At 63.2% G+C, this 57,671-nt stretch carries 45 protein-coding genes and 1 pseudogene (2 of these 46 only partly in view); 27 read left to right on the top strand and 19 right to left on the bottom strand.

The genetic code is table 11. The features are described 5' to 3' along the window. The 4 genes from FJ930_RS10825 to ugpC form a co-directional block, all read left to right on the top strand. A protein-coding gene (locus tag FJ930_RS10825) for a sugar ABC transporter substrate-binding protein (RefSeq protein ID WP_141837472.1) crosses the window boundary here: on the top strand, positions 1-1,042 show its 3' portion. It extends 236 nt beyond the left edge of the window; only the last 1,042 of its 1,278 coding nucleotides appear in the window; the start codon falls outside the window, past its left edge; its stop codon occupies positions 1,040-1,042. Between the two features lie 179 nt (positions 1,043-1,221). Then, entirely contained in the window at positions 1,222-2,145 is a 924-nt protein-coding gene (locus FJ930_RS10820; protein WP_141837470.1) for a sugar ABC transporter permease, read from the top strand. Further along, a complete protein-coding gene (locus tag FJ930_RS10815) occupies positions 2,145-2,993 on the top strand; it encodes a carbohydrate ABC transporter permease (protein WP_141837468.1) in 849 nt (282 codons plus the stop codon). The genes FJ930_RS10820 and FJ930_RS10815 overlap by 1 nt, the downstream gene beginning before the upstream one ends. A gap of 4 nt (positions 2,994-2,997) precedes the next feature. Then, a complete protein-coding gene (gene ugpC, locus FJ930_RS10810; RefSeq protein WP_141837466.1) occupies positions 2,998-4,065 on the top strand; it encodes a sn-glycerol-3-phosphate ABC transporter ATP-binding protein UgpC in 1,068 nt (355 codons plus the stop codon). A gap of 72 nt (positions 4,066-4,137) precedes the next feature. On the opposite strand, the gene rpmG is transcribed toward ugpC, so the two are convergent. The 8 genes from rpmG to FJ930_RS10770 form a co-directional block, all read right to left on the bottom strand. Beyond that, entirely contained in the window at positions 4,138-4,305 is a 168-nt protein-coding gene (gene rpmG / locus FJ930_RS10805) for a 50S ribosomal protein L33 (RefSeq protein ID WP_006201775.1), read from the bottom strand. 154 nt (positions 4,306-4,459) lie between these two features. Next, positions 4,460-4,918, bottom strand: coding sequence for a hypothetical protein (locus tag FJ930_RS10800; RefSeq protein WP_141837464.1), 459 nt, complete (start codon positions 4,916-4,918; stop codon positions 4,460-4,462). Positions 4,919-5,033: 115 nt separating this feature from the next. After that, complete coding sequence (locus FJ930_RS10795) at positions 5,034-6,212, bottom strand: MFS transporter (RefSeq protein ID WP_140741247.1); 1,179 nt, start codon at positions 6,210-6,212, stop codon at positions 5,034-5,036. 22 nt (positions 6,213-6,234) lie between these two features. Then, on the bottom strand, positions 6,235-6,975 hold the full coding sequence (locus FJ930_RS10790; RefSeq protein WP_141837463.1) for an NUDIX domain-containing protein: 741 nt from the start codon (positions 6,973-6,975) through the stop codon (positions 6,235-6,237). 73 nt (positions 6,976-7,048) lie between these two features. Next, complete coding sequence (locus tag FJ930_RS10785) at positions 7,049-7,483, bottom strand: DUF983 domain-containing protein (protein WP_181763349.1); 435 nt, start codon at positions 7,481-7,483, stop codon at positions 7,049-7,051. Next, positions 7,483-9,789 carry a ribonuclease R gene (rnr, locus tag FJ930_RS10780; protein WP_140741252.1) on the bottom strand — a complete coding sequence of 769 codons (2,307 nt, stop codon included), beginning with the start codon at positions 9,787-9,789 and terminating at the stop codon, positions 7,483-7,485. The genes FJ930_RS10785 and rnr overlap by 1 nt, the downstream gene beginning before the upstream one ends. 6 nt (positions 9,790-9,795) lie before the next feature. Next, positions 9,796-12,420, bottom strand: a complete 2,625-nt coding sequence (gene topA, locus FJ930_RS10775) for a type I DNA topoisomerase (RefSeq protein ID WP_140741254.1) — start codon at positions 12,418-12,420, stop codon at positions 9,796-9,798. 365 nt (positions 12,421-12,785) lie between these two features. Further along, a complete protein-coding gene (locus FJ930_RS10770; protein WP_141837459.1) occupies positions 12,786-13,163 on the bottom strand; it encodes a hypothetical protein in 378 nt (125 codons plus the stop codon). A 190-nt stretch (positions 13,164-13,353) separates the two neighbouring features. On the opposite strand from FJ930_RS10770, the gene FJ930_RS10765 reads away from it, so the two are divergent. Beyond that, complete coding sequence (locus FJ930_RS10765) at positions 13,354-14,100, top strand: cytochrome c biogenesis CcdA family protein (RefSeq protein ID WP_141837457.1); 747 nt, start codon at positions 13,354-13,356, stop codon at positions 14,098-14,100. 131 nt (positions 14,101-14,231) lie between these two features. Then, complete coding sequence (gene glmU, locus FJ930_RS10760) at positions 14,232-15,599, top strand: bifunctional UDP-N-acetylglucosamine diphosphorylase/glucosamine-1-phosphate N-acetyltransferase GlmU (RefSeq protein ID WP_140741258.1); 1,368 nt, start codon at positions 14,232-14,234, stop codon at positions 15,597-15,599. Between the two features lie 9 nt (positions 15,600-15,608). Here glmU and FJ930_RS10755 read toward each other — a convergent pair whose 3' ends face one another. Continuing rightward, positions 15,609-16,004, bottom strand: a complete 396-nt coding sequence (locus FJ930_RS10755; protein WP_140741302.1) for an MAPEG family protein — start codon at positions 16,002-16,004, stop codon at positions 15,609-15,611. A gap of 255 nt (positions 16,005-16,259) precedes the next feature. Here FJ930_RS10755 and glmS point away from each other — a divergent pair, with 255 nt between their 5' ends. Both glmS and FJ930_RS10740 read left to right on the top strand, forming a co-directional pair. After that, positions 16,260-18,083 carry a glutamine--fructose-6-phosphate transaminase (isomerizing) gene (gene glmS / locus FJ930_RS10750; RefSeq protein ID WP_141837454.1) on the top strand — a complete coding sequence of 608 codons (1,824 nt, stop codon included), beginning with the start codon at positions 16,260-16,262 and terminating at the stop codon, positions 18,081-18,083. Between the two features lie 252 nt (positions 18,084-18,335). Beyond that, positions 18,336-19,088 carry a DUF502 domain-containing protein gene (locus FJ930_RS10740; RefSeq protein WP_141837452.1) on the top strand — a complete coding sequence of 251 codons (753 nt, stop codon included), beginning with the start codon at positions 18,336-18,338 and terminating at the stop codon, positions 19,086-19,088. Here FJ930_RS10740 and recG read toward each other — a convergent pair. Continuing rightward, positions 19,040-21,148 (bottom strand): ATP-dependent DNA helicase RecG, encoded by a 2,109-nt coding sequence (gene recG / locus FJ930_RS10735; RefSeq protein WP_141837450.1) that lies wholly within the window; start codon positions 21,146-21,148, stop codon positions 19,040-19,042. The two genes, FJ930_RS10740 and recG, sit on opposite strands and share 49 nt — an antisense overlap. A 92-nt stretch (positions 21,149-21,240) precedes the next feature. On the opposite strand from recG, the gene FJ930_RS10730 reads away from it, so the two are divergent. The 3 genes from FJ930_RS10730 (at position 21,241) to FJ930_RS10720 (ending at position 26,682) form a co-directional block, all read left to right on the top strand. Next, the gene (locus FJ930_RS10730; RefSeq protein WP_141837448.1) at positions 21,241-21,528 is read left to right on the top strand and encodes a succinate dehydrogenase assembly factor 2; all 288 of its coding nucleotides are present in this window, start codon (positions 21,241-21,243) and stop codon (positions 21,526-21,528) included. 71 nt (positions 21,529-21,599) lie between these two features. Beyond that, the gene (gene mfd, locus FJ930_RS10725) at positions 21,600-25,097 is read left to right on the top strand and encodes a transcription-repair coupling factor (protein WP_141837446.1); all 3,498 of its coding nucleotides are present in this window, start codon (positions 21,600-21,602) and stop codon (positions 25,095-25,097) included. A gap of 211 nt (positions 25,098-25,308) precedes the next feature. Then, complete coding sequence (locus tag FJ930_RS10720; protein ID WP_141837444.1) at positions 25,309-26,682, top strand: 3-deoxy-7-phosphoheptulonate synthase class II; 1,374 nt, start codon at positions 25,309-25,311, stop codon at positions 26,680-26,682. A 115-nt stretch (positions 26,683-26,797) separates the two neighbouring features. On the opposite strand, the gene FJ930_RS10715 is transcribed toward FJ930_RS10720, so the two are convergent. Then, entirely contained in the window at positions 26,798-27,868 is a 1,071-nt protein-coding gene (locus FJ930_RS10715; protein ID WP_141837442.1) for a diguanylate cyclase, read from the bottom strand. Positions 27,869-28,300: 432 nt separating this feature from the next. Here FJ930_RS10715 and FJ930_RS10710 point away from each other — a divergent pair, with 432 nt between their 5' ends. From FJ930_RS10710 to FJ930_RS10700, 3 genes are all read left to right on the top strand, one after another. Continuing rightward, entirely contained in the window at positions 28,301-28,717 is a 417-nt protein-coding gene (locus FJ930_RS10710; RefSeq protein WP_141837440.1) for a GFA family protein, read from the top strand. A 77-nt stretch (positions 28,718-28,794) separates the two neighbouring features. Continuing rightward, positions 28,795-29,154: a diacylglycerol kinase gene (locus FJ930_RS10705; RefSeq protein WP_140693033.1), complete on the top strand. Its 360-nt coding sequence runs from the start codon at positions 28,795-28,797 to the stop codon at positions 29,152-29,154. 129 nt (positions 29,155-29,283) lie between these two features. Beyond that, complete coding sequence (locus FJ930_RS10700) at positions 29,284-29,871, top strand: hemerythrin domain-containing protein (protein ID WP_141837437.1); 588 nt, start codon at positions 29,284-29,286, stop codon at positions 29,869-29,871. An 8-nt stretch (positions 29,872-29,879) separates the two neighbouring features. Here the strand turns inward: FJ930_RS10700 and FJ930_RS10695 are convergent, their stop codons facing one another. Together FJ930_RS10695 and FJ930_RS10690 are read right to left on the bottom strand one after the other, a co-directional pair. Beyond that, positions 29,880-30,467 carry a DedA family protein gene (locus tag FJ930_RS10695; protein ID WP_140739926.1) on the bottom strand — a complete coding sequence of 196 codons (588 nt, stop codon included), beginning with the start codon at positions 30,465-30,467 and terminating at the stop codon, positions 29,880-29,882. Beyond that, a complete protein-coding gene (locus tag FJ930_RS10690) occupies positions 30,464-31,024 on the bottom strand; it encodes a DUF1003 domain-containing protein (protein WP_141837435.1) in 561 nt (186 codons plus the stop codon). Before FJ930_RS10690 ends, FJ930_RS10695 begins: the two co-directional genes overlap by 4 nt. An 88-nt stretch (positions 31,025-31,112) precedes the next feature. Here FJ930_RS10690 and FJ930_RS10685 point away from each other — a divergent pair, with 88 nt between their 5' ends. The 5 genes from FJ930_RS10685 (at position 31,113) to gltX (ending at position 37,760) form a co-directional block, all read left to right on the top strand. After that, complete coding sequence (locus tag FJ930_RS10685) at positions 31,113-31,829, top strand: DNA-3-methyladenine glycosylase I (protein WP_141837433.1); 717 nt, start codon at positions 31,113-31,115, stop codon at positions 31,827-31,829. 124 nt (positions 31,830-31,953) lie between these two features. Beyond that, positions 31,954-33,630: an NAD+ synthase gene (locus FJ930_RS10680; protein ID WP_141837431.1), complete on the top strand. Its 1,677-nt coding sequence runs from the start codon at positions 31,954-31,956 to the stop codon at positions 33,628-33,630. 47 nt (positions 33,631-33,677) lie between these two features. Next, the gene (locus FJ930_RS10675) at positions 33,678-34,091 is read left to right on the top strand and encodes a GNAT family N-acetyltransferase (protein ID WP_141837429.1); all 414 of its coding nucleotides are present in this window, start codon (positions 33,678-33,680) and stop codon (positions 34,089-34,091) included. Between the two features lie 365 nt (positions 34,092-34,456). After that, a complete protein-coding gene (locus FJ930_RS10670) occupies positions 34,457-36,262 on the top strand; it encodes an ABC transporter ATP-binding protein (RefSeq protein WP_140739911.1) in 1,806 nt (601 codons plus the stop codon). A gap of 124 nt (positions 36,263-36,386) precedes the next feature. Continuing rightward, positions 36,387-37,760: a glutamate--tRNA ligase gene (gene gltX / locus FJ930_RS10665; RefSeq protein WP_141837427.1), complete on the top strand. Its 1,374-nt coding sequence runs from the start codon at positions 36,387-36,389 to the stop codon at positions 37,758-37,760. On the opposite strand, the gene FJ930_RS10660 is transcribed toward gltX, so the two are convergent. The 3 genes from FJ930_RS10660 to FJ930_RS10650 all read right to left on the bottom strand — a co-directional run bounded on the left by FJ930_RS10660 (position 37,678) and on the right by FJ930_RS10650 (position 42,233). Beyond that, a complete protein-coding gene (locus FJ930_RS10660; RefSeq protein ID WP_141837425.1) occupies positions 37,678-38,880 on the bottom strand; it encodes a DUF2865 domain-containing protein in 1,203 nt (400 codons plus the stop codon). The two genes, gltX and FJ930_RS10660, sit on opposite strands and share 83 nt — an antisense overlap. A gap of 72 nt (positions 38,881-38,952) precedes the next feature. Beyond that, positions 38,953-41,277 carry an NADP-dependent malic enzyme gene (locus FJ930_RS10655; protein WP_141837423.1) on the bottom strand — a complete coding sequence of 775 codons (2,325 nt, stop codon included), beginning with the start codon at positions 41,275-41,277 and terminating at the stop codon, positions 38,953-38,955. Positions 41,278-41,453: 176 nt separating this feature from the next. Further along, a complete protein-coding gene (locus tag FJ930_RS10650; RefSeq protein WP_141837421.1) occupies positions 41,454-42,233 on the bottom strand; it encodes an SDR family oxidoreductase in 780 nt (259 codons plus the stop codon). A 119-nt stretch (positions 42,234-42,352) separates the two neighbouring features. Here FJ930_RS10650 and FJ930_RS10645 point away from each other — a divergent pair, with 119 nt between their 5' ends. Both FJ930_RS10645 and FJ930_RS10640 read left to right on the top strand, forming a co-directional pair. After that, the gene (locus FJ930_RS10645; RefSeq protein WP_141837419.1) at positions 42,353-43,168 is read left to right on the top strand and encodes a UDP-2,3-diacylglucosamine diphosphatase; all 816 of its coding nucleotides are present in this window, start codon (positions 42,353-42,355) and stop codon (positions 43,166-43,168) included. Positions 43,169-43,295: 127 nt separating this feature from the next. Beyond that, positions 43,296-44,510 (top strand): MFS transporter, encoded by a 1,215-nt coding sequence (locus FJ930_RS10640; RefSeq protein ID WP_141837417.1) that lies wholly within the window; start codon positions 43,296-43,298, stop codon positions 44,508-44,510. Here FJ930_RS10640 and dgcA read toward each other — a convergent pair. Further along, a complete protein-coding gene (gene dgcA / locus FJ930_RS10635; RefSeq protein WP_141837415.1) occupies positions 44,481-45,464 on the bottom strand; it encodes an N-acetyl-D-Glu racemase DgcA in 984 nt (327 codons plus the stop codon). The two genes, FJ930_RS10640 and dgcA, sit on opposite strands and share 30 nt — an antisense overlap. Positions 45,465-45,541: 77 nt before the next feature. On the opposite strand from dgcA, the gene FJ930_RS10630 reads away from it, so the two are divergent. The 4 genes from FJ930_RS10630 to FJ930_RS10615 all read left to right on the top strand — a co-directional run bounded on the left by FJ930_RS10630 (position 45,542) and on the right by FJ930_RS10615 (position 49,613). Beyond that, complete coding sequence (locus FJ930_RS10630; RefSeq protein WP_141837413.1) at positions 45,542-46,729, top strand: ABC transporter permease; 1,188 nt, start codon at positions 45,542-45,544, stop codon at positions 46,727-46,729. A gap of 1 nt (position 46,730) precedes the next feature. Then, positions 46,731-47,540, top strand: a complete 810-nt coding sequence (locus FJ930_RS10625) for an ABC transporter ATP-binding protein (protein ID WP_141837409.1) — start codon at positions 46,731-46,733, stop codon at positions 47,538-47,540. Positions 47,541-47,554: 14 nt separating this feature from the next. Continuing rightward, a complete protein-coding gene (locus FJ930_RS10620) occupies positions 47,555-48,928 on the top strand; it encodes an MlaD family protein (RefSeq protein WP_141837408.1) in 1,374 nt (457 codons plus the stop codon). Between the two features lie 88 nt (positions 48,929-49,016). Next, positions 49,017-49,613: an ABC-type transport auxiliary lipoprotein family protein gene (locus FJ930_RS10615; protein ID WP_140739887.1), complete on the top strand. Its 597-nt coding sequence runs from the start codon at positions 49,017-49,019 to the stop codon at positions 49,611-49,613. 30 nt (positions 49,614-49,643) lie between these two features. Here the strand turns inward: FJ930_RS10615 and FJ930_RS30390 are convergent. Further along, positions 49,644-49,808, bottom strand: a pseudogene (locus FJ930_RS30390) (exonuclease); the annotation flags it as partial. Positions 49,809-49,915: 107 nt separating this feature from the next. Further along, on the bottom strand, positions 49,916-56,620 hold the full coding sequence (locus FJ930_RS10605; protein WP_141837406.1) for a kinesin: 6,705 nt from the start codon (positions 56,618-56,620) through the stop codon (positions 49,916-49,918). A 273-nt stretch (positions 56,621-56,893) separates the two neighbouring features. On the opposite strand from FJ930_RS10605, the gene FJ930_RS10600 reads away from it, so the two are divergent. Together FJ930_RS10600 and FJ930_RS10595 are read left to right on the top strand one after the other, a co-directional pair. Beyond that, positions 56,894-57,262: an Hpt domain-containing protein gene (locus FJ930_RS10600; protein ID WP_140739885.1), complete on the top strand. Its 369-nt coding sequence runs from the start codon at positions 56,894-56,896 to the stop codon at positions 57,260-57,262. Between the two features lie 99 nt (positions 57,263-57,361). Next, positions 57,362-57,671: the 5' portion of a 2Fe-2S iron-sulfur cluster-binding protein gene (locus FJ930_RS10595; protein WP_010909663.1), read on the top strand. 11 nt of this gene lie beyond the right edge of the window; 310 of the gene's 321 nt are visible here — the first part of the coding sequence; its start codon is at positions 57,362-57,364; the stop codon falls past the right edge of the window.

Below are 57,671 nucleotides of genomic sequence, written 5' to 3'. Positions count from 1 at the left end.
CGACACGCCCGACGTGGTCGAGATGCCGGAGCGCTGGATGGGCCTTTATGCCAACAATGCCCAGCTCGAGGATCTCGGGCCCTATATGGCCAAATGGGCTGATGCCAAGACGCTCGGCGAGCGCGCCAAGCAGTTCGGCTCGACGGTCAACAACACCCAGTTCATGATCCCTTACGGCTATTATGTGAACGCGCTGTTCTGGAACAAGAAGCTGTTCAAGCAAGCCGGCCTCGACGGCCCCCCGGCCACGCTCGATGAGTTCGTCGCCGACTCCAAGAAGATCTCCGCCATCCCAGGCAAATATGGCTACTGCCTGCGCGGCGGCCCCGGTGCCTTCAACGGCATGCACATGTTCATGAACATTGCGGCCGGGAAGGGCGGCTATTTCAACGACGACGGCACCTCGACCATCAACGAGGAGGGGTCGGTCAAGGGCCTGCAAATGCTGGCCGACATGTACAAGCAGGGTCTGGCGCCAAAGGATTCGGTAAGCTGGGGTTTCAACGAAACCGTCACCGGCTTCTATTCCGGCACCTGCGCCATGCTCAACCAGGATCCGGACGCGCTGCTCGGCATCGCCGACAAGATGAGCGCCGACGACTTCGCCGTGGCGCCGCTGCCGGTCGGACCAAGCGGCAAATCCTATCCGACGCTCGGCTACGCCGGTTGGGCGATGTTCGCCAACTCGCAGCACAAGGACGACGCCTGGAAGCTGATGGCGACGCTGCTTTCGCCGAAAGACAATCTGGAATGGGCCAAGGAAGTCGGTGTCATCCCGATCCACAACGGCGCCGACCAGGACGCGCATTTCAAGACCGAGCAGTTCAAGGGCTGGTTCACGGAACTGAGCGACAGCTCCAAATATGAAATGGTGACGCCGCCGACGCATCTGGAAAACCTCGGCAATTTCGTCGACCAGGTGGCGATCAAGAACTTCCAGGAAGTCTTGCTTGGCCAGAAGACGGCCAAGGAAGTCGCCGACCAGTGGGCAGCGTTCCTGACCAAGGAACAGCAGGATTGGATGGCTAAGAACAAGAAGTGACGTCCTTCTTCCTTCTCCCCATTTCACGGGGAGAAGGTGTCACAAGGTGACGGATGAGGGGCGGCGCCATCCTCTCGTAGGTTCGCGCAGCCCCTCATCTGCCTGCCGGCATCTTCTCCCCGTCAACGGGGAGAAGGAAGCTGTTGCCATGTCGCACCAATCTTCCACTGCGAGCGCCAATGACCTATGCCGTCTCCGAAATACGATCCGCCGGCCGGCCGCGAAAGAAGCGGCTTTCCTATGCGGCGTTCGAGCCCTGGCTCTATCTCAGCCCGGCGATCATCCTGCTGGTCGTGGTGCTGCTCGTGCCGCTGGTCATCGGCATCAGCTATTCCTTCCGCAAATTCTCGGCCTTCAAGTCGGAATATGTCGGGCTCGGGCAGTATCAGGCGATGCTGTCGGACCAGGTACTTGGACAGGCGCTGGTCAACACGCTGTGGTGGACGGTCGCAAGCCTGTTCTTCCAGTTCTTCCTCGGCCTTGGCCTGGCGCTGCTGCTCGACAAGCCGTTCTTGGGCCGCAAGATCGTGCAGGCTCTGGTGTTCCTGCCCTGGGCGGTGCCGTCCTTCCTGTCGGGCCTGACCTGGGCCTGGTTGTTCAACCCGATCATCGGTCCGTTGCCGCACTGGCTGTTTGCATTGGGGCTGAAGGCCGAGCCGACCAACGTACTCTCCGATCCGGCCACAGCGATGTGGGGGCCGATCGTCGCCAATATCTGGTTCGGCATTCCGTTCTTTGCCATCACGCTTCTGGCGGCGCTGAAGTCGATTCCTTCGGAACTGCATGAGGCGGCGGCGATCGACGGCGCTTCGCCATGGCAACGCTTCACCAAGGTGACGCTGCCATTTCTGGCGCCGACCATCGCCATTACGGTGATGCTGCGCACCATCTGGATCGCCACCTTCGCCGACCTGATCTTCGTCATGACCGAGGGCGGGCCGGCCGGCTCGACCAACACGGTGCCGGTCTACATCTATGTCAGTGCGTTCAAGTCGCTGGACAAGGGCTATGCCTCGGCGGTGGCCGTTCTGCTGCTCGTCCTGCTCATCGCCTATGCGATTGCGCTGATCGCCATCCGCCGCTCGCTGGTGAGGCACGTCTGATGATCGCAGGGCGCTCAACCTCGCAACGCTTCTTCGGCGGCATCGGCCTTTATGCGGCCATCGCTGCTTATGTGATCTTCGCCTTGTTTCCGATCTACTGGACGCTGAAGATCTCGGTCACCCCGGAGCGGCTGCTCTATTCCGAAGGCGTCACGTTCTGGCCGTCTCACGTGACGTTACAGAACTTCGTCACCGTGCTCGAGGCGACCGATTTTCCACGCTATTTCCTCAACAGCGTCATCGTCTCGGTGTCGACGGCGGCATTGGTGACGGTCATAGCCACGCTCGCCGGCTACGCCTTGTCGCGTTTCACCTTTCGCGGCAAGGCGGCATTAGCTCTCTTGTTGCTGCTGACCCAGACCTTTCCGCTGGTGATGGTCATTCCGCCGATCTACCGCGTGATGGGTCAGATCGGCCTGATCAACAGCCTGACCGGGCTGATCATCATCTACACCGCCTTCAACACCGCCTTCGCCACCTTCCTCATGCAGTCCTTCTTCGACGGCATCCCGAAGGATCTGGAAGAGGCGGCGATGATCGACGGCTGCACGCGGGCTCAAGCCATGCGCCGCGTGATCGTGCCGCTGACGCTGCCCGGCATGGGCGCCACGCTGGGCTTTGTCTTCACTGCCGCCTGGAGCGAACTTCTGTTCGCGCTGATGCTGATTTCCAGCGACGACCAGAAAACCTTCGCCGTCGGCCTGCTCACCTTCATCGGCAAGTTCGCCGTCGACTGGGGGCAGATGATGGCGGCATCCATCCTGGCGCTGATCCCGGTCTGCATCTTCTTCGCTTTCCTGCAACGCTATCTCGTCACCGGCCTGACCGCCGGCGCCGTCAAAGGATAGATCGATGGCTTCTGTTACGCTTGAAAAGGTCCGCAAGGACTATGGTGCCGTTCGTGTCCTGCACGCCGTCGATCTTGAAATCGCCGATGGCGAATTCGTGGTGCTGGTCGGCCCGTCCGGTTGCGGCAAGTCCACGCTTTTGCGCATGATCGCCGGGCTTGAGGAAGCCTCCGGCGGAGAGATCCGCATCGGCGAGCGGGTGGTCAACGACGTGGCGCCGAAGGATCGCGACATCGCCATGGTGTTCCAGTCCTATGCGCTCTATCCGCATATGGACGTGTCGAAGAACATGGGCTTCAGCCTCATGCTGAGGAAGGCCGAGAAGCCCGCCATCGATGCCCGCGTCGACGGCGCGGCCAAACGGCTCGGCCTGGACAGTTTCCTGCAACGCCTGCCCAGGCAACTATCGGGCGGCCAGCGCCAGCGCGTCGCCATGGGCCGCGCCATCGTACGTGACCCCAAAGTGTTCCTGTTCGACGAGCCGCTGTCGAACCTCGATGCCAAGCTGCGCGTGCACATGCGCGCCGAGATCAAGGCGCTGCACCAGCAGCTGAAAACCACTTCCGTCTACGTCACGCACGACCAGATCGAGGCCATGACCATGGCCGACCGCATCGTCGTCATGCATGACGGGCTGATCCAGCAGGTCGGCGCGCCGCTCGATCTCTACGACCGGCCGGCCAATATGTTCGTTGCCGGCTTCATCGGCTCGCCCGGCATGAATTTCCTGCCGGCGACGGTTCGCAAGGGCGATGTATTGGAGGCGGTGCTGTCGGATGGCCAGTCGCTAAAACTGCCGGACGGCTTACCGCTCAAGGAGGGTGATACGATCACCGTCGGCCTGCGGCCCGAGCATATCCGGCTGGCCGGTGACGGTGCGCTGCAAGGCGAGGTGGGGGTGGTGGAGCCGCTCGGTCTGTCGACGCAGTTCTATGTCAAACTGGCCGGCCAGCAGCTCTGCGTCTTCGCCATGGGCCGCGCCGGGGTGAAGCCTGGCGACGTTGTGCGTCTGGCGGCCGATCCGGCGTCGCTGCACCTGTTCGACCCGAAAAGCGGCGATCGCATCGGGTGAGGGACTCAGCCTGCCGGCTGAACAAAAAACGCCGCCCGATGGGCGGCGTTTTGCATTCCACAGAAACCCAGATTACTTGATCTTGGTTTCCTTGAATTCGACGTGCTTCTTGGCGACCGGGTCGTACTTGCGGAACGACAGCTTGTCGGTCTTGGTACGGCTATTCTTGCTGGTCACGTAGAAGAAACCGGTGTCGGCGGTCGACAGAAGCTTGATCTTGATGTTTGCGGCTTTGGCCATGGTATCAGTCCGTTTGTTCGTGGAGTTTTGGCCGCTGGAGCACGGGGAAAACACCCGGACGCGGGAAACTTGGCGCGACACATAAAGAACGTACCCGGAAAGTCAAGCCCAGCCGACCTGATGTGGCCGGTTCGAGCTGCCCAGCATGCATAAATTACACGGTTTCCGCTTGGGGCGTGGCAACCTTCTTCCAATCCCCGGTGGTGTTCCACCAGCGATTCGGATTGGCGCGGTCGTCCAGCCCCTTGGAGCGGCTGGCGAGGATCGGCTGGAGGCGGATCACCGGCTCGTGGTAGGAATGCGCCTGGAAGATCGCCTCGACGACACGGCTGGCCAGCGCCTGGTCATCAGGCAGTTCGAACGAAACCTCGACCGTGCCCGGGCGGCGACGCAATTCGGCTTCGGCGCCGGCCGCCGCGCCTTCCAGTGGCCTGTAGCGTTCGATGCCGTGCGCGGACTGATAAGCGTTGCGGTCATATTTGCCCATGGCCAGCGGGGCGATCGCGACAACCGCGTCCATGATGCGGTCGACATCCGCGGCCGGCGCCTGGAAGGTCACAAGCAGCAAAAGCGTCATGCGCAGGGATGTGGTTTCAAAGCCGCTGTCGATCATGGGAGTGTCCTCAACTTCCGATGTTTGGGAACACCTCTTTTACCGCTTGGCTGCTGACATGGTTCTGTCAGCAGCCTGCCGCCTCAGGGCGGCGACAAAGGGCTTTTGTCCCCCGCTACAGGAGAATCTTGCGCACAAGCCTGAAGCAGACCAGGACGATGTAGGCGGCGAAGAACAGGCCGAGCGACCAGCCGAAGCCGGAAGGTCCGAAACTGTCCATGCCGATCCCGATCGCCTGCGGGCCAAGCACCATGCCGACGCCGTAGCACAGCACGAAAGCAGCATTGGCCGACGCCAGTTCGTGGCCGGAAAGCTGCGAACCGAGATGGGCGAGGCCGATCGTGTACATGGCCGCGACGACACCGCCCCAGACGAAAAGCAGCGCTGCCATGAAATGCCAGTTCGCGGCGAAGAAGGGCATGAACACCGTGCCGGCCAACCCTACAATGGCGCAGGCGAGCAGCAGATAGCGGCGATCGCTGACCCTGTCGCTGATCATGCCGATCGGTATCTGCAACAGCACGTTGCCGAGACCGATCATGGTCAGGAGAAGTGCCGCGTCGGCCTCGGAGTAGCCGATGCGGTTGCCGTAGACTGGAAATAGCGCGAAGCCGCCGGTCTCCACCGCGCCGAACACCAGCACGGCGAAGGTCGCGGTCGGAACCAGCCAGATGTAGCGCAGGAAGTTGCTGGTTTCGCCGTCGGCGACAATGGTGGGGCTCTCGTTACGCGCCGCCAGCACCGGTATCGCCGCCAGCGTCACCAAGGCGACGATGACGCCGAATGGCCTGAAGCCGGAGCTGCCGAGATGGGCGAACAGCCACGGACCGGCGGCAAAACCGAGCGATAGGACAGTGGCGTAGATGCCAAGGACAAGGCCGCGCCGGTAGGGAGGCGCCGACGTGCTGATCCAGAATTCCGACAGGATGAACAGCACGGTCAGCGCAATGTGCAGCACTATGCGCAGCGGGAACCACATCCAGAAATCAGGTGCGAAATGAAAGCCGATGAAGGCGAACGCACCGGCGGCAATCATGCCAATCATGGTCCAGGCGACACCGAAGCGCATGGCGAGCGGTGTGGCCAATGGCGCTCCGGCGATCGAGGCCAGGCCGGCGACAGCCGTGTTGAGGCCGATCATGGAGGCCGAATGGCCGCGTGTTTCCAGGATGACGCTGAGCAGGGGCATGCCCAAGCCGATGGCGATGCCGACGACGCTGATCGACGAGATCGCCGCGATCATCGGCAGCCAGTGTACGCGTTCGTCGCCCTTTGGTTGGGTATCGACCGTCATGGGTGTCTGAGTACTCGATGTTTTACAGAATTTCGCGGGTGAAGCGATTGCGGATCAGCCGGTAGAAGGGGACGGGACTGCCCGGACGCAGCTGCGGATCATGGGCCAGACGCTTTTCCAACTCGTCCAGGATCGTTCGGGTGATGTCGGGTATGTCGGCTTCGCGAGCCTTGGCAAGCGGCAGCCAGACCAGTTCCTCAAGTTCGTTCGTCGGGCCGCCGCCAGGCAGTTCGACAGCGACGTCGCCGCGCCAGGCGCTGAAGAAGCGTGTATCGAAGCGGCGCACCCGGTTGGGCGGAGTGATGGCCCGGGCGATGAAGCGCAGCATGTCCAGGGAGGGCTGCACGCCATGTTCGGCAAAACCCTGCCAATCGCGCCTAGCGGTGGCAAAGGCACCTTTGCGGCCGATCAGAAGCCCAGCTTCCTCGTAGGTCTCGCGGATCGCCGACAGGGCGATGGCGCGGGCTCGCGCGGCGCTGGTGCGTCCTGGGCCGGCGGTAAGCTTTGTTTCCTGTTCCGGGTGTAATGCCGCGGCGACAGCGATGCGACTGTCGGCAGGGTCGGTGCGGCCCCCGGGGAAGACGAATTTTCCAGGCATGAAGGCGTGGCCGGCATGGCGGCGGCCCATCAGCACAAGAACTTCATCGCCCTTGCGGTCAAGCAGGATCAGGGTCGCCGCATCGCGTGGGCGTATCGGCCGATCGCTATGAGCGATCACGCTCCGCTCGATCCTGTCGACTTCCGCCTTGGTCATACCATCCATGCGCAGGACCTAGCGGAAACTTCTTGCATGCGAAAGTGGCCTTGATGATCGGCATATTGCGCCAGCCAGTATCTCAGGCTCCCGGATGCGGCTCGATCACATCCTTTTCGCCACCAAATCCATGCATATAGAACGCCCATTGCAGTCCGATGACGGCACCTTTGACAGGCTGCAGCAGTGCAACCGACAGCAAGATGGTCAAGGGCACCCAGATCGCGATGTGCTGCCAGGTAGACAAGGTCGAGGTCGCTTCGACGCCCATGAAGGCGCCGAGAACGATGTGGCCGACGATGACGATGACCAGATAGGCCGGCAGGTCATCGGCGCGATGGTGGTGGATCTCCTCGCCGCACACGCTGCAGGTCTCCACCGTCTTGGTGAAGCCGCGAAACAGCTTGCCTTCGCCGCAGTTCGGGCAACGGCCCAGCAGACCGCGCTTCATCGCCGTCCACAAGGGGCGGGCCACCCGGCCCGAGTGAAGTTCGCCGCCGAAAACCTGTTGTTCCATCATCGTCTCCTGCCGCGTGAACCCGGTCGCGATTGCGACGCACGGGCGCGGCCTTTAGCCTTGTGAAATGACCGTTTCGAGCCTGGCAGGGGCTTCGGGTCGGTCAACATTTCGAAACGCATCGCGCCGGCCATCGGAGCCACCTGAACGAGCCGAACCTCAACACGATCCGCGAGTTGGTAGCCTTTGCCGGAGCGTTCTCCAAATAGGGAGCGGGCAGTTTCGTCGAATATATAGTAATCGCCGCCCAGAGTTGACACGGGGATGAAACCATCGGCGCCATACTGCGGCAATTGGACAAATAGTCCTGATTTGGTGACGCCGGAGATGCGGGCATCGAACCGGTCGTCGATGCGTTCGGCAAGATAAGCGGCGATCAGCCGGTCGACCGTGTCGCGCTCGGCAGCCATCGCGCGGCGTTCGGTGCCGGAGATCAGCACTGCAACATCTTCGAGACGGGCCGCCTCGTCCTGGGTCAACCCTCCCGGACCGAGGCCGAGCGCGGTGATAAGTCCGCGATGCACGATCAGATCGGCGTAGCGGCGGATCGGCGAGGTGAAATGCGCGTATCGCCTCAAATTGAGGCCGAAATGGCCGATGTTCTTCGGCGAATATTCGGCCTGGCTCTGCGAGCGCAGCACCACCTCGTTGACCAGGCCTTCATTGTCGGCGCCACGTACGCGTTCCAGAATGCCGTTGAACTGGCTGGGCCGCATCTGCGCGCCGCGCGCCAGCGACAGGCCAAGCGTCTGCAGGAACTCGCGCAGTGATTCCTGCTTGGCGAGCGAGGGCGCGTCATGGATACGATAGACCAGCGCCTGCTTCTTCCCCTCCAGCGTTTCGGCGGCGGCGACATTGGCCTGGATCATGAATTCTTCGATCAGCTTGTGGGCATCGAGCCGTTCCGGCACGATGACGCGGTCGACCGTGCCATCGTCTTTCAGCAGGATCTTGCGTTCCGGCAGGTCGAGTTCGAGCGGCTGGCGGCCTTCGCGCCCGCGCTTGAGGATCGCGTAGGCATCCCACAGCGGCTTCAGCACCGTGTCGAGGATCGGGCCGGTCTTGTCGTCCGGCACACCGTCGATCGCTGCCTGCGCCTGCGGGTAGGCAAGCTTGGCCGCCGACTTCATCATGATGCGGTGGAACGAGTGCCGGATCTTGTGGCCATCGGCGGAGAAGGTCATGCGCACCGCCAGCGCCGGCCGGTCCTGGCCTTCGCGCAGCGAGCAGAGGTCGTTGGAGATGCGCTCGGGCAGCATCGGCACGACGCGATCCGGGAAATAGACCGAATTGCCGCGCTTCAGCGCTTCACGGTCGAGTGCGGTGCCGTAGCGGACATAGGCGGCGACATCGGCGATGGCGACCGTGATGACCACGCCGCCTGGGTTCTTCTCATCGATATCGGGTGTGGCGAACACCGCGTCGTCATGGTCCTTCGCGTCGGCCGGATCGATGGTGACGAGCGGCAGGTCGCGCCAGTCCTCGCGGTTGGCCATCGTCGCCGGTTTGACGGCTTCGGATTCAGCAATCACGTCGGCCGGGAAAATGTGCGGAATGTCGTGGGCGTGGATGGCGATCATCGAGACCGCCTTTTCACTGGTCAGCGAGCCCAGCACGTTGAGCACCTTGGCTCTCGGCAGCCCATAGCGGGAGGCCCGCGCGGGTTCGACCTCGACCAGGTCGCCGTTCCTGGCGCCGTTCTGGAATTCCTTGTCGACGACCAGTTCCGGCTGGCGCCGTTCCACCGGCTCGATGCGAAAGGTGCCGTCCTGAAGCACCCGGAAGACACCGAGAACGGCCTCGTTGCGTTTCTCGAAGATCTTCATCACCCGGCCGGTATAGGCGGGACCCGACGGATCATCGGTCGGGAACGTCTTGGCCAGTACGCGGTCGCCGATGCCCGGCGCCGGCCCGCTGCCGCCGCGCGAAACCCGGATCGAGACCACGGGCGGCTCGCCAGTGCCGACGGCCTCGGTCGGATGGGCCAGCAAAATACCGTCGCCATCGCGGCCGAATATATCGAGCACGGCGACATGGGGCAGGGCGCCGACCCGGGCCAGCCGCTTGCGCTCCTTGCTCAGGACGCCCTCATCCTGCAGGTCGCGCAGGAGATCCTTCAGCCAGATGCGGTCGTCGCCACGCAGCGCGAAGGCCTTGGCGATGTCGCGTTTTCCCGCCCGATCAGGATTCTCGGCGATGTAGCGCAGGATTTCGTCACGCGAAGGCCGGTAATCGTCCTTGACCTTGGCCCTGGTGTCGGCGGTGCGCGGATCGCCGTGGCTTCTTCCGGTGATCCTGCGCGCCACGCCGTCCTACCCTTTTTTCTTCGCGGCCGGCTTCTTGGCCGCTGTTTTCTTGACCGGGGCCTTGGCCGCTGCCGCCGCAGTCTTGCGGGCCGGTTTCCTGCCGCCGCCGCCCTTGGCTTCCTTCTCGGCAATCAGCGCCAACGCATCTTCCATGGTGACGGATTGTGGATCCTTGCCCTTGGGCAGCGTGGCATTGACCTTGCCGAAATTCACGTAAGGTCCGTACTTGCCGTCGCGCACGACGATCTTGCCGCCGCCGTCCGGATGGTCGCCAACCTCCTTCAGCGCTGCCGGAGTACCACCGTTGCGGCCGCCCTTGGCCTTCGACTGCTTCTCGGCAATCACGGTGACGGCCCGGTTGAGGCCGATCGAGAACACGTCCTCGATGCTGTCGAGATTGGCGTAGGTGCCATCGTGCAGCACGAAGGGACCGTAACGGCCGAGCCCGGCCGAAATCATCTTGCCGCTCTCGGGATGCTTCCCCACGTCGCGTGGCAGCGACAACAATGCCAGCGCCTTCTCATGATCGATGGAGTCAGGCGTCCAGCCCTTGGGCAGGCTGGAACGCTTGGCGTCCTTGCCCTCGCCGCGCTGGATATAGGGGCCGAAGCGGCCAGAGCGCAGCGTGATTTCCTCCGCCGTGTAGGGGTCCTTGCCGAGCAGCCTGGTGCCGTCCTCGCCGCCGCCATTCTCGCCATTCGGGTTGGCGGCGTCGCCGAGCTGGCGGGTGAAGGAGCATTCGGGATAGTTGGAGCAGCCGACGAAGGCACCGAACTTGCCAAGCTTGAGCGACAGATTGCCGGTGCCGCATTTCGGGCAGATGCGCGGGTTCGAACCGTCTTCCCGTGCGGGGAACACCAGCGGTGCCAGTTCCTCGTTCAGCGCATCGAGCACGTCGGTGACGCGCAGCTCCTTGATGTCGGCGACGGCGCCGGAAAAATCCTTCCAGAAGTCGCGCAGCACGTCCTTCCAGGCGAGCTTGCCGTCCGAAATCTCGTCGAGCTTTTCCTCGAGCGATGCGGTGAAGTCGTACTCGACGTAGCGCTCGAAGAAGCTTTCGAGGAAAGCCGAGAGCAGGCGGCCCTTGGCCTGCGGCACCAGCCGGCGCTTGTCGATGGCGACATAGTCGCGGTCCTCGAGCGTCTTCAGAATCGCCGTATAGGTCGACGGCCGGCCGATGCCGAGTTCCTCCAGCTTCTTGATCAGCGAGGCCTCGGAGTAACGCGGCGGTGGCTCTGTCGTGTGCTGGGTGGCGTTGATCGCCTGACGGGTGAGTTGCTCGCCGGCACGGATTTCGGGCAAGCGGCGGTTTTCCTCGTCTTCGGCGTCGTCGTCCTTCTGGTCGGTGTAGGCGGCGATGAAACCGTCGAAGCGGACGACCGAACCCACGGCGCGAAGCTCGGCGATACGAGCCCCGTTCACGGCTTCTATCTCGACAGTCGTGCGCTCGATTTCGGCTGGCTGCATCTGGCTGGCGATGGCGCGCTTCCAGATCAGTTCATAAAGCCGCGCCTGGTCGGCATCGAGATACTGCCTGACCGATGCCGGGGTGCGCATGAAATCCGTCGGGCGGATCGCCTCGTGCGCCTCTTGGGCATTCTTGGCCTTGGCGGTGTAAAAGCGCGGCTTTTCCGGCAGGTATTTCGGGCCGAACTCCTTGGCGATCGCATCGCGAGCGGCCGAGATCGCCTCGGGCGCCATCTGCACGCCGTCGGTTCGCATATAGGTGATCAGGCCGGCGGTCTCGCCGCCAATGTCCATGCCCTCATAAAGCCGCTGCGCCACCTGCATCGTGCGAGTGGCCGAGAAACCGAGGCCCGACGAGGCGGCCTGCTGCAGCGTCGAGGTTGTGAAGGGCGGGCCAGGATTGCGCTTGGTCGGCTTGGCTTCGACGGACAGCGCCTTGAAGGCCGCACCTTCGAGCATCGCCTTGATGTCGTCGGCCTGCGCCTTGTTGGAAATGTCGAGTTTCTGGAGTTTCTTGCGTTCGAAGGCGGTCAGCCGCGCCTCGAAAGTCTCGTTGCGCGGTGTGCCGAGGATGGCCGCGATCTGCCAGTATTCCTCGCGGATGAAACGCTCGATCTCGGATTCGCGGTCGCAGACCAGGCGCAATGCCACCGACTGGACGCGGCCGGCCGAACGGGCACCAGGCAATTTGCGCCACAGCACCGGCGACAGCGTGAAGCCGACGAGATAGTCCAGCGCCCGGCGGGCGAGATAGGCGTCGACCAGCGGCGCATCGATCTGGCGTGGATTGGCCATCGCCTCCAGCACCGACGATTTGGTGATGGCGTTGAAGACGACGCGGCTGACCGGCTTGTCCTTCAGCGCTCGCTTCTGCTTCAGCACTTCCAGCACATGCCAGGAAATGGCCTCACCTTCGCGATCCGGGTCGGTGGCGAGGATCAGGCCATCGGCATCCTTGACCGCCTTGGCGATGTCGGCGAGCCGCTTGCCCGATGCGGTATCGACCGCCCAGGACATGGCGAAATCTTCATCCGGGCGCACCGAGCCATCCTTGGCCGGCAAATCGCGGACATGGCCGAACGAGGCCAGGACCTTGTAGTTCCTGCCGAGATATTTGTTGATTGTCTTCGCCTTGGCCGGCGATTCGACGACGACGACGTCCATGAGGTCTCTTATCTGCTGTGATGCGCCAGAAGAATTCCGCTGCGCGCGACGAAATCTCGTTTCTGTTTGTCGCTCACATGGCCGCGCTTTTGCATCCGGTCAAGGGGAGGCGTCTAAATTGCCGGACGGTCCGCAGCGAATACACTCTTAGAGTGTATGAAGAAAATCACAGAATTTCGGTCAGGGGAGGTGATGGCCGCAAGCCGGCGAAAATGACCGGATGCTCTTCCGGTGAGTCGAGAGAAATCGCCTGGCGTGCCGCCCTCGACCACATGTCCCGGTGCACGAAAGGAAGCTGGCCGCCGCTGCATGGGGGGCGGCGACCAACCTCTGTCCCGCCGGCAAGCGGGAACGGGTGTTGAGGCTCAGTCGGCCTTGACGACGTGCCAGACGCCGGCGACGCCGTCACCGTTCATGTCACCGGCTTTCTTGTCCTTGATGAAGGTGTAGACCGGCTTGCCGTCATAGGCCCACATCTTGGTGCCGTCGGTGCGGTCGATAACAGTCCATCCGTCGCTGGCCTTGGCGGCTGCCTCGGCCTTCAGCGGCCGCCAATTGGCGGCGCATTTGTCGTAGCAATTGGTCTTGCCTTTCCCGTCCTTGTCATAGGTGTAGAGCGTCATGCCCATGGCGTCGGTGTAGATCTTGGTGCCACCGGCCTCGGCTTCCTTCCACGCCTCGGCGGCGAAGGATGCTACGGTGCCGAGCAGAAGCGCGGCCAGCGCTGCGGTCATCGTTTTCATGGAAATCTCCCTGGCTGATATCTGGAGACTCGCGGGAAATCGCGGCCTCGATGTGTCAACGCCATGCGCGGCTCCTTTCTTCCCCCGCCCGCGATGACTTGCCACAGCATGGTGGTTGGCCACAGGATGGTGATTGGCGAACGAACCCGCGTGCCGCTATATCGTCGCCAGAACAGTCGGAGCTTTTGGAATGGCATTGGACATCGGCTATGTCAGCGCGGTCGGGGCGGGCGCCATCTCGTTCCTGTCGCCTTGCGTGCTGCCGCTGGTGCCGCCCTATCTCTGCTACATGGCCGGCGTTTCGGTCGACGATTTTCGCGGCAATGCCGGTGTGACGGCAAGGGAAGGCGCGCGCGGCGCGCTGCTCTATTCCTCGATCGCCTTCGTGCTCGGTTTCTCGACCGTGTTCGTGGCGCTCGGCGCCGGCGCCTCGACCATCGGCCGGCTGCTGCGTGTCTGGCAGGAACCGCTGGCGATGGGTGCCGGCGTGCTGATCATCCTGATGGGCCTTAATTTCCTGGGCATCCTGCGCATCCCGCTCCTGTCGCGCGAGGCCCGCTTCCAGTCGCAGGGCAAGCCGGCCAGTGCCGTTGCCGCCTATATCATGGGTCTGGCCTTCGCCTTCGGCTGGACGCCGTGCATCGGTCCGGTATTGGGGCCGATCCTGACGCTGGCGGGCGGCCGCGAAACAGTGGGCGAGGGCGCGCTGCTGCTCGCTGCCTATTCGCTCGGGCTTGGCATTCCCTTCCTGATCGCGGCGCTTTTTTCCGGAGCTTTCATGCGCTTCCTCGGCAAATTCCGTGTCCATCTCGGCCGTGTCGAGAAGGCAATCGGCGCATTGCTGGTCGTCGCCGGCGTGTTTTTTCTCACCGGCGGGGTGCAGACGGTATCGTACTGGCTGCTGGAGAATTTCCCGGTGCTGGGGCGGCTGGGGTAACCACCGCCGATGGACCCACTGATTAAAAGTCAGTTGCTCCACCATCTCACCTGAATTTAACCGCATTGGTGCAGCATGGCGCCACTGCTATCCTGTCTTGACTCCCAACGCTTTCATATGGTTGTCCGTCCATGAGCCAGAGATCCTGCCTGTCCGTCATTCTCGCCGCCGGCGAAGGTACGCGCATGAAGAGCGCGCTGCCGAAGGTGCTGCACCCGATCGCAGGGCTGCCGATGGTGGCTCACGTGGTGAAGGCGGCCGAAGCCGCCGGCGCCAGCAGCGAGGCGATCGTAATCGGGCATCGCGCGGAAGAGATGCGCGAGGTGATGGCGAAATTCTCACCGAAGGCAGAGACCTTCGTGCAGGAGGAGCGCCTGGGTACGGCGCATGCCGTTCTTGCCGCACGTGAAGCGATATCGAGGGGTCATGACGACATTCTGGTCATGTTCGGTGACACGCCGCTTATCGATGCGGAAGCGCTGACGCTGGCGCGGCTGAAACTCGCCGAAGGCGCGGCCGTCGTGGTGATCGGCTTCCGTCCGCCCGTTCCAAACGGCTATGGCAGGCTGGTCGAAAAAGGCGGCAAGCTGATCGCCATCCGCGAGGAAAAGGACTGCTCCGAGGCGGAGAAGAAGATCACCTTCTGCAATGCCGGCATGATGGCGATTGCGGGCAAGCATGCGCTGAAACTGCTCGATGCGGTCGGCAATCAGAATGCCAAGGGCGAATATTACCTCACCGACATCGTCGAGATCGCCGGCGCGCAAGGTCTCGATGTGGTCGCCACCGAAGCCAGTTTCGAGAATGCGCTCGGCATCAACAACCGTGCCGAGCTGGCGCAGGCCGAAGGTCTCTGGCAGCAGCGCCGGCGGGAGCAAGCCATGCTGTCGGGCGTGACCTTGGTCGCGCCGGAAACGGTGTATTTCTCGTACGACACCGAGATCGGCGCCGACACGATCGTCGAACCCAATGTCTGGTTCGGCCCGGGCGTTAAGATCGCGGGCGGCGCCAAGATCCACGCCTTCAGCCACATCGAAGGCGCCAGCATTGCGTCCAATTGCGATGTCGGGCCGTTCGCACGGCTGCGGCCGGGTGCGGATCTCAGGAACAAGGCAAAGGTCGGCAATTTCTGCGAGGTCAAGCAGGCCATCATCGAGGAAGGCGCCAAGGTCAACCATCTGACCTATATCGGCGATGCCCGGGTGGGTGCGGCGGCCAATATCGGCGCCGGCACCATCACCTGCAACTATGATGGTTATTCGAAATTCTTCACAGACATCGGCGAGGGCGCCTTCATCGGCTCGAACTCGTCGCTGGTGGCCCCGGTGTCGATCGGCAAGGGCGGCTACATCGCGTCCGGCAGCGTCATCACCGAAAATGTGCCCGACGACGCGCTGGCCTTCGGCCGGGCTCGCCAGAAGACGATCCCCGGTAAGGGCAAGGAATTGCGCGAGCGCTTTGCTTCGGCAGCGGCCGCGAAGAAGAAGGCTGCGGAATAGGCAATGCTATTACGCAAGCCATAGATAGATAATTCGCCCAAGCGCGCCGAGAAGCAGCACGAAGGCCGTCAGTGACTGGATGAAGAATCCAGGATACCGTTTCAACGGCGCGGAAAGATATCCGACGAAATAGGCGATGCGTCCGATCAGCCAGACGAGCCCGAGGCCGGCGGCCCAGGCAGGGCTCCAGTAGATGGCGAACAGCCACATGGCCGGGAGGAAGATCGGCAGCCATTCGATCGTGTTGCAGTGCGCCCGGATCGCCCGCTCGAGCCGCGGGTCGCCCGTCATGGCCGGGGCGAGTATTCCGGTCGTGGAATGGGTGCGGGCGACCGTCAGGGCCATGCCGAATATCATGAGGCCGCAAAGCAGGGTGATCGCAGCCACCGGGTAATAGCGTTCCATGGTGCATTCCTCCTTGCGGACGAATTCTATACGGAGCATGGCCGGTCGCCAGCAATATCGCGCAAAACGATGCTGGCCGCAGGAACATCGCGAAAACCTGAACAATAGCGGTAACCAGCTTGCAAGAGCGGTCTGTCATGGTGCATGCGTGCTGAAGCGTTCCGTTACACGGGGCGAAATGCAATGTGATTTTCGCGGCAGGCCGGCCATCCCTAAATAGCGCTGGTTTTCCATGGGCAATCGGGGACTGTCTGCATGTGCGGTATCGTTGGGATCGTCGGCCACTCGCAGGTTGCGCCGCTCATCGTCGATGCGCTGAAGCGTCTGGAATACCGCGGCTATGACTCGGCCGGTGTCGCCACCATCGAGCGTGGCGAGCTTGCCCGCCGGCGCGCCGAGGGCAAGCTGGTCAATCTCGAGCGCCGGCTCAGGGACGAGCCGCTCGACGGCACCATCGGCATCGGCCACACGCGCTGGGCAACGCATGGCGTGCCCAACGAGACCAACGCGCATCCGCATTTCTCCGAAGGCGTCGCCATCGTCCACAATGGCATCATCGAGAATTTCGCCGAACTGCGCGATGAGCTGACGCGCGACGGCTATTGCTTCGCCTCGCAAACCGACACCGAGGTCGTCGCCCATCTGGTGGCGCGCGAACTGGCCAGGGGGCTGCAGCCGATCGAGGCCGCGCACCAGGCGCTGAAGCGGCTGGAGGGCGCCTTTGCGCTGGCCATCATGTTCAGGGGCGACGACAACCTGATCGTCGGCGCCCGCAACGGACCGCCGCTCGCCGTCGGCCATGGCGATGGCGAGATGTTTTTGGGCTCCGACGCCATCGCGCTCGCCCCGTTCACCAACTCGATCACCTATCTCGAGGACGGCGACTGGGCGGTGGTGCGCCGCGACGGCGTCGCCATCTTCGACATCGGCGGCGAAAAGGTCGACCGCAAGCGCCAACAATCGCTGTCGACCAGCTTCATGGTCGACAAGGGCAACCGGCGCCATTTCATGGAGAAGGAAATCCATGAACAGCCAGAGGTGATCTCGCACACGCTGGCCCACTATGTCGATTTCGTCTCCGGCGTGTCGAAGCCGCTCGACCTGCCGTTCGATTTCGCCAAAATCGGCCGGCTGGCGATCTCGGCCTGCGGCACCGCCTATCTCGCCGGCCTGATCGGCAAATACTGGTTCGAGCGCTATGCGCGGCTGCCGGTCGACATCGATGTCGCCTCGGAGTTCCGCTACCGCGAGATGCCGCTGTCGGGCAACGATGCCGCCTTCTTCATCTCGCAGTCGGGCGAGACCGCCGACACGCTGGCTTCGCTGCGCTACTGCCGCAAGGCCGGCATGCGGATCGGCGCCGTGGTCAATGTGCGCGAATCGACCATGGCGCGCGAATCCGACGTCGTGCTGCCCACGCTTGCCGGCCCCGAGATCGGCGTCGCCTCGACCAAGGCCTTCACCTGCCAGCTGTCGGTGCTGGCCTCGCTGGCGGTGCGCGCCGGCGTGGCGCGCGGCGCGATCTCGACGGAGCAGGAAAAGATCCTGGTGCGGGCGCTTTCGGAAGCACCGCGCTATGCCAACCAGGTGCTCAAGCTCGAGGCGCAGATCGAACGCATCGCGCGGGAGCTGTCACGCTATTCCGATGTGCTCTATCTCGGCCGCGACACCAATTTCCCGCTGGCCATGGAAGGGGCGCTGAAGCTCAAGGAGATCTCCTATATCCACGCCGAGGGCTATGCGGCGGGCGAATTGAAGCATGGACCGATCGCGCTGATCGACGAGAACATGCCGGTCATCGTCATCGCCCCGCATGACCGCATCTTTGAAAAGACCGTGTCGAACATGCAGGAGGTGGCGGCGCGCGGCGGCAAGATCATCCTGATCACCGACAGCAGGGGGGCGGCGCAGGCGAGCGTGAAGACGATGGAGACGATCGTGCTGCCGGACGTGCCCGAGATCATCTCGCCGATCATCTACGCGCTGCCGATCCAGATGCTGGCCTACTTCACCGCCGTGTTCATGGGCACCGACGTCGACCAGCCGCGCAACCTGGCGAAGTCGGTGACCGTGGAGTAGGCGACGACAAACCCTCGATTTGGCACCATCGGCCTAAGCGAAGCTAAGTATCTGTTCAACACTTCCCCGCAGTTCTGGATGAACTTCCAGCAGTCCTATGAGCTTGAGACGGAAGCGAAAAAACTCGCCCCTGAGTTGGAGAAGATCGAACCGCTCGGGGCCGCGGCATAACAAGCCCTTTAAAAACTTCGCAGTTCCAAACCGGCTTCCGGTTCACTAATGTTGCGTTGCAACCCGCGCCTCCGGTGAACCATGTCCGATGCTCCGAAGACCTCCGGCATGACCCGGCTGAGGAACTATTTCCTCACAGGTTTCATCGTCTGCGCGCCCTTGGCGATCACCGCCTATATCGCCTGGTCGTTCATCAGCTGGGTCGATTCCTGGGTAAAACCCTATATTCCGGCACGCTACAGCCCCGATACCTACCTGCCATTCCCGGTGCCCGGGTTCGGGCTGATCGTCGCGCTTATCCTGATCACGGTGATCGGCTTCTTCGCCGCCAACATTGTCGGCCGCGCCATTGTGGGTTTCGGCGAGCGCCTGCTTGGCCGCATGCCGCTGGTGCGCGGCATCTACGGCTCGCTGAAGCAGATTTTCGAGACCGTCCTGTCGAACAAGGGCGACATGTTCCGCCAGGTTGGGCTGGTCGAATATCCGCGCAAGGGCGTCTGGTCGCTGGTGTTTGTTGCCAGCGAAAAGGAGACAGAGATCAATGAGAAGCTTGACCAGGAGGGCGACCCGCTGATCGCCGTGTTCATGCCCTGCACGCCTAATCCGACGACCGGCTTCCTCATGTATGTGCCGAAGTCCGACATCGTGCTGCTCGACATGACGATCGAGGACGGCGCAAAACTGATTGTATCGGCTGGCCTAGTAGCGCCGGAAGTGAAAACCAAGATGGTGACGCTGAATGGCGAGCCGATCAACGGAACGGTGGCCAACCCGCCGCTAGGACCTCACCCGGCGCGCAGAAGCCGCACGGCCTCGTCGCGCCCGAACAAATAGAGCAGCAGGCGCAGCGCTTCGCCGCGGTCGGATTGCAGCTCCGGGTCGCGGGACAGGATCAGTCTCGCATCATCGCGGGCAGCCTCGAGCAGATCGGCATGCGCCTCGATGCGCGCCACCTGAAAACCCGGCGTGCCGGACTGGCGGGTGCCCAGTAATTCGCCTTCGCCGCGCAATTTCAGGTCTTCCTCGGCAATCAGGAAACCGTCCTCGGTCTCACGCATCACCGACAGCCGGCGTTTTGCGGTCTCGCCGAGCGGATCCTTATAGAGCAGCACGCAGGACGAGGGTTTGTCGCCACGCCCGACCCGGCCGCGCAGCTGGTGCAATTGGGCAAGGCCGAAGCGTTCGGCATGCTCGATGACCATCACGGTGGCGTCGGGCACGTCGACGCCGACCTCGATGACCGTGGTGGCGATCAGGATGCGCGTCTCGCCCTGCTTGAAGGCACGCATCGCCTCATCTTTCTCGCCGCCCTTCATGCGGCCATGGACGAGGCCGATCCGGTCGCCGAACAGCGGTTTCAGCGAGGCGAAACGGTCCTCTGCCGACATCAGCTTGATCTCTTCGGATTCCTCGACCAATGGGCAGATCCAATAAATCTTCTGGCCACCGGCGACGGCGTCGACCATGCGGCCAACCAGTTCGTCGAGCCGGTCCAACGGCAAGGTGACGGTGCGGATCGGTTGGCGGCCGGCAGGTTTCTCCGTCAATTTCGACACGTCCATGTCGCCGAAGGCGGTCAGCACCAACGTGCGTGGAATGGGGGTTGCGGTCATCACCAGCATGTCGGGCGCGTCGCCCTTGGCGGTGATGGCAAGCCGCTGGTGAACGCCGAAGCGATGCTGCTCATCGATGACGGCCAGCACCAGATCATGGAAGGCGACAGTCTCTTGGAACAGCGCGTGGGTGCCGACGACGATGTCGATCTCGCCGCTTGCCAGTCCGGCCAGCGTATCGGTGCGCTCGCGGCCTTTCTCACGGCCGGTCAGGATGGCGATGCGCAGCCCGACCCTGGCGGCAAGCGGCGCGATCGTCGCCAGATGCTGGCGCGCCAGGATTTCGGTCGGCGCCATCAGTGCCGCCTGGCCGCCGGCCTCGACGGCGCGCGCCATGGCCAGCAGCGCGACCACGGTCTTGCCGGAGCCGACATCGCCTTGGAGCAGCCGCAGCATGCGTTCGGGGTCGGCAAGGTCGGCATTGATTTCGGCGAACGCGAATTCCTGGCTTGATGTCAGCGAATAGGGAAGGGCGGCGCGCAGTTTCTCAACGATGCTGCCGTCACCCACCAAAGGACGACCGGACAGCCGGCGGACCTTTGCCCGGACCAGCGCCAGCGAGACCTGACCTGCCAGAAATTCGTCATAGGCGAGGCGTCGCCAGGACGCGCCTTCAACCGAGACGTCGATCGGATCCGCCGGGTTGTGGATGCGCGCGAGCGCATCGGCGAAGGCGGGAAAGGTGTGCCGGCGCATGAAAGCGCCATCCTGCCACTCTGGCAAATCGGGCACGCGCGCCAGCGCTTGACCGATCGCGCGGCGCAGCACCTTGCCCGAGAGGCTGGCGGTGAGCGGATAGACCGGTTCGACGAGCGGGAGGTTCTCCGCTTCAGTGGCCAGCGCTATGTGGTCGGGGTGGACCATGGTCGGGCGGCCGTTGAACCATTCCATGCGGCCGGAGACCACGACATGCTCGCCCACGGGCATTGCTTTTTCGAGATAGGCAGCGTGGGCATGGAAAAAGGTCAGGCCGATTTCGCCGGTATCGTCATGCGCGAAGACCCGGTAGGGCACCGACCTGTTGCCGCGCGGCGGCGGCTGGTGGCGATCGATGCGCACCTCGAGCGTGACGATCGCGCCTTCGGCGGCAAGCGCGATGCCGGGCCGGTTGCGGCGGTCGATGACGGTGTGCGGCAGCACGAACAGAAGATCGCCGGCACGCGCGGCGCGATCGCCGAGATCGGCGGTCACCACCTTCTCGATCAGCGCGCCGACCTTCGGCCCGACGCCGGCAAGCGAGGTGATCGGGACAAACAGCGGATCGAGGATGGATGGGCGCATGATGTCAGCTTATGTCGCGAGGGCCGCAGCGCAAGGCTGACAGCACCTTCTATCCACGCTATATGCGCCGCAGCAAGCGAGGATGCGGCACAATGACCGGAACGAAACGATCAAGCGAGGGGCTGGATGCCCACCGCCGCAAACTCTTGTTCCGCTCCTGGCATCGCGGCCTGCGCGAGATGGACCTGATCCTCGGCACGTTCGCCGACGCGGAGATCGGTTCCTTGACCGGCGAGGAAATCGACCAATATGAGAGGCTCCTCGACATCCCCGACGCCGAATTCCTGCCGCTGGTTACCGGCGAACGCCCCGTTCCGGCGGATATCGATTGTGCCGTCCTGCAAAAAATCCTGGCGTCCCGCCGGACCATGACCTTCTGAACACAAGCAATTCCAGGAAAAGTGCTAAGCGGTTTTCCGTCCGGAATTGCGACAACCAAGACCGTGATTTGATGAGCCTCATTCCCATCATTGGCCTGCCGAAGGGCCGCGCCGGCCAGTTCATCGTGGATGGCGTCGCCGACGGCTATGAAGCCTTCGCCCTGGTGCAGACGGCCCTCGAAATCGCACCCGACAAGCCGGTGCTGTTCGTGGCGCGCGACGGCCAGCGCCTGCCGGCAATCGTCGAGGCGCTGTCTTTCGCCGCACCCGGCCTGCCTGTGCTGGAGCTGCCGGCCTGGGATTGCCTGCCCTATGACCGGGTGTCGCCCGGTTCGGATGCCGCCGCCAAGCGCCTCGATGCGCTGACCGCCATGATCGCGCTGGCGAAGAAGCCGCACCGTGCCGTCATCCTCACCACCGCCAATGCGCTTCTGCAGCGCGTCCCGCCGGCCGACCTCGTCGAGGCGCAGACCTTCCATGCCAGGCCGGGCAACCAGATAGACATGAACGTGCTGATCGCGCGGCTGGAAACGTCAGGCTTCGAACGCGTGCCGACGGTGCGCGGCATCGGCGAATTCGCGGTGCGCGGCGGCATTCTCGACCTGTTCGCACCCGGCTGGACCGAGGCGCTGAGGCTCGATTTCTTCGGCGACACGCTGGAATCGATCCGCGTCTTCGACGCGGCCACCCAGCGCACCACCGGCCAGCGCAAGTCGATGGCGCTGCAGGCGATGAGCGAAGTGGCGCTGACGCCCGAAACCATCAGCCGCTTTCGCCGCGCCTACATCGAGGCGTTTGGCGCGCCGTCGCGTGATGATGGCCTCTACGCCGCGGTCAGTGAAGGGCGGCGCTTCGCCGGCATGGAGCATTGGCTGCCGTTCTTCTATGAGCGGCTGGAGACGGTATTCGATTATCTGCCGGACACGCCCGTCGTTTTCGACCATCTGGCGCATGAGGCGCTTGCCGAACGCCACACGCTGATCCTCGATCATTACGAGGCGCGGAAAAAGCAGGCCGACAGCGCGCTAAGGGATGCCGTGCCTTACAAGCCGGTGGCGCCGGATCTGCTTTACCTCTCGCCGGAAAACCTGATCGCCTCGCTCGGACCGCGCGAAGCGATCGATTTCACTCCCTTCGACGCGCCCGATGCCGGTGCCAAGAAAGTCTATCACGCCGGCTCACGCCATGGCCGCAGCTTCGTCGAGGAGCGCGCCGACCCGAACGTCAATGTCTTCGATGTTGTCGTCAGGCATATCGCCGACGAACGCGCGGCGCGCCGCCGTGTCGTCATTGCCGGCTGGACCGAAGGTTCGCTCGACCGGCTTGGGCAAATCCTGGCCGAGCATCATCTCGGCAATCTCAAGCAGGTCGACACGCTGACGGAGGCCGAACAGCTTGAGCCGGGGCAGGCGGCATTGGCCGTTCTGCCATTGGAATCCGGCTTCGAGACCGGAAAGCTGGTCGTCGTCGCCGAACAGGACATTCTCGGCGATCGGCTGATCCGCCGTTCGAAGCGCAAGAAGCGCGCGTCTGACTTCATTGCCGAAGCTTCGGCCCTATCAGCCGGCGATATCGTCGTCCATGCCGACCATGGCATTGGCCGCTTCATCGGCCTGCGTACCATCGAAGCGGTTGGTGCGCCGCATGACTGCCTGGAAATCCATTATGCAGGCGACGACCGGCTGTTCCTGCCGGTCGAGAATATCGAGCTCCTGTCGCGCTACGGGTCGGATTCGGCCGAAGCGACGCTGGACAAGCTTGGCGGCGGCGCCTGGCAGTCGCGCAAGGCAAAGCTTAAGCGGCGCCTGCTCGACATGGCGGGACAGCTGATCCGCATCGCCGCGGAGCGGCAGATGCGCGCCGCACCGCCGCTGGTGCCGGCCGAAGGCCTCTATGATGAATTCGCCGCCCGGTTCCCCTACGAGGAGACCGACGACCAGCAGACAGCGATCGATTCGGTGCGGGACGACCTTGGCGCCGGCAAGCCGATGGATCGGCTGATCTGCGGCGACGTCGGCTTCGGCAAGACCGAAGTGGCGCTTCGTGCCGCCTTCATCGCGGCGATGGAAGGATTTCAGGTCGCCGTCGTGGTGCCGACGACGCTGTTGTCACGCCAGCATTTCAAGACGTTCTCCCAGCGTTTCTCGGGGCTTCCCATCCGCGTCGCCCAGGCCTCCCGGCTGGTCGGCGCCAAGGAACTCGCGGAGACGAAGAAGGCTTTGGCCGAAGGTCAGGTCGACATCGTCGTCGGCACCCATGCGCTGCTCGGATCCTCGATCTCGTTCAAGAATCTTGGCCTGCTGATCATCGACGAGGAGCAGCATTTTGGCGTCAAGCACAAGGAACGGCTGAAGGACCTGAAGACCGATGTCCATGTGCTGACGCTGTCGGCGACGCCGATCCCGCGCACGCTGCAACTGGCGCTGACGGGCGTGCGTGAACTGTCGCTGATCGCCACGCCGCCGGTCGACCGCATGGCGGTGCGCACGTTCATCTCGCCGTTCGATCCGCTGGTCATCCGCGAAACGCTGCTTCGCGAGCGCTATCGCGGCGGGCATTCCTTCTACGTGGTTCCGCGCATCAGCGATCTCTCGGAGATACATGATTTCCTGCGGGAATCCGTCCCGGAACTGAAGGTGGCGGTAGCTCACGGCCAGATGCCGCCTGGTGAACTCGACGACATCATGAATGCCTTCTATGACGGCCAGTACGATGTGCTTCTGTCGACCACGATCGTCGAATCCGGTCTCGACATCCCGACCGCCAACACGCTGATCATCCACCGCGCGGACATGTTCGGCCTGTCGCAGCTCTACCAGCTGCGCGGTCGTGTCGGCCGCTCGAAGGTACGCGCCTATGCGCTGTTCACGCTGCCGGCCAACCGCAAGCTCACCGACACGGCCGAGCGCAGGCTGAAGGTGCTGCAATCGCTCGACACGCTGGGCGCCGGCTTCCAGCTTGCCAGCCATGATCTCGATATCCGTGGCGCGGGCAATCTTCTGGGCGAAGAGCAGTCCGGCCACATCAAGGAGGTCGGTTTCGAGCTCTATCAGCAGATGCTGGAGGAGGCCGTCGCCGAGGTGAAGGATTCCGGCGAGGTTCAGGACGGCGGCTGGTCGCCGCAGATCGCCGTCGGCACGGCGGTGATGATCCCGGAAACCTATGTGCCCGACCTGCAGCTCAGGCTGGCGCTTTATCGCCGTCTCGGCGATCTCGAAAACACCGAGGAGATCGACGCCTTCGGAGCCGAACTGATCGACCGGTTCGGTCCGCTGCCGGAGGAGGTGAAGCATCTCCTGAAGATCGTCTTCATCAAGGCGCTCTGCCGCAAGGCCAATGTCGAGAAGCTCGATGCCGGGCCGAAGGGCGTCGTCATCCATTTCCGCAAGCGCGAATTCCCCAATCCGGTCGGGCTGGTCAAATTCATCGGCGAGCAGGGCTCGCTGGCCAAGATCAGGCCGGACCATAGCGTCGTCTTCGTGCGCGACTGGCCGAATGCCGAAAAACGCCTGGCAGGCTCCGCGGTTGTCATGACGCAGCTGGCGAAGTTGGCGGAAAAGGCCGCCTGATCTCAGGTTCGGGTGGTCCTGGGTGCCTCAAGCCATTCGCCAAGGCTGAAATTCCGGTCTAGAATAGGAAATCGGCTTCGTGTATGGAGCCGCGGTCCCATGTGGGGCTTGGCGGGCAAATGGCGCCCATTTATTGGTTTGACGCAATTCCTGTGGGAAAACCGTTTCACACTTTTCCTGGAATTGCTCGGAAAGAGCGTTGGGTGCAGCGATGACGAAATGGTCGCCGAATTCTTGGAGAGCAAAGCCGATCAAGCAGGTTCCCGCCTATCCGGATCTTACCGCTCTGAAGAACACGGAAGCCCAACTCGCCACCTTTCCGCCGCTGGTCTTTGCCGGTGAGGCACGCAAGCTGAAGAAGCAGTTGGCGGCCGTCGCCGCCGGTGAAGCCTTCCTCCTTCAGGGGGGCGACTGCGCCGAGAGCTTCGCCGAACATGGCGCGGACAACATCCGCGACTTCTTCCGCGTCTTCCTGCAGATGTCGGTCGTGTTGACCTTCGCCGGCGCGCAGCCGGTGGTGAAGGTCGGCCGCGTTGCCGGCCAGTTCGCCAAGCCGCGCTCGTCCGACAACGAGACCAAGAGCGGCGTCACGCTGCCGAGCTATCGCGGCGACATCATCAACGGCATCGAGTTCGACGCCAAGTCGCGTATTCCCGATCCCGCCCGCCAGGAAATGGCGTATCGCCAGTCGGCGGCGACGCTCAACCTTCTGCGTGCCTTCGCGCAGGGCGGCTACGCCAGCCTTGAGAACGTGCATCGCTGGATGCTCGGCTTCGTGTCAGACAGCCCACAAGGCGAAAAGTACGCGTCGCTTGCCAGCCGCATCACCGAGACGATGGACTTCATGAAGGCCGTCGGCATTACCTCGGAGACCAATTACGCGCTGCGCGAGACCGATTTCTACACCAGCCACGAGGCGCTGCTGCTCGGCTACGAGGAAGCGCTGACCCGCGTCGATTCTACCTCGGGCGACTGGTACGCCACCTCTGGCCACATGATCTGGATCGGCGATCGCACCCGCCAGCCCGACCACGCGCATGTCGAATATTGCCGCGGCATCAAGAATCCGCTCGGCCTGAAATGTGGTCCATCGTTGACGCCTGACGGCTTGCTGGAGCTGATCGACCTGCTCAATCCCGAGAACGAGCCCGGTCGGCTGACGCTGATCGCCCGTTTCGGCTCCGACAAGGTCGCCGACCACCTGCCGAAGCTGGTGCGCGCGGTGCAGAAGGAAGGCCGCAGCGTGGTCTGGTCATCGGATCCAATGCATGGCAACACGATCGAGGCCGCTGGCTACAAGACGCGGCCGTTCGATCGCATCCTGAAGGAAGTGCAGACCTTCTTCGAAGTGCATCGCGCTGAAGGCACGCATCCGGGCGGTATCCATGTCGAGATGACCGGCAAGAATGTCACCGAATGCACGGGCGGCGCACGCGCCATCACGGCCGAGGAACTGCAGGACCGCTACCACACGCATTGCGACCCGCGCCTCAATGCCGACCAGGCGATCGAACTGGCGTTTCTGGTGTCGGATCTGCTGAAGAAGAGCCATCCGATCCAGCAGAAGCACGCCGTTAACGGCTGATCCTGCCGACCCCAATCGATCGGTGCGAAGGCGCCTGAGAAATCCGGCGCCTTTCCATTTTCAGTTCATGGCTGGTGCCTCCGCCGATGCCGGCGCGATCGGCGAACGGGAGGCATCAGTCTTTCTTGTAGAGAAGCCAGCTCTTGCCGGCGCGGCCGGCCATCGTCGAATGCTTGGTGACGCGGTTGCGGCCGCTGACCTTCGAGCGGTAGAGCGCCCGGTCGGCCTTGGTGTAGAGGTCCTCGGGACCGTCGGCCTCGGATGCCATGCAGATGCCCATCGAGACCGTCACGGTACCGTACTTCATACCGGTCTGGCTGCTGGCGAATGGCGTCTGTTCGATCAGCGCGCGAATGCGCTCCGCGATCTCGTAGGTGGCGTCCTCGCTGGCACCCTCGATGATCAGCGCGAACTCCTCGCCGCCGGTGCGCGCGACGAACATATCGCCGCGAATGCTGGTCTGGAAAATCTCGGCGATGATCTGGATGATCTTGTCGCCGACCGGATGGCCATACCGGTCATTGATATCCTTGAACCGATCGATGTCGGCAAGGATCAATGCGTTGAACAGAATGCCTTTGTTGCTGTTGTAGATTCGGGTAATTTCCCTGTCGAAGGCGCGACGGTTCCAGATCTGGGTCAACGGATCGGTGTTGGCCAGCCGCTTGTATTCCTCGAGCTTCGACTTGACGCTCTCGAGCTCCGCCGTCTTGTCATTGAGTGTCGAGGCGACCTGTCGGCCGTGGTCGATGGTCGAATTGGTAGCGATCGACATGGCGTTGGCGATCTTTTGCAGAAGATCCTGGGAGAGCAGGCTGCGGCTGTTCAGGCCGCTCGATGTCTCATCGAGAATCCTGCCGTATTTCTCGATATGGCTGCGCTCGCTCCGCAACAGCGATGCGACTTCCTCGAGTTCCCTGGCGATAACGTCCCGCGCATGCTCCACGATGCCTGGGCCATGGTTCTGGGCAAAGAAAGAACGGCCGATCTTGTCCAGCTCGTCCTGTGTGGGCCGGCTATTCAGTGAAAGCACGGCAAGGCTGAGTTCACGATTGGTACCACTTAGCGCTTCATAGAAGATCTCGTAATTGCGCGGCAGGCCGAGCACGCCTAACTGGCGCATCGTGGTGACAACAGCGGATGCGATATCGGTGTTCTGTTCGGTTGGTGCTGCTGCCGGCTGCATATCTGATACACTCTTTCCTTGGATTCCGACGCAGAATATGTGGGTCCACTGATCGCTGAACGGGGGGAGCGGCCTGCCGACATTCCAGAACATCTTGCGAAGAGACGCGTCCCCACCGACGACCTTTGCTTGAGAGACCATAATTGCGTCAGCGCTAAAGTTTCCTTAATCCGCACGACTTCCACGGGTCTTTCTCTACCTGTGGCTGTAGAAACATGAATTTCTGCACCACCAATCGAGGGACAACACGCAGTTTGGCGGCTTTGAATTAGAAACCGCGCGGCGCGCGGCTGAAAATGAATTTGAATTTCGAAATCGTCACGCCGGTCGGTGTCGTATTTGCTTGCGCGTAACCACCGCAAGGCTGGACTCCTGACGACGATGAACGAGGTTCTTCACGATGACGGACGAGGTTCTTCAAGGAGTGCCGAAATGAGTGACAGTCACCAGGGATCGTGCCTGTGCAAAGCGGTCCGCTTCCGAACGCGCGGTGCACTGCGGGGCGTCGTCTACTGTCACTGTTCGCAGTGCCGTAAACAAAGCGGGCACTTCTATGCCGCGACCAATGTTGCCGATGCCGACATCGTGATCGAAGGCGCGGAAAACATCACCTGGTACGAGGCGTCCGCCTTCGCCAGGCGCGGCTTCTGCAAAGTATGCGGGTCAGTGCTTTTCTGGAAACCAAGGGATCAAGTCTACATTTCGGTCATGGCGGGATCGTTCGACAGGCCGACCGGCCTCGAGGGCCAATGTCATATCTTTGTCGGCGACAAGGGCGACTATTATTCGATCCATGACGGGCTGCCGCAGTTTGAAAAGTCGACGCCGTCTATACCGGTCGTTGAATGAATTTTGGACAAGACGCCTTATTCCATTGATCGGGCCGTTGCTTTATCCCGTGCCGGTGGTTCGCAAAGGGGTCTAGCATGCAGCGGCTGATCGATGCTTTTATCAATTCGGTGCGGGCATTTCGCAAGCTCGCCGTTAGTGAGAAGGCTTTCCAGCAGGAACTGATGCTGCTGGTGCTGGCCTTGCCCGCGGGCTGGTTCATTTCAGTGTCGTGGCGCAGCTACGCGCTGCTGATCGGCGCAGTGCTGCTCCTGATCATGGTCGAGGTGCTGAACACCGGCATCGAGGCGGCCTGTGACGCGATTTCTCGTGAATTCCACATCGACATCCAGCTCGCCAAGGATTGCGGCTCGCTGGCGGTGCTGATTTCGGTCGTGATTGCTGGTGGCGTCTGGGGCATCGCTCTCATCGAGCGCGTAGCCGGGGTTCCGATCTGAGACTCTGATCCCTATATGACAGTCACCGGAGCCTGATCCCGATGAAATCGGGACGCTCTGGTTTATGTTGGCCATGATCTTTTCCGAAAACCGATTCCACGTTTCGGGATCATGGCTAAGGAAACTGTCATGTTCGAATTTACAAATTCCCTGCTTCTCGAACGCAAAGGCTTGCCGGATGACCTGCGCTGGCTGACCGAGAAATATCCGCGCGAAACCTGGCAGGGCCACGCCAACATTCACGGCATCGCCAATATGTGGCTGCAGCGGCACGACATGTTCCGCGAGCTCGGCGGCATGCTCACCAACGGCATTGGCGATTATCGCGAAGGCAGGCTGACGGCACCCGATTTCGCGCGGTGGTTCGCGCCGCGTCTCAATCATTTTCTCGGAAATCTCGATGGCCACCACAATGTCGAGGACCATCATTATTTTCCGGTCTTTGCCAAGGCGGAGGCGCGGCTCAAGCGCGGCTTTGAAATCCTCGACGCCGACCACCACACGATCCATGAAGGACTGGAACGTAACGCCGAGGCGGCGAATGCCTTTATCCGCACGCTTCAGGAAGGCGAGGACAAGCAGCGCTTCGCCGCCGATGCCTATGCCGACGAGAACAGCCGGCTGATCGCGATGCTGACCCGGCATCTCGCCGACGAGGAGGATCTGATCATCCCGCTGATCCTCGACCGGGGCGATCGGGCGCTTGATATAGACTGACGATCAGCTCAGCTTTCCCTGGCTCGCTCCTTGCTGGCGACATGGCGCGCCACAAGCCAGGCAATGATGGCCACCGCCAGACCGATCCCCAGACCAATCAACAGGCGCTCGTGGCGGGCCAATGCCTTGCCGATAAGCTGCTCGGCTCCCAGCCCGAAGATGTAGCCTATCGTGCCGAACAGGATTGCCCAAACCGTCGACGAGGCGGCGTTGAGGACGACGAAACGCAGCATCGAGATGCGCGACAGTCCGGCCGCTATGCCGCCGACGAGGCGCATGCCGTAGATGTAACGGTTCGACAGCACGAAGATGTTGGGATGGGTGTTGAGCAGATGGTAGGCGCGGCGGAAACCGGGGCGCCGGCGCAATCTCACGACATAGCGATGATCGGCAAAGCTTCGCCCAAGGATGAAGAAGCCCGTATCGCCGGCGAAGGCGCCGAGTGCTGCCGCGACAAAGGCATGCCACAGCACGAAGATATGCTGGTGGGCGAAGAAGCCGCCGAGGATGGCCGCACTTTCCCCTTCGGCAACGCAGCCGAGAAAGACCGCAAGCAGCCCGTATTGTTCGATGAAATGATGGATCGTATCGGTCATGAAGCCGGCTGCTGCGACAGCCTTTCATCGATCCGCTGCACCTGTTCGGCCAGCCGCACGATCTCGTCGCGCATGCCGAGGATCTGGCTGTGGCGCAGTTCGTCGAGCTTTTCATGCAGCGCCATGATTTCGATCTCTGCCTTCAGATTGACCTCGTAGTCATGGGCGGCATCGATGCGGTCGCGCTCGATCTGGCGGTTCTGCGCCATCATGATCACCGGCGCCTGAATGGCGGCAAGCATCGACAGGACAAGATTGAGGAAGATGAACGGGTAGGGGTCGAAGGCATCGCGTGACAGAAGCCAGACATTGCCAGCGGTCCAAAGGACCAGGAAAGCCAGAAAGGCGAGGATGAAGGACCAGGAACCGCCGATGCGGGCGATGGTGTCGGCAAGCCGGTCGCCGAAGGTCTGGTGGAAGGCGACAGCCTTGTTGGTGTCCCTGGTGATGGTGGTGCGCTCGAACGTTGACTGCAGCACACGGCTCTCCAACTGGGTGAGGCCGTCCGGCCGTCGCTTGAACCAACGATTCGCCAGTTCATCGATCGTCTTGTACATGGCTGTCTCCAGGTCTGGGCTGGCGATAGAGGTAGAGGCTGCCGGCTCCCAGGGGAAGTGATACATTGCGGCGGACAGCGAGGGACCGATGGCCGATTTTCAGAAAATTCGCCTGCGCGCGGCAAAACGCAAGGGCGGCGAAGCGGAGCTTTCGACGCTGCTCGGGCCGGTGCCCGACAACGCCGCCGTCGCCGAGATCGCGGACGACCGCATTCTCTCGACGATGGCCGAGCGGATATTCGCCGCCGGTTTCGTCTGGCGCGTCATCGAGCAGAAATGGCCAGGCTTCGAGGAGGCGTTTCTGCGTTTCGAGCCGAAGCGGCTGTTGTTCCAGCCTGACGATTTCTGGCACGATCTGGCTTCCGATCAGCGCATCGTGCGCAACCCGCAGAAGATCAGGTCCGTTCGCGACAACGCCGCCTTTGTCGAGCGCGTGTCCAAAGAGCATGGCGGCTTCGGCAATTTCCTTGCCGAATGGCCGGCCGATGATCAGGTCGGGCTGATGGCCTATCTCGGCAAGCATGGTAGCCGGCTCGGCGGCAACACCGGCCAGTATTTCCTGCGCTGGCTGGGCTGGGATGCCTTCGTCATTTCGACCGATATGGCGGCGGCACTTCGCGACGCCGGGCTCGATATCGCGGAAAGCCCGACCTCGAAGAAGGACCTCGATAAAGTCCAGGCGCAGATCAACCGGTGGGCTGCCGAGACAGGTTTGCCGCGGCGGCACATTTCGCGCATCCTGGCGATGTCGATCGGTGACAACCATTCTCCGCAAGCGCTGCGCGAGTACATGGGCGAGGACTGATCGTCGGTCTGGACACCGTTCACCCAATCATTCGGCCTGACACCGTTGATGCCCGTCAATCGGTCTGGGGTGGTCCAAGCGAACGCCATTGCGAGGCGTATTTTGCCGCGCTAAGTCAGCAGGCATGACCAAGAAGCCTGACATCCTGCGCATCGCAATCGCCCAGCTCAACCCGACTGTCGGCGATGTCGCCGGCAACCTCGCCAAAGCTCGCGAGGCGAGGGCGGATGCCGCCCGCCAGGGCGCCGATCTCGTGCTCTATACCGAGCTTTTCCTCGCCGGCTATCCGCCGGAGGATCTGGTGCTGAAGCCGGCCTTCCTGAAAGCCTGCGAGCGCGCGGCGCAGGACTTCGCCGCCGATACCGCCGATGGCGGCCCCGGCGTCGTCATCGGCACGCCGCTGAAGCGCAAGAGCGGCACGCACAATTCGATCGTCTTCGCCGATGGCGGCAAGATCATCGCCGAACGCTACAAGCTCGATCTTCCCAACTACGGCGAATTCGACGAGAAGCGCGTCTTCCAGGCTGGGCCCGAGATCCAGGGGCCTATCAATTTCCGCGGCGTGCGCATCGGGATTCCGATCTGCGAGGACATCTGGGGCGAGATCGGCATCTGCGAGACGCTTGCCGAAAGCGGGGCGGAAATCCTGCTTGTGCCGAACGGCTCGCCCTATTACCGCGCCAAGATCGATGTCCGCCAACAGGTCGTCATCAAGCAGGTCATCGAGTGTGGCCTGCCGATCATCTATGCCAACCAGCTCGGCGGCCAGGACGAGCTGATCTTCGACGGCGCGTCGTTTGCTATTGGCGCCGACAAACGGCTTGCCTTCCAGATGAGCCAGTTCGAGGAGGCGGTCGACGTCACCACCTGGAAAAGACAGGATGATCATTGGGCCTGCTCTGAGGGGCCGATGTCGAAAATCCCCGAGCGGGAGGAAGCCGACTACCGGGCCTGCATGCTGGGTCTGCGCGACTACGTCAACAAGAACGGCTTCAAGAATGTCGTGCTCGGCCTGTCGGGCGGCATCGATTCGGCGATCTGCGCGGCGCTTGCCGTCGACGCACTTGGCGAGGAACGGCTGCGCGCGGTGATGATGCCTTACCGCTACACGTCGAAGGATTCGCTGAAGGACGCCGAGGACTGCGCCCGCGCGCTCGGTTGCCGCTATGACATCGTGCCGATCTTCGAACCGGTCGAAGGCTTCATGCATGCGCTGACGCAGCTTTTCGAGGGCACCAAGGAAGGCATCACCGAAGAGAACCTGCAGAGCCGTGCGCGCGGCACCATCCTGATGGCGATTTCCAACAAGTTCGGCTCGATGGTCGTCACCACGGGCAACAAGAGCGAGATGTCCGTCGGCTACGCCACGCTCTATGGCGACATGAATGGCGGCTTCAATCCGATCAAGGACCTCTACAAGATGCAGGTCTACGCGCTGTCGCGCTGGCGCAACAGCCATGTGCCGCCGGGCGCGCTCGGACCGTCGGGCGAGGTCATCCCGAAGAATATCATCGACAAGGCGCCGTCGGCGGAATTGCGCGAGAACCAGACCGACCAGGATTCGCTGCCGCCCTATCCGGTGTTGGACGATATCCTGGAATGCCTGGTCGAGAACGAGATGGGCGTCGACGACATCGTGGCGCGCGGTCATGACCGGGCGACGGTGACGCGTATAGAGCATCTGCTCTACATCGCGGAATACAAACGCCGGCAGGCGGCACCGGGCGTGAAGATCACCAGGAAGAATTTCGGCCGCGACCGCCGCTATCCCGTCACCAACCGTTTCAGGGATCGCGAGTAACTCGCTCGCTGATTGAAAATACGCGGCACCGTGGGGGAGATACAGCCATGCCTGATTGTGAAATCAGCTTCGACCTGTCGCGGATCGATTTCCGGGCGACGTCGGACCTGTTGATGGCAAGCTACTGGGGCGACGGCCGCAGCGATGAAACGCACCGCCGCGCCTTTGCCCATTCGTTCTGCGCCGCCGCCTATATCGACGGCAAACAGGTCGGATTCGGTCGGGCCATCACCGACCGCACGGTGTTCGCCTATCTCGCCGACATTATCATCTGGCCGCAGCATCGCGGGCGTGGCATCGGCTTGCGGCTGGTGCGGGCACTCATCGACCATCCGGAGCTAAGCACCGTTTCGCACTGGAGCCTGTCGACGAGCGATGCGCACGGCATGTACGAGAAGCTGGCTTTCAAGCCGTCGACCGATGGCCGATATATGCGCCTTGATCGTACACCGACGTCCTGACGGGCGATGAGTGCAATTGTTGCAAATTCGTCTCATTGCTTGGACCAGATGCCGTTTCGGCGGCGGCCTGCCTTGGCGAAGCTATAGGGCGTCTCTATAAGGACTTCTCCGCGATTCCCTTCAGGGAGGTCCGAATGCCAGGATTTGACATCGTTATGCGAGGCCGCGAGGCCTAGGTCTGCGCCGGTGTTCCGAAGTATCGGAACCACCCCGGACGTAGAAAAGGCATTTGCCGCTGCCGGTCGCCCCCTTGGGCAGCCGACCAACCATAGCCGAACCTCCGCATTCATGGGCAATCAGCCCCAACGCGGTTTTTTCCGTTTTCGACTTTACCGGGATCGGGCTTTTTGCGCCCGAATGACATCATGGCTCGTTTTAAGATCGATTTGCGCGCGAGCGCGTTTCGCAGTGTTCTTGGCTTTACCTTTCTCCATTGGCGGCGCCAGCCCTGGCGGCTTTCGCTGATCATGGGCGGCTTCCTGCTGTCGACGCTGGCCGACGTCCTGACACCTCTCTATTCCGGCCGGCTGGTCGATGCCGTCGCCAGCAGCGCCGGCGCGGACCCCATTGCCTGGAATGCGGCGATGACGGCGTTTTCCATGCTGATGGCGCTGGCCCTGACCGGCGTCGTGCTGCGCAACCTTGCCTTCATGGCGATCGTCGAGCTGACGCTGAAGATGATGGCAGACATTGCCGCAGACGCCTTCCATCGCGTGCAGCGCTTCTCCACCGACTGGCATGCCAACTCCTTCGCCGGCTCGACCGTGCGCAAGATAACGCGCGGCATGTGGGCGCTCGACCTGCTGAACGACACTATCCTGATCGCCTTGCTGCCGTCGGTCGTCATGCTCGTCGGTTCGACGCTGCTGCTCGGCTGGTTCTGGCCGCTGATGGGCGTGGTCGTGGCCGCGGGCTCGGTACTGTTCATCACGGTGACGGCGATGCTGTCGCTGGGCTATGTCGCGCCGGCCGCAAGGCTCGCCAATACCTGGGACACGCGCCTCGGCGGCTCGCTCGCCGATGCAGTGAGCTGCAATGCCGTGGTCAAGGGCTTTGGCGCCGAGGAGCGCGAAGAGCGTCGCCTTGCCAGGGTGGTCGCCAAATGGCGGGCGCGCACGCGGCGCACCTGGGTGCGCGGCACCATCAACGGCACCACGCAAGGGGCGCTGCTGCTGGTCATGAGGGCCGCGGTGATCGGCCTGTCGCTGATGCTGTGGTCGTGGGGGCAGGCGAGCGCCGGCGACGTCGCCTTCGTGCTGACCTCGTTCTTCGTGCTGCAGGGTTATCTCCGGGATATCGGCACGCACATCCGCAACCTGCAGCGCTCGATCAACGACATGGAGGAACTGGTCGATTTCCAGTCCGAGCCTCTCGGCATCGAGGACCGGCCCGGCGCCAGGCCGATCCGGATCACGCGAGGGGCCATCGGCTTCGACAAGGTCACCTTTCACTACGGCAATCACCGGTCGCCGCTCTATCGCGACTTTTCGGTCGACATCGCGCCGGGTGAACGTGTCGGGCTCGTCGGCCATTCGGGTTCGGGCAAGACGACCTTCGTCAAGCTCATCCAGCGGCTCTATGACGTGAATGCCGGGAAGATCCTGATCGACGGCCAGGATATCTCTGATGTGGCGCAGGCGTCGCTGCGCGGCCAGATCGCGATCGTTCAGCAGGAGCCGATCCTGTTCCATCGGTCGCTGGCCGAGAACATCGCCTATGCCAGGCCAAGCGCGACGCAGGAGGAGATCGAGCATGCCGCCAGGCTGGCCAGCGCGCATGATTTCATCGTCAACCTGCCGAAGGGCTACGGCACGCTGGTTGGCGAGCGTGGCGTGAAACTGTCGGGCGGCGAGCGGCAGCGCGTGGCCATCGCGCGCGCCTTCCTTGCCGATGCCCGCATCCTGATCCTGGACGAGGCGACATCGAGCCTCGATTCGGAATCGGAGGTGCTGATCCAGCAAGCCATGGAACGGCTGATGGTCGGCCGCACGACGCTTGTCATCGCGCACCGGCTGTCGACGGTTCGGGCGCTCGACAGGCTGCTGGTTTTCGATCGCGGCAAGATCGTCGAGGAAGGGTCGCATGACGAACTGATCCGGCTGAAGGGCGGCATCTACCGCCGCCTGTTCGAGCGCCAGGCGCTCGAACTGACCAAGGGTCTGGTGATCTGACCGAACCGGGGCCATGCGTGACGCATGGCCCCGGTCTTTTCAACACGCGCGCCATGTTCTATGTCTGCGGCACGGTGCGGGGGCGCATCTTGTCAATCACAAAGGCATCCGGTACGCCCCGCTCATGACAGTTACCGTTCGTTTCGCTCCGTCACCGACCGGCCGCATCCATATCGGCAATGCGCGCACCGCTTTGTTCAACTGGCTGTTTGCCGTGAACAACAAGGGCCGCTTCATCCAGCGCTTCGACGACACCGACATCGCCCGCTCGAAGCAGGAATTCTCAGACGCCATCCTCTACGACCTGCATTGGCTGGGCATTTTCCCGGACGCCACCGAATATCAGTCGCGGCGCTTCGAGGTCTATGACGCCGCGGTCGAGCGGCTGAAGGCGGCGGGGGTTCTGTACGCCTGCTACGAAACGCCGGAGGAACTGGATCTCAGGCGCAAAGTGCGCCGCACGCGCGGCCTGCCGCCGGTCTACGGCCGCGAGGCCTTGGCGCTGACCCACGATCAGATTGCCGAATATCAGGCCGATGGCCGCAGGCCGCACTGGCGCTTCCTGCTGCCCAATTTCACCGGCGATCCACAGCAGCCGGAGCGCACCGAGGTCCACTGGAACGATCTGGTGCGTGGCGAGGAAACCGTCGATCTGGCCTCCCTGTCCGACCCGGTCCTGGTGCGCGAGGACGGCACCTACCTTTACACGCTGCCATCCGTCGTCGACGACATCGATATGGGAGTCAGCCACGTCATCCGCGGCGACGACCATGTCACCAACACCGGCGTGCAGATCGCTCTGTTCAAGGCGCTGGGCGCCGAGCCGCCGGTCTTCGGCCACCACAATCTCTTGACCACCGTGTCGGGCGAAGGACTGTCGAAGCGCACCGGGGCACTGTCCATTGAAAGCCTGCGCGAGGATGGCATCGAGCCGATGGCCGTCGCTTCGCTGGCCGTGCTGGTCGGGACTTCGGAAAACGTCGCGGCCGCGCATGACCTGACCGAGCTAGCCGGTCATTTCGACCCGGCCGCGACGTCAAAATCGTCGGCCAAGTTCGATCCGGACGAGCTTTTCGTGCTCAACCGCGTGCTGCTGCACCATATGCCGTTCGACGAGGCACGAGACAGGCTGATGGTGCTTGGTATCTCCGGCGAACAAGCCGAACCCTTCTGGCTGGCGGTGCGCGGCAATCTTGACCGGCTCGCTGATGCGGTCGGCTGGTGGCGCATCCTGCGCGAGGGGCCGCAGGAGCGGTCCGAGTTCTCCGCCGACGACCGCGATTTTCTGCATCAAGCCTTTGATATCCTGCCGGAGGAACCCTGGAACGGAACGGTCTGGAAGGACTGGACGGGCAAGATCAGGGAAGCGACCGGGCGCAAGGGCAAGGGGCTGTTCATGCCGCTCAGACTTGCCCTTACTGGACTGCCTTCGGGGCCGGAGCTTGCAGATTTATTGCCGCTGATGGGTCGGGAAGGAACGTTGGCCCGACGACCCTGACCTTGCGCTGCTCCGGCGGCAGGGCCGAGACGGGCGACGTCACCGGCTTCGCGGAAAGCCGCTTGATGGCTTCACGGTCGAGCCCGCCTTCTCTATTGGCCAGCGTTTCCGGGTCGGCACCGGGATCGGGCTTGGAGGCCGGAACGGGAACGAAAGGCGCCGCCGCCGCTTCGGGCTGCGGTTGCGTCGGGTTCGACGGATTGCCGCCAATGATCTGGAAATTCTGCGCGGCGTTGCAGCCGCAGGCCGGCGGCCGCGACATGTTGGACTGCTTGTAGAGATAGGCGGTCGGCAATTCACTGTAGGGCCTGCCGGTGACCGATGACGTCATCGAGGCCGAATCATCATCCATGCCGCGCGAATAGAAGACCTGCATCTCGGTGCCGGGACAGCTCGATTCGCAATTCTTCTGGTCGCGTTCGAAATCGCTGGCCGAGGCGGCGTTCGACATGGGAAAGAAATAGCCGTCGCAGGTGCGCACGCAGGTGGTGTGGAATTCGCCGCCCGTGCTCTGAAAATCCGGAGTGCCGGACAGGTTCAGGACGCGGCGGATGTTGCGCTCCTCGCCGGAATCATCGGGCTGGTCCAATGTATCGACCTGTCGGCTGTCGCCGCCGAAAAGCTGGTCGAACAGGTTCGTGTTGTCGTCTTCCCCACGGTCGGCGTCCTGCAGCGGAGCGCGGCGTTGGGGAGCAGCGTCGTCGCGGCAGCCATTGGCGTCGAGCGCCGCCAGGATGCGGCCACGATCGCGGCGTGAGCCGCCGCCGGCGAGCTGCGCACGCTTGGCCTGCAGGCTGTCGAGATTGGCGTTCATGCGCTCAATGGTGGCGTTGAGCCCGGCGCATTGATTGATGTTGCGGGCAAACAGCGAAAATCCGCACCCGGCGCTGCTCGCCTGATCGCGTGCCCTCGATATCTGTTGGCGCTGCCTATCGATCGCGGCATCGTATTTCCGGATCATTGCCGGACCGCCGCCCCCGCCGCGCGAAGCCGCGGCAAGATCGGCCTCCAACTGGCGGCAGACCCGCGAGGCGGCCTGTGGCTCGGTGATCGTGGCACCGGACAGGAAGAGGCCGAGCAGCACGGCAGCATACGCCTGCTTCCACCCTCCGCCTGTCATCCGCCCAACTCCGCCATCGTCCGCAAGGCTACCGTGTTCGCGGTTAATCGCAGTTTACCGCGAAATCTTGGCTCAGCCCAGGTTGGCGATCGCCTGTGCCTTGTGCGCGGCCTCGACCACGGCCAGCGCCGTCATGTTGACCACACCGCGTGACGTGACCGAAGGCGTCAGAATGTGCGCCGGCTTGTCGGTGCCGAGCAGGATCGGCCCGACATGCAGCGCATCCATCATGGCGCGCAGTGCCGTCAGCGTGATGTTGGCCGAATCGAGGTTCGGGAACACCAGGAGATTGGCTTCGCCCTTCAGGCGCGAATGCGGATAGACGCGCTGGCGCAGATGTTCCGACAAAGCGGAATCGGCATGCATTTCGCCGTCGCACTGCAGTTCCGGCGCGATCCGCGCCAGGATCGCCGCCGCCTGCCGCATTTTGAGCGCGCTCGGCGAATCGCGCGAGCCGAAGTCGGAATGGGAGAGCAGCGCTGCCTTCGGCTCGATGCCGAAGCGCTGGATTTCCTCCGCCGCCAGCACGGTCATCTCGGCGATCTCCTCGGCCGTCGGGTCGACGGAGACGTGGGTGTCGGTAAGGAAGATGATGCCGCGCTGCGAGATCAGCATCGACAGCGTCGACAGGTCATGGTCCCTGATCCCGGTGCGCGGCCCGATGATCAGCGTGACGTTGCGCAGATGCCGCTCGAAGCGCCCTTCGAGGCCACAGACCATGGCGTCCGCATCGCCGCGCTTCAGCGCCAGGGCCGCGATCACCGTATTGTCGGTGCGCACCATCGTGCGCGCGGCCTCCGTCGTCACGCCGCGCCGGCCCGCGAGTTCGATCAGGAGGTCGACATAGTGGCGATAGCGCGGATCGTCCTCGGGGTTGATCAGGCCGAAATCGACGCCCGGCTTGATGCGCAGGCCGTAGCGTTTCAGCCTGACTTCGATGACATGCGGACGGCCGATCAGGATCGGCTCGGCGATGCCTTCCTCGAGCACCACCTGGGCGGCGCGTAGCACGCGCTCGTCCTCGCCATCGGCATAGATGACGCGCTTGGCGCTCGAAGCCTTGGCGGACGAGAACACCGGCTTCATCACCAGGCCGGAGCGGAAGACGAAGCGATTGAGCTTGTCGACATAGGCGGCGAGGTCGGTGATCGGCCGTGTGGCGACACCGGTGTCGCATGCCGCCTTGGCAACCGCCGGCGCGATGCGCAGGATGAGACGCGGATCGAAGGGCGAGGGGATCAGGAATTCGGGTCCGAAGATCGGCGTCTCGCCGGAATAGGCGCGTGCGGCGACGTCCGATGGCTCCTCGCGGGCAAGGGCGGCGATGGCCCGCACCGCGGCCATCTTCATCTCCTCGTTGATGGCGCTGGCACCGCAGTCGAGCGCTCCCCGGAAGATGTAGGGAAAGCAGAGCACGTTGTTGACCTGGTTGGGAAAATCGGACCGGCCGGTGCAGATCATGGCGTCGGGACGCGCCGCGCGCGCCACTTCCGGCATGATCTCCGGATTGGGGTTGGCCAGCGCCAGGATCAAGGGCTTGGGCGCCATATGCTGGAGCAGTTCCGGCTTCAGCACGCCCGCCGCCGAAAGGCCGAGGAAAACGTCGGCGCCTGGGAGGACATCGGCAAGCGTGCGCGCCTCGGTGTCCTTCACGTAGGGGTCTTTCCAGCGATCCATCTCGTCGGCCCGGCCTTTGTAGGCGACGCCGAAGCGGTCGGTGACCCAGATGTTTTCGACCTTGGCGCCAAGTGAGACCAAGAGGTTCAGGCAGGCGAGCGCGGCCGCACCCGCGCCGGAGGTGACGATCTTGATGTCCGATATGGTCTTGCCGGCGAATTCCAGCCCGTTGAGCACGGCGGCGGCGACGATGATGGCGGTGCCGTGCTGGTCGTCGTGGAACACCGGTATGCCCATGCGGGCCTTCAGCCGTTCCTCGACTTCAAAACACTCCGGCGCCTTGATGTCCTCTAGGTTGATACCGCCGAAAGTGGGCTCGAGAGCGGCGACGGTCTCGACCATGCGCTCGATCTCCGGGGCGTCGATCTCGATGTCGAAGACATCGATACCGGCGAATTTCTTGAACAGGACCGCCTTGCCTTCCATGACCGGCTTCGAGGCCAGCGGGCCGATATTGCCGAGGCCCAGCACGGCCGAGCCGTTGGAGACGACACCCACCAGATTGGCACGGGCCGTGTAGTCGGCGGCGGTCGCCGGGTCGTCGCGGATTTCGAGGCAGGGGGCGGCCACGCCGGGCGAATAGGCGAGCGCCAGGTCGCGCTGGTTGCCGAGCGGCTTGGTGGCCTGGATCTCAAGTTTTCCCGGCGTTGGGTGCTTGTGGAAGTAGAGGGCGGCTTCGTCGAGGTCCGAACGTGCTATTTTCTTGTTCTCGCCTTCCATGCGGCCGCTCCCTCGAAACCTGCTTCGAGAGTCCTTTTAGCATGAGGTCAGCGGTTTTCGCGACGCTAATTGACGCGCCGATGGCTTTATGGGTCGGCGCGTCGAAAATCACTATATATCAGGTACTTGCGGCTGTTTCATGCCGGATGAGTCGCGCCGCTTTGCCGCCCCTCCGATCAAAAGGCGCTGACGTAGAGACCCCCGTCGACGGGTATGTTCTGTCCGGTCAGATAGCCGGCATGAACCGAGCACAGGAAGGCGCAGATCTGGCCGAATTCCTCTGGCGTGCCGAGTCGCTTGGCCGGCACATCGGCGCTGATGCGGGTCTTGCGCGCCGCGGCCGCGGCGGGATCCTCGACCGTGCCGGCCTCGTGCGGGCCGCGCAGCCGGTCGGTGTCGAGCTTGCCGGGCAAGAGAGAGTTGATGGTGACGTTGCGGTCGATCACCGTTCGCGCCACGCCGGCAAGGAACGAGGTCAGGCCGGCGCGCGCGCCGGACGACAGGTCAAGGCCGGGGATGGGGACATAGACCGACAGTGAGGTGATGTTGACGATACGGCCGAAGCCGCGCGCCGCCATGCCATCGAGGACGGCCTGCACCAGCTCGATCGGCGTCACCATGTTCTGGATGACGCCTTCGAGGATCTTGGCGCGATCGAGCTCGCGGAAATCGCGAAGCGGCGGCCCGCCATTGTTGTTGACGAGGATGTCGGGTTCGGGACAGGCGGCAAGCAGCGCCTTCTGCACCTCCGGTTTCGAAACGTCGCCGACGACTTCCATCACCGTCACGCCATAGCGCTGGCGCAGCTCGGCGGCGGTTTTCGCCACCAGCTCCGCGTTGCGGCCGTTGACGACGATATCGCAACCGGCTTCGGCCAGCGCCATGGCACAGCCTTTCCCAAGCCCCTTGCTCGAAGCGCAGACGATTGCCTTCTTTCCCCTGATGCCGAGCTCCATGACGATTTCTCCTGTGATTTGCCCGTCAGGCTAGCGCCAGCGCTGGACCAATCGCAACCGTCATACGGTTGTTGCATGAATCGGGGCATAGGCTGCTCGAAAGCAAGGGTGAAATCGCGATGTCAGGCCAAGAGCCCCGCACTTTCCGCAGCATGTTCATTTCCGACGTCCATCTGGGCTCGAAGGCGGCGAAGGCCGAGTTCCTGATCGATTTCCTGCGCTACCATGATGCCGACATCATCTATCTGGTCGGTGATATCGTCGACGGCTGGCGGCTGCGGCGCAGCTGGCACTGGCCGCAAAGCCACAACGACGTCGTGCAGAAACTGCTGCGCAAGGCGCGCAAGGGCGCCAGCATTACCTATATCGCCGGCAACCATGACGAGTTCGCTCGCCAGTTCCAGGGCGTGCATTTCGGCGGCATCGTCGTCGCCGACCGTGCGATCCACGAAACCGCCGACGGCAAGCGCCTGCTCGTCATCCATGGCGACCAGTTCGACACCGTCGTCCATAATCAGCGCTGGCTCGCCTATCTCGGCGATCATGCCTATGACGCCGCGATGATCGTCAACCGCGTGGTGACGCGGCTGCGCCAATTGCTCGGCCTGCCCTACTGGTCGTTCTCGTCCTGGGCAAAGGTCAAGGTCAAGAAGGCGGTCAACTTCATCGGCTCGTTCCAGACCGTGCTCACGGAGGAGGCGCGCCGCTCGCATGTCGACGGCGTCATCTGCGGCCATATCCACCATGCGGCGATCGAGAATTTCGAGGACGTGCGCTACATCAACACCGGCGACTGGGTGGAGAGCTGCACGGCCGTGGTCGAACATTTCGACGGCCGGATGGAAATCCTGACCTGGGCGCATGTCCTGCCCGAGGCGCCGGACGAGCCTTTCATCCCGATGCTCATCGAAGATCGGGTCGTGCAGGCGGCCTGAGCCGAATTCCCACGAGAGTTCGGCATTAATCGATTAGTCCAACCGGTTTCGCCCGGTTTTCCGCTATGTTAAGGGTCGATCCACGCTGCTGATCGGCCGATCGATTGCGGCGTGATTGGATCGATTCATGTCCCTGCCGCCGCTTTCCCCAGAACAGCTCGTCAAGCCGCGCCATTTCGAACTGCGCATGAGCCTGATCTTCGGCACGTTGTTCCTGTCGCTTGGCACGCATCTGCCCTATTTCCCCCTCTGGCTGCAGGCCAAGGGGTTTCACGCCGAGCAGATCGCCGTCATCCTGGCGGCGCCCATGTTCATGCGCGTGGTGACGACGCCGTTGCTGACGACACTCGCCGATCGGGCGAGGGACCGCGCCGATGTCTATATCGCGCTGGTGGCGGCCGCGCTGCTTTTGTCAGCAGGGTATTTTCTCACGCCGACCTACGCGACGGTGCTGGCTGTGTCGCTGGCGCTGACCATCGTCTGGACGCCGCATTCGCCGATCGCCGATTCGCTGGCGCTTTCGGGCGTGCGCCGCTTCGGCTCGAACTACGCCAGCATGCGCAAATGGGGGTCGATCTGTTATCTCTGCGCCAATGTCGCGGGGGGCTTCATCCTGGCGGCCACCGGCCCTCAAGCCGTTCCGGTCATCATATTCCTGGCCCTTGGCGCGGCATTCGTCGCGGGCTTGGCGGCGCCGCGCATGGGACGGCCACGCAAGGCGTCGCCGCTGTCGGCCGTGGAAATCCAGCACGCGGCGCCGAGCCTGTTCAACGCCTATTTCCTCTACTTCACCCTTGGCGTCGGCATCATCACCGCCAGCCACGCATTCCTCTACGGCTTCGTTTCCATCTACTGGAAGTCGATCGGCCTCAGCGATTCGGTCGTCGGCCTGCTGTGGGCCTGGGGCGTGGTGTCCGAAGTCTGCATGTTTCTGTTTTTCAACCGCATTTTTGCCTCCGTGCCCGTCGTCAGGGTGATGGTCATCGCCGGCATCGGGTCGATTGTGCGCTGGATCGTCTTTCCACTGGTATGGCCGCTCGGCCTTGGCATCGCCGGCTTCTTCGCCGTGCAGTCTCTGCATTCGGTGTCCGTCGCGATGGTGCTGATCGGCCTGCAGAAAATGATCGGCGAGACCGTCTCGGAAGAGCGCACGGGCGCCGCGCAAGGCATCGCCTATTTCTTCAACGGCTTCTTCATGGCCGCCGTGACGCTTGCTTCCGGTCCGCTCTATGACCGTTTCGGGGTCGACGGTTTCCTGGCGATGATCCCGATCGCGATCGTCGGCCTGGTGCTGATCTGGCTTGCCGCGCGGTCAGCCCCACAGCACCCGGTCCGGCGGTGAGACCAGCGAACCCTGGTAGACCAGGCCCGGCTGGCGGTCGCGCGCAAGCAGCAGCGGGCCGTCGAGGTCGACGAAGTCGGCTCCTTGCGCAAGCAGCACCGCCGGCGCCATCGCCAGCGATGTGCCGACCATGCATCCGACCATGATGCCGAACCCCAGATCCCGAGCCCGGTCGCGAAGCACGAGCGCCTCCGTCAGGCCGCCCGTCTTGTCGAGCTTGATGTTGACCGCGTCATAGAGGCCGACCAGCGAACCGAGGTCCTTTGTCTCATGCACGCTTTCGTCGGCACAGATCGGCACCGGATGCGCAATCCGGCGCAGGATCTCGTCGTGTCCGGCGGGCAGGGGCTGTTCGACAAGCGCGATGCCATGTTGTGCGGCAAAGGCGAGATTGGCCTCAATGTTCTCGTCGGTCCACCCCTCATTGGCATCGAGGATGATACGGCTTTGCGGCGCAGCTTCCGTGACGGCGCGAATCCTGGCCATGTCGTTTTCGCCCCCGATCTTGACCTTGAGCAGAGGGCGCATGGCATTGGCACGCGCCTGCGCCGCCATCGCCTCCGGTTCGGCAAGCGACAAGGTATAGGCTGTTTCGAGGCTCGACAGCGGAACGGCATGCATGGCGTCGGCCACCGGTATTCCGCTGATCTTTGCCTCGAGATCCCAAAGGGCACAGTCTACAGCGTTGCGCGCGGCGCCGCCCGCCATGGCCGAGAGCAGGGCGGTCCGATCCATGCCGTCGGCAACCTGTTCGCGCATCGCCTCTATTGCGTCGCGCACACCGTCCATGGTCTCGCCGTAGCGCTTGTAGGGAACGCATTCGCCGCGCCCGACATGCCCGTTTTCACGGATCGTGCAGGTGATGACCTCGGCCTCGGTCTTGGAGCCGCGCGAAATCGTGAAGGTTCCGGCGATCGGGAAACGTTCCGCCTCGACCGAAATGACACGCGCCATATTTTTCTGCTCCGGCTATGCGAGAAGGGTTGTCGGCAAATCGACAAGATCGGACCCATCAGGCTAAACAGGACGCCATGTTGACCATAGGCAAGCGCGACGCAAGCGGTACGACCGCCTCGGAGGCTGACCACGACCCACGCGTGGCGGTCGGCGAGGAGGGCGGCGTTCTCGGTTGCGCGTTCTCCGGGATCTGGACGACACGGACCGTCGCGCTGATCGACGCCGACATGCGCAAGATCGAGAAACGAAGCGGTTTCAAGACCTTGGCCCTCGATCTTTCGAAAATCGAGAAAATCGATACCGCCGGCGCCTGGCTAATCGACCGGCTGGTCAGCGTCTTCGAGAAGAAGAACGTCGAGGTCCGGCTGCAGGGCCAAAGCGAGATCGCTTCGATCCTGCTCGACGCCGTGGGCGAAGCCGTGCGCCGCGAGCCCGAATCGGGGCCGGCGCCGCCGCCGAACATCATCATTCGTGCCCTGGAGGCGGTTGGCCGGCGCGTCTACGAGATGCGCGACGATTTCCTCGCCTCGATGAACATATTGGGCGCCACCATCCGCGGCGCGCAGATGAAGCTCGGCCGCGGCCATGCCGTCAACCCGGCGGCGATCTTCAACCAGATCGATCGCATGGGCGTCGGCGCCATTCCGGTGGTGGTGCTGATGTCGGCGATCGTCGGCGCCATCGTTGCCCAGCAAGGCGCCTATCAGCTCCGCTATTTCGGCGCCGATATCTTCGTCGTCGACCTCGTCGGCGTGCTGATCCTGCGCGAACTCGGCGTGCTGATGACGGCAATCATGATCGCCGGCCGCTCCGGCAGCGCGATCACCGCCGAGATCGGCTCGATGAAGATGCGCGAGGAGGTCGACGCGCTGAAGGTCATCGGTCTCAATCCGATCGGCGTCCTGGTCTTTCCGCGCCTGGTTGCACTGGTGATCGCCTTGCCGTGCCTGACGATCATCGCCAACTTCGCCGCACTCGGCGGCGGCATCGTCGCGGCCTGGCTCTATTCCGACATTCCACCGGCCGCTTTCCTCGACAGGCTGCGCGTCGCCATCGATCTCAGCACCATCTTTGCCGGACTGATCAAGGCCCCGTTCATGGCGATGATCATCGGCACCATCGCTTCCGTCGAAGGCATGAAGGTCGGCGGCAGCGCCGAGTCGCTCGGCCAGCACGTAACCGCCTCGGTGGTGAAGTCGATCTTCGTCGTCATCATCCTCGACGGGCTTTTCGCCATGTTCTACGCAGCGATCGAGTTCTAAGATGGCGAAGGGCAATGGGGCGACGACGCAGGAGCAGGACGAGAGCGAAATTGTGCTCTCGGTGCGTGACGTCACCGTTGCCATCGAGGACAAGCAGATCCTCGACAAGCTGTCGCTCGACATCAAACGCGGCGAGATCCTGGGTTTCGTCGGTGCGTCGGGCGCCGGCAAGTCCGTCCTGTTGCGAACCATTCTCGGGTTGATGCCCAAGCAGTCCGGAACGATCCGGCTGTTCGGGGTCGATGTCGACAAGGCAAGCGACATCGAGCGGCTGCGCATCGACATGCGCCTTGGCGTGCTGTTCCAGCATGGCGCCCTGTTTTCGGCACTGACCGTGCTGGAGAACGTGCAGGTGCCGATGCGCGAATATCTCGACCTGCCGAAGAAGCTGATGGATGAGCTGGCGCTGCTCAAGATCGAGCTGGTCGGGCTGCCGCCGGATGCGGCGCAGAAATTCCCGTCAGAGCTCTCCGGCGGCATGATCAAGCGTGCCGCGCTTGCGCGCGCCCTGGCGCTCGATCCGGACATCGTTTTCCTCGATGAGCCGACGTCCGGTCTCGACCCGATCAGCGCGGCCGAGTTCGACGAACTCGTCGTCAAGCTGCGCGACACCATGGATCTGACCGTCTATATGGTCACGCACGACTTGGACACCCTGTTCACCGCTTGCGACCACGTGGCGGTGCTCGGCAAGAAAAAGGTGCTGGTCGAGGGCACAATCGACGACATGCTGAAGAGCGAGGAGCCGTGGGTAAAATCCTATTTCCGCGGAAAACGCGCCCGGCAACTTGATCTTGCCACGCGTGCATAGCCATAAGTGAAGCAATGGAAACCAGAGCCAACTACGTCATTGTCGGCATTTTCACGCTGGTTGCGATCCTGGCGGCGTTCGGCTTCGTCTATTGGACGGCCGCGATCGGTGACAGGGGCGAGACGGCCCTGCTGCGCGTGCGCATCCCGGGCTCGGCCTCCGGCCTCGGCCGCGGCAGCTTCGTGCTGTTCAACGGCGTCAAGGTCGGTGACGTCAAGCGTGTCTATATCGACGTCGACAATCCGACTGTCGCCATCGCCGACACCGAGATCGATCGGCTGACGCCGATCACCAAGTCGACGCAGGCCGATATCGGCCTTGCCGGTCTTACCGGGCAGGCCAATATCGAACTCAAGGGCGCCGATCCCAAGGAAGTGAAGCTGCTCGACCAGGCGGAAAAGGAAGGCAAGGTCGCCGAGATCATCGCCAACCCGTCGGCCGTGACCAATCTGCTGCAGACCGCGCAGAACATCTTCAACCGCGCCGACAAGGTGCTGAGCGAACTCGAGGGCTTCACCAAGGATGTCCGTGGACCGCTGACGCAGACCGTGCACAACGTGCAGACCTTCTCCGATGCGCTGGCCAGGAATTCCGACGGCATCGACAAGTTCCTGTCCAGCGTCAGCGCGCTCTCCGACGAGTTGAAGGGTGTGTCCGGCAAACTCGACGGCACGTTGAAGGCGGCGGAAGGACTGCTCAATGCCGTCGACAAGGACAAGATCAAGAGCATCGTGGCCAATGTCGATACCGTGACCGCGAACCTCAAGGAAACGTCACGGCAGCTCGACGGCGTCATCAGGAATGTCGATACCGCGGTCGGCTCGGTCAATGATTTCGCCAAGCAGACGCAAGGCACGCTGGCCAAGGTCGACGGGGTGCTCGACGGCATCGACCCGGCGCAGGTGCGTACGGCTCTGGCCAACATCCAGAAGGCCAGCGAAAGCGCCAACAAGGCCGCCGCCGATATCGCCGTCGTGACCAACAAGTTCGCCAACCGCGCCGACGATATCGACCAGACCATCAAGGACGCCAAGCAGCTTGCGCAACGGCTCAACGATGCTTCGGTGCGTGTCGACGGCATCCTCGCCAGGGTCGACACCTTGCTCGGATCGGGCCAGGCCGATGGCGTGATGGCCGATGCCAGGGCGACGCTGAAATCATTCAAGCAGGTTGCCGATACGCTGAATGCGCGGCTTGGGACCATCACCGACAATCTGGCGCGCTTCTCGGGCCAGGGCCTTTCGAACGTCGAGGCGCTGGTGCAGGACAGCCGCCGTTCGATCAGCCGCATCGAGGAGGCGGTGACAGATCTCAGCCGCAATCCGCAGCGCATTCTCTCGGGTGGCGAAGGCGAGGTTCGGCAGTTCGACGGCAGGGCGCGGCGTTGACTTGGGCGTCTGCTCGCCCCAGAAACAATCATTGCGGATGTAGGTTATTTTTGAGGTCGATAAATAACGGGGATGGTAGGGGGCGTGCGTGAAGTCGATTGTGTCCAGATCGGGCGTGGCATTGCTTGCCTTGGCCCTCGCCAGTTGCGCGGCTCTGCCGGGCGGCGGACCCGCGCCGCTCGACACGTTTGAGCTGTCGGCACCTTCGGTCGAGGCACATGGCCACAGCCGTCGCCAGATCCTGATCGCGCAGCCTTCGGCGCTCAAGGCGCTGGACAGCCAGAACATCGTCATCAAGCCCTCCGACCGCTCGATCCAGTATCTGAAGGGCGCGCAATGGGCTGACCGGCTGCCGCTGATCGTGCAGGCGCGGTTGGCCGAGACGTTCCAGCGCTCGGGCAGTTTTGCCGGCGTCGGCAAGCCGGGCGAGGGGCTGGCGATCGATTACCAGGTGATTGTCGAGATCCGATCCTTCGAAGTGCGCGTCGAGGGCGGCGAACACGCCGAGGTTGACCTGTTCGTGCGCATCCTCAACGACCGCAATGGCGAGGTGCGCGCTTCCAAGAGCTTCACCGCGACCGCGCCCGTTTCGGGGCGCGGCAATTCCGCCTATGTCAGTGCGCTCGACAGCGCGTTCGGGGATGCCGCCAAGCAGATCGTTCGCTGGACCGATTCGGTGATCTGAGCGCCAGGGGGCGGCGACGCTTTCTGGCCGGCGCTCGAAGGCATCAAGCCGCAGCTTTCCAGTCTTCATCAGGTGCTGCAAGGTGTAGATCTTGGATGGCGCATCGTCGAGCGCGTCGTGTCCCTGCGACGGCGGGTGTTCGACGCCATAATGGTCCGCAAGCTTGTTACTCGGCGTCCTGGCCAAATCCTTGATCCTTGTCCCAGGACAGAACAGCGCCCCATGGGAACAGGGTCAGCATGCGCCGGAAAGTTTAGCTCAGGCACAGGCGGGACCATGGCCCCGCCTGTTCAATTCCTGGCTTAGTGCAGGCGGCCGCTGGCGTGCGCCAGCATGGTGTAGACCTTGCCGGTATCCGACGTGAGATAGGTCTGGGCCATGATGTTGTCGCGATCGTTGCGCGACACATCCTTGAGCAGCTTCTCGAAGTCGTCGCAGTAGCGGTCGACGGCGGCGCGGAATTCGGCCTCGGCCTGATACTTGCGGCGAATTTCGTCGAATGTCTGCTGACCCTTCAGCGTGTAGAGCCGGCGGGTGAAGACGTCACGCTCGCCGCGTCGATAGCGGTTCCACAACTCGATCGAGGCATCGTGGTCGATGGCCCGCGCGATGTCGACGGAGAGCGAGTTCAGCGATTCCACGACATGCAACGGCGAGCGCTGGGCAGGGGTTGCGCGCGGTGCTTCCGCGGGCGCTGCCGGTGCCGTGGGCATGAGGTCCGCGTCGTTCGATGCCGCGGTCAGGAGATCGCGCACCCAGCCGCCCTGTGGCGTCCGGGCACTGGCGTCGGAGCGCGGGCGCGATGCCGCTTCGGCCGGGCGCTCGAGGTCGAGCGTGCCGCGCAGCACCGTGCCGCCCAGCGGCGCCTGCGGCGCACGAAGTTCCGGCTGCGGTGCCGGGGCACGACGCGGTGGTTCGGCGGCGCGTGGCGCCGGCGCTTGCGGCGCCGGGCGCAGGCCGCGCGGCTCCGAGGCGTCGCCGCCGCGACCGGACTTCGCAACGATGTCCGAAAGCTCCTTCAAGGCATTGATCTGCTCCGAGACGGCGCGGCGGATGGCAGAGGTCGATTCCTTTGCCTCTTCGGGCATCTCGATGACGCCCTTCTTGAGTTCGGCGCGGGTGAGGTCGAGTTCGCTCTTGATCGAGCCGGCGGTGCGACGCATCTCCTCGGTCGCATCGGCGAAGCGCTTGGTGGCCGAATCGACGACATCGGTGATGGCGTTGCGGATCTTGTCGGCGGACTCCAGCGTCTTGCCCTCGGCGTTCTGCAACGTCTGGCCGACGAGGTTTTCGAAGGAGCGCATGACCCTTTCGAGGTCCTCCGATTTCTTGACCAGGCCGACGGCGAGATCTTCAAGCGACGACTGTCTTTCCAGCGTGTGCTCGAGGTTGCTCTGGGCCGAGCTCAGGAGGTCCGAAGCGCTGGCCAGCAGGCGGCTATGCTCGTCGAACTTGGTGGCGATCGATGCCACCTCGCGCAAGGTCGACGACGACAGCTCCGTCAGCCTTGTGGTGTTGGAATCGACCAGGCGCGCCGAGCTGGCAAAGGTCTGGGCCGCCTTTTCGGTGGTGGCCGCGAAGCTTTGCGTGCTTCCCGTCAGGCGTTCGTCGACCTGGCCGAGATTGACCGCGGCCTGCTCGATCAACTGACCGAGCTGCGAACTGGACTTGGTCATACGGCCGATGAGGTCGGCGACGCTGTCGGACAGCGACGAGCGGGCGCCTTCGACCGCCGACAAGGTCTCGGCGGTGCGGCTGGCGAGCGCGTTGACGAGAGCTGCATTCTCGCTACGCAGCTTCTCGGCGGCGCGTTCGGTGACCTCTTCCATGCTCTTTTGCAGTTCGGAGCCACCCTGGGCGAAGCGCTCGACCAACGGCCGTGCGGTCTCATCGAGGATCTTCGACATCTCGGCCGACCTCGCCGCGAGCATGGAGTTGAGCTCGCGGGTATTGGCGCCGATCGTCTTGGCGGCGTCGTTGGTGCTTTGGCCGATATGCTGGCCAACCGCGGTAAAGGTCTCCGCGATCACATTGGCGCGCGAAACGAGCTGTGCCTCGGCGGTCGAAACCTGCTCGTTGAGCCTCTGGCCGATCGTTTCCGTGGTGTTGGCGAGCCGGTTCTCGACCCCGGCGATCTGCTCCTCGACACGAGCGGCCGCGGCCGCCGCGCTCGATGCCAGACGCTCGTCGGCGCCGGCAAGCGCCTGCTCGATTTCGCGGGCATGCACGGCCAGTTCCTGGCCGGTCTGGCGCGCACGGTCGGCGACCCTCTGCTCGGTGCTGGCGAAAGCACCGACGATGGTCTGCGCGTGCTCGCCGATCGTCGAAGAACTGTCGGCGATGCGCGTAACCAGACGCTGGTCCGCCTCGTCGAAGATACGGCCGATTTCCGACGCACGGTTGGACAGCGCGTCCGACCCTTCCGCGATGCGCGCGACCAATTGCTGGTCGGCGGCGTCGAAGATACGGCCGAGATCGGATGCACGGGCGGCGAGCGCCTCGGCCGATTCGCCGATACGCATGCCGAGCCTCTGGTCGGCGCTTTCGAAGTTGCGCAGGATGTCGCCGGCGCGGGCGGCCAGCGACTGTGCCGTCTCGACGGCACGGGCAACCAGCTTCTGGTCGGCGTCGTCGAACGTACCGACGATCTCGCCCGCGCGGGCAGCCAGATGATCGGCGGTTTCCTGGGCCCGGGCAGCAAGCTGATCCGCGGTTTCCCGAGCGCGCGCGGCGAGCTTCTGGTCCGCCGCGTCGAAGGTGCCGGCGATTTCGCTTACACGGGCGTTTAGCTGATCGGCGGTTTGCTGGGTGCGCGCGGCGAGCCTCTGGTCCGCCCTGTCGAAGGTGCCGGCGATTTCGCTGGCACGGGCAGCCAGCTGATCGGCGGTTTCGTAGGCACGGGCCAGCAGCGAGCTGGAGGTATCGTCGGCACGGGCAAGCAAGGCGTTCGACGTATCTTCCGCACGGGCGTGGAGGCGGCGATCGGCCTCCTCGAAGGTACGGGCAATGTCTTCGGCCCGCGCCAACAGGGCCGCGGACGTCTGTTCGGCGCGCTCCGCGATCTTGCGATCCGCGTCGCTGAAGGCCGCGCCGGCCTGCTCATGCAGCGCGCTGGTGACTTCCAGGACCTTTTCACGCAATGCGCCGGCAACGAAGACCGCGCTCCTCTCGAGCACGCCGCGAACATTGTCGACACCGGTCGAGAGCGCGCGCTCCATGGTCCCGGCGCGTTCCTCGATGATACCGGTCTGGCGGCTGAACGCCTGCTCGATCTTGTCCACATCGGCTGCGATCGCGGCCGAAATGTCGGTGCTCCTGGCAGCGATCTGGTCGATGTGGCCGGACAGGGAGCGGTCGACATCCTTGCGGGTCTCGGCGAGCTTGCCGAGATCGTCTTCCAGAGCGCGGCTCAGCATGTTGCGGCCTTCGGCGAGCTTGCCGACATGGCCGGAGATGATGTCATCGATGTCGCTGCGGCTCTCGGTCAGCTTCTGCAGATCGGCTTCGAGCGCGCGTTTGAGAATGTCGCGACCTTCGGCCAGCTTCTCCACCTGACCGGCGACCAGGCCGTCGATGCTGGAGCGGCTTTCGGCCAGTTTGGCCAGATCGGCTTCGAGGGCGCGCGTGAGAATGTCGCGGCCTTCGGCCAGCTTCTCCACCTGACCTGCGACCAGGCCGTCGATGCTGGAGCGGCTTTCGGCCAGCTTGGCAAGATCGGCTTCGAGGGCGCGTTTGAGAACATCGCGGCCTTCGGCCAGCTTCTCCACCTGGCCGGCGACCAGACCGTCGATGCTCGAACGGCTTTCAGCCAGCTTGGCAAGATCGTCCTCGAGCGCCCTCGACAGGGTCGAGCGATCCTGGACGAGCCTTTCGGCGTGGCTGTTCACCAAGCCGCTGACGCTTTCAAGGTCGGCTTCGAGAGCCCGGGCGAACTGTGCGCGGTCATCCACCAGTTTCTGCGACTGATCGGCAACGGTGTCCCTGATCGTCTCGAGATCGGCCTCGAGCGCACGCTTGAGGATGTTGCGGCCTTCGGCCAGCTTCTCAACCTGACCCGAAACCAGCCCATCAATACTCGAGCGGCTCTCGGCCAGTTTGGCGAGATCGTCTTCCAATGCCTTGGAAAGTGTCGATCGGTCCTGTGCAAGCCTTTCGGCATGGCCCTGGACCAGGCTGTTGACGCCTTCGAGATCAGCCTCGAGGGCCCGGGCGAATTGCGCGCGGTTGTCGACTAATTGCTGCGACTGGTCGGCAACGGTGTTCTTGATCGTGTTGAGGTCGGCTTCCAGGGCCCGCCGCAGGATGTCGCGGCCTTCGGCCAGCTTCTCGACCTGACCGGCCACCAGCCCGTCGATGCTGGAACGGCTGTCGGCCAGTTTGGTAAGGTCGTCCTCGAGAGCCTTCGACAAGATCGAACGATCCTGAACCAGCCTGTTCATGTGATCGGCGATGACGCTGTTCACATTCTGCAGGTCGGCTTCCAGGACCCGCGAAAGCTGGCCGCGGTCCTCCGCCAGTTTTTCCGACTGGCTGGATATCACGCCCTTGATCGTGTTGAGGTCCGATTCCAGCGCGCGCTTGAGAATGTCGCGGCCCTCGGCCAGCTTCTCGACCTGACCGGCGACCAGTCCGTCGATGCTCGAGCGGCTTTCGGCGAGTTTGGCAAGGTCGGCTTCGAGCGTCTGCGACAGCAGGCTGCGGTCGTTGGCAAGCCTTCCCGAATGATCGTCGAGCAGGGTCCTGATGCCCGAGAGGTCGTTCTCGAGCGAACGGCCAAGCTGGCTGCGGTCTTCCGCCAGCTTTGCCGAGTGGGTCTCGATCAGGCTCTTGATGCCGACAATGTCGTTTTCGAGCGCCTTGGCGAGCACGGCACGGCCCTCGGCGATCTTCCCGACCTGGTCGGCGACCAGGCCGTCGATGCTGGCGCGGCTGTCCGACAGTTTGCCGAGATCTGCTTCCAGGGCGCGCGACAGGATGTTACGGCCTTCGGCCAGCTTGCCGACATGTCCGGCGACCATTTCATCAATGATCGTGCGGGCTTGCACAAGTTTCCCGGAGTCTTCATTGAGAGCCAGCGAGAGCCGGTTGCGGCCTTCTTCCAGCCTTTCGAGATGACTGCCGAGCGACGCATCGATGGCAGCGCGCGATTCGTTGACCTTACGCAGATCCTCCTCGAGGGCACGTGCGATCAGGTTGCGGCCTTCGGCCAGCTTCTGCACCTGGTCGGTCACCGCCGCATCGATACCTTCGCGGCCTTCGGCGAATTTCGCCAGATCCGCCTCCATGGCGGCCGCCATGCGCTCGCGGCTTTCCGACAGCTTGCGGCTGTGGTTTTCGACGGCTTCCTCGATGCCGGCGCGGGCGTCGGCGAGCCGCTGGATATCGGCGTCGAAGGAACGCGAGACGACGTGACGCGCGGCTTCCATGCGCCCGGCGAAATCGCTGGCGCGGGCCTCCAGCATGCTCGATGTCGATGTGACGATGTCGGCCATGTCGGCGCCGATCTGGGTCTTGCCCTGATCGATCATCGCGGCCAGCGTGTCCTTGCTCTCGGCGAAGGTGTGGGCGATTTCACGGGCGCGTTCGACCAGCGTCTCGTTGATCTGGCGCGCGCGCGCCTCGAGTGCCGCGTTGAGTTTCTGCGTGCCGGTGTCCAGCGCCTCGGCGCGGGTCTGGAATTCGCTGATCAATGCCTGGCCGCGTTCGGCGAGCGTGCGCTCGATGCCGTTGAGGCTGGCCTCGAATTCCGAATTGAGGGTACGCGCGGCGCCGCCGAGCAGCGACACCATGCCGGTGGTGCGATCGTCGAGCAGATCGGTCAACGACCGGGTCAGGCCGTCCGTCGTATCCGTCAGCTTGGCAATGCGCGTGTCGAGCAGGCTGGCGAAAGCCTCGCCGGAGGTCGACAGCCGGTCGGTGATGGTATCAAGCCGGCCTTCCACCGAATCGAAGATCGACAGAGAGCTTTCGTTGATGCGGTCGATCAGCGTGTCGCCGGAATTGGTGATCGTCATCGACAGCTTGGTCGATGCGTTGAGGATGCTGTCGCGAATGATGTCGCTGGCGGCACCGATTTCGTCTTTGAGCGTCTCATGCGCGCCGGCGATCGAGGCGCGGACGCGCTCGGCATGGGTGACGACCGCCTCGCGCTCGCTGCCGAGCCCGTCGACGAGCGAACGGATCCGGTTCTCGTTTTCCGTATAGGACCGCTCAATCTGGTTGACTTCGCTGTGGACCAGGGTTTCCAACTCCACCGCGCGGGCAAGCGTGCGTTCGATGCCTTCGCCCATGGCCGCCACCTCGCGGCGAACGGCCTGGCCGATCATCATGACGCGATCCTGAGCCATGTTTTCCGGCTCGGTCAGGCGGAAGGCCACTTCCGTCATCGACTGGGCGGCGATGCGCATGTCCTGGGCACGGCGAATCATCGCCGCGAAGGCCCAGAACAGGATGACCGGCACGATCGCCGCGACCGCAAGGCCAATCAGCTCGGGACGGGCAAAGAACTGGTCAAGCGTGCGGATATGCCAGATGCTCGCTCCAAAAAGCAGGTTGGCCAGCCCGGCGGCGCCCGCGATCCAGGCGAGCGAAACAAAGGCAATGACCCAATAGACGGTGTTGGAGGCACGCTTGTTCAGGCTGTGCAGGAGCGTCTTGTAATCCTTCTGGCGATCGTCATTGGCAGGCGCGAAGCCCGCTGCGGGCTGGCCGCCATTGCGTGTCTCCACAGGGCGCAGTTCGGTAGGCTTGGGCGCGGGCTGGGTTTTGGGCGCGGGCTGAGCGGCCTCGGCCTGATTGGCGGCGGGAGCCGGCTTCTGGTTGCGTCCCTCGCGGGCCAGCTCGTCGGCGGCCTGGGATATCTGCGCTTCCAGATCTTCCATCGAAGCCGCGATATCGAGGTCGCCGCTGCCGAGATCACCGCTGAGGTCGATATCGAGCGCTTTTTCGAGCTCCCTGGCCACATCGCTGTCGAGAGTTCTGGTCGTCGTCGTTGGTTTCTTCGCCATGCCTTCGCTACCCTGTACTAGCTGCCGCGGGCTTATAATTCTGTTTGTGGTACCCCCGCGCAGGAGGCTGAAAATGGACCCTCGTATCGTAATGACACAGGGGGGTAAAGAAAACATGCATTCCGCGGGATACGTAAAACTTTAAATATAAGGTTAACGGAACTGTGATTTGGGCGCCGTTTTCGCAACATTTTTCCGGGCCATTCGTTAACCCGTTGTCCATTGGATTCGCCTAGTTTTTTCAGGCGGCCGAAGAAAACGGAGTTCGAGTTCATGCGTGGCGAAAGCGGCATTGCCTTCTCAATGCCCGGGGGCGACGTATCGGGAACGGGGCGGTCCAGGCCGGTCGATTTGGCACACCTTGCCCGGCAGACGATGGGTGACCGCAGCCTGGAGCAGGAAGTGCTGGCGCTGTTTGTACAGCAGGCGCTGTCGGTGCGCGACAAAATAGTCGATGCCGACCTCAAGGACCGGCTTCTGCTGGCTCATGGATTGAAGGGGTCGGCTCGCGGTGTCGGCGCCTTCGCCATCGCCGATTGCGCCACCGAGATCGAGCGTCGGCCTGATGACGGCCAGACACTGAAGCGGCTTGGCACGCTGATCGACGAAGTGCGCGATTTCATCGCCGCCATCAGTCGCTGATCCAGTTTGCGGAAAAACGTCACCGAGCGGCGCTTTCGCGCGGCAGTTGACTTGTCTGCCAGAGTGATTATCTCGGCGGAAACTCCCTTCAGGTGACAAATGACCAAGCTGACCTTCATCGCCCATGACGGCACACAGTTCGACGTGGATGCCGAAAACGGCTCGACGGTCATGGAAAACGCCATCCGCAACGCCGTACCAGGGATCGAGGCGGAGTGCGGCGGCGCCTGTGCCTGCGCAACCTGCCATGTCTATGTCGATGAGGCGTGGACGGCGGAAGTCGGCGAGCCGGAAGCGATGGAAGAGGACATGCTGGACTTTGCCTATGACGTGCAGCCGAACTCGCGGCTGTCCTGCCAGATCAAGGTGCGCGACGCACTCGACGGCCTGGTGGTGCGGGTACCAGAGC

It is taken from the genome of Mesorhizobium sp. B2-4-15 (assembly GCF_006658505.1).
Classification (GTDB): Bacteria; Pseudomonadota; Alphaproteobacteria; order Rhizobiales; family Rhizobiaceae; genus Mesorhizobium.
Note: the sequence above shows the minus strand (reverse complement) of the source record. Positions and strands in the feature narration are given on the sequence as shown.

Coding starts and splice junctions, on each gene's coding strand:
- FJ930_RS10820 (WP_141837470.1), top strand. CDS start 1,222: ATGACCTATGCCGTCTCCGAAATACGATCCGCCGGCCGGCCGCGAAAG.
- FJ930_RS10815 (WP_141837468.1), top strand. CDS start 2,145: ATGATCGCAGGGCGCTCAACCTCGCAACGCTTCTTCGGCGGCATCGGC.
- ugpC (WP_141837466.1), top strand. CDS start 2,998: ATGGCTTCTGTTACGCTTGAAAAGGTCCGCAAGGACTATGGTGCCGTT.
- rpmG (WP_006201775.1), bottom strand. CDS start 4,305: ATGGCCAAAGCCGCAAACATCAAGATCAAGCTTCTGTCGACCGCCGAC.
- FJ930_RS10800 (WP_141837464.1), bottom strand. CDS start 4,918: ATGATCGACAGCGGCTTTGAAACCACATCCCTGCGCATGACGCTTTTG.
- FJ930_RS10795 (WP_140741247.1), bottom strand. CDS start 6,212: ATGACGGTCGATACCCAACCAAAGGGCGACGAACGCGTACACTGGCTG.
- FJ930_RS10790 (WP_141837463.1), bottom strand. CDS start 6,975: ATGGATGGTATGACCAAGGCGGAAGTCGACAGGATCGAGCGGAGCGTG.
- FJ930_RS10785 (WP_181763349.1), bottom strand. CDS start 7,483: ATGGAACAACAGGTTTTCGGCGGCGAACTTCACTCGGGCCGGGTGGCC.
- topA (WP_140741254.1), bottom strand. CDS start 12,420: ATGGACGTCGTCGTCGTCGAATCGCCGGCCAAGGCGAAGACAATCAAC.
- FJ930_RS10770 (WP_141837459.1), bottom strand. CDS start 13,163: ATGAAAACGATGACCGCAGCGCTGGCCGCGCTTCTGCTCGGCACCGTA.
- FJ930_RS10765 (WP_141837457.1), top strand. CDS start 13,354: ATGGCATTGGACATCGGCTATGTCAGCGCGGTCGGGGCGGGCGCCATC.
- glmU (WP_140741258.1), top strand. CDS start 14,232: ATGAGCCAGAGATCCTGCCTGTCCGTCATTCTCGCCGCCGGCGAAGGT.
- FJ930_RS10755 (WP_140741302.1), bottom strand. CDS start 16,004: ATGGAACGCTATTACCCGGTGGCTGCGATCACCCTGCTTTGCGGCCTC.
- glmS (WP_141837454.1), top strand. CDS start 16,260: ATGTGCGGTATCGTTGGGATCGTCGGCCACTCGCAGGTTGCGCCGCTC.
- FJ930_RS10740 (WP_141837452.1), top strand. CDS start 18,336: ATGTCCGATGCTCCGAAGACCTCCGGCATGACCCGGCTGAGGAACTAT.
- recG (WP_141837450.1), bottom strand. CDS start 21,148: ATGCGCCCATCCATCCTCGATCCGCTGTTTGTCCCGATCACCTCGCTT.
- FJ930_RS10730 (WP_141837448.1), top strand. CDS start 21,241: ATGACCGGAACGAAACGATCAAGCGAGGGGCTGGATGCCCACCGCCGC.
- mfd (WP_141837446.1), top strand. CDS start 21,600: ATGAGCCTCATTCCCATCATTGGCCTGCCGAAGGGCCGCGCCGGCCAG.
- FJ930_RS10720 (WP_141837444.1), top strand. CDS start 25,309: ATGACGAAATGGTCGCCGAATTCTTGGAGAGCAAAGCCGATCAAGCAG.
- FJ930_RS10715 (WP_141837442.1), bottom strand. CDS start 27,868: ATGCAGCCGGCAGCAGCACCAACCGAACAGAACACCGATATCGCATCC.
- FJ930_RS10710 (WP_141837440.1), top strand. CDS start 28,301: ATGAGTGACAGTCACCAGGGATCGTGCCTGTGCAAAGCGGTCCGCTTC.
- FJ930_RS10705 (WP_140693033.1), top strand. CDS start 28,795: ATGCAGCGGCTGATCGATGCTTTTATCAATTCGGTGCGGGCATTTCGC.
- FJ930_RS10700 (WP_141837437.1), top strand. CDS start 29,284: ATGTTCGAATTTACAAATTCCCTGCTTCTCGAACGCAAAGGCTTGCCG.
- FJ930_RS10695 (WP_140739926.1), bottom strand. CDS start 30,467: ATGACCGATACGATCCATCATTTCATCGAACAATACGGGCTGCTTGCG.
- FJ930_RS10690 (WP_141837435.1), bottom strand. CDS start 31,024: ATGTACAAGACGATCGATGAACTGGCGAATCGTTGGTTCAAGCGACGG.
- FJ930_RS10685 (WP_141837433.1), top strand. CDS start 31,113: ATGGCCGATTTTCAGAAAATTCGCCTGCGCGCGGCAAAACGCAAGGGC.
- FJ930_RS10680 (WP_141837431.1), top strand. CDS start 31,954: ATGACCAAGAAGCCTGACATCCTGCGCATCGCAATCGCCCAGCTCAAC.
- FJ930_RS10675 (WP_141837429.1), top strand. CDS start 33,678: ATGCCTGATTGTGAAATCAGCTTCGACCTGTCGCGGATCGATTTCCGG.
- FJ930_RS10670 (WP_140739911.1), top strand. CDS start 34,457: ATGGCTCGTTTTAAGATCGATTTGCGCGCGAGCGCGTTTCGCAGTGTT.
- gltX (WP_141837427.1), top strand. CDS start 36,387: ATGACAGTTACCGTTCGTTTCGCTCCGTCACCGACCGGCCGCATCCAT.
- FJ930_RS10660 (WP_141837425.1), bottom strand. CDS start 38,880: ATGACAGGCGGAGGGTGGAAGCAGGCGTATGCTGCCGTGCTGCTCGGC.
- FJ930_RS10655 (WP_141837423.1), bottom strand. CDS start 41,277: ATGGAAGGCGAGAACAAGAAAATAGCACGTTCGGACCTCGACGAAGCC.
- FJ930_RS10650 (WP_141837421.1), bottom strand. CDS start 42,233: ATGGAGCTCGGCATCAGGGGAAAGAAGGCAATCGTCTGCGCTTCGAGC.
- FJ930_RS10645 (WP_141837419.1), top strand. CDS start 42,353: ATGTCAGGCCAAGAGCCCCGCACTTTCCGCAGCATGTTCATTTCCGAC.
- FJ930_RS10640 (WP_141837417.1), top strand. CDS start 43,296: ATGTCCCTGCCGCCGCTTTCCCCAGAACAGCTCGTCAAGCCGCGCCAT.
- dgcA (WP_141837415.1), bottom strand. CDS start 45,464: ATGGCGCGTGTCATTTCGGTCGAGGCGGAACGTTTCCCGATCGCCGGA.
- FJ930_RS10630 (WP_141837413.1), top strand. CDS start 45,542: ATGTTGACCATAGGCAAGCGCGACGCAAGCGGTACGACCGCCTCGGAG.
- FJ930_RS10625 (WP_141837409.1), top strand. CDS start 46,731: ATGGCGAAGGGCAATGGGGCGACGACGCAGGAGCAGGACGAGAGCGAA.
- FJ930_RS10620 (WP_141837408.1), top strand. CDS start 47,555: ATGGAAACCAGAGCCAACTACGTCATTGTCGGCATTTTCACGCTGGTT.
- FJ930_RS10605 (WP_141837406.1), bottom strand. CDS start 56,620: ATGGCGAAGAAACCAACGACGACGACCAGAACTCTCGACAGCGATGTG.
- FJ930_RS10600 (WP_140739885.1), top strand. CDS start 56,894: ATGCGTGGCGAAAGCGGCATTGCCTTCTCAATGCCCGGGGGCGACGTA.